59 protein-coding genes, 2 tRNA genes and 1 pseudogene (1 of these 62 only partly in view) are annotated in these 55,116 nt (G+C 55.6%); 31 read left to right on the forward strand and 31 right to left on the reverse strand.

What is annotated here, in order from left to right:
• The 7 genes from leuC to ACTIEN_RS04945 form a co-directional block, all read left to right on the forward strand.
• Positions 1-1,011, forward strand: a 1,011-nt coding sequence (gene leuC / locus ACTIEN_RS04915) for a 3-isopropylmalate dehydratase large subunit (protein ID WP_439522000.1), incomplete at its 5' end; no start/stop codon positions are given.
• Positions 1,011-1,616, forward strand: a complete 606-nt coding sequence (leuD, locus tag ACTIEN_RS04920) for a 3-isopropylmalate dehydratase small subunit (RefSeq protein WP_439522001.1) — start codon at positions 1,011-1,013, stop codon at positions 1,614-1,616. The genes leuC and leuD, both read left to right, overlap by 1 nt.
• 317 nt (positions 1,617-1,933) lie before the next feature.
• Complete coding sequence (locus ACTIEN_RS04925) at positions 1,934-2,770, forward strand: hypothetical protein (protein ID WP_439522002.1); 837 nt, start codon at positions 1,934-1,936, stop codon at positions 2,768-2,770.
• A gap of 53 nt (positions 2,771-2,823) precedes the next feature.
• Positions 2,824-3,753 carry an endonuclease/exonuclease/phosphatase family protein gene (locus ACTIEN_RS04930; RefSeq protein ID WP_439522003.1) on the forward strand — a complete coding sequence of 310 codons (930 nt, stop codon included), beginning with the start codon at positions 2,824-2,826 and terminating at the stop codon, positions 3,751-3,753.
• A 58-nt stretch (positions 3,754-3,811) separates the two neighbouring features.
• Positions 3,812-4,918, forward strand: coding sequence for a 3-isopropylmalate dehydrogenase (gene leuB, locus ACTIEN_RS04935; RefSeq protein ID WP_439522004.1), 1,107 nt, complete (start codon positions 3,812-3,814; stop codon positions 4,916-4,918).
• A gap of 19 nt (positions 4,919-4,937) precedes the next feature.
• Positions 4,938-5,912: a DMT family transporter gene (locus tag ACTIEN_RS04940; protein WP_439522005.1), complete on the forward strand. Its 975-nt coding sequence runs from the start codon at positions 4,938-4,940 to the stop codon at positions 5,910-5,912.
• Between the two features lie 101 nt (positions 5,913-6,013).
• Positions 6,014-6,090 (forward strand) — tRNA-Pro (locus tag ACTIEN_RS04945).
• A 20-nt stretch (positions 6,091-6,110) separates the two neighbouring features.
• Here ACTIEN_RS04945 and ACTIEN_RS04950 read toward each other — a convergent pair.
• The 9 genes from ACTIEN_RS04950 to mutM form a co-directional block, all read right to left on the reverse strand.
• Positions 6,111-7,094, reverse strand: coding sequence for a phosphotransferase family protein (locus ACTIEN_RS04950; protein WP_439522006.1), 984 nt, complete (start codon positions 7,092-7,094; stop codon positions 6,111-6,113).
• Positions 7,095-7,129: 35 nt separating this feature from the next.
• Positions 7,130-8,359 (reverse strand): acyl-CoA dehydrogenase family protein, encoded by a 1,230-nt coding sequence (locus ACTIEN_RS04955; protein ID WP_439522007.1) that lies wholly within the window; start codon positions 8,357-8,359, stop codon positions 7,130-7,132.
• A 146-nt stretch (positions 8,360-8,505) separates the two neighbouring features.
• On the reverse strand, positions 8,506-10,923 hold the full coding sequence (gene gyrB, locus ACTIEN_RS04960) for a DNA topoisomerase (ATP-hydrolyzing) subunit B (RefSeq protein WP_439522008.1): 2,418 nt from the start codon (positions 10,921-10,923) through the stop codon (positions 8,506-8,508).
• A gap of 107 nt (positions 10,924-11,030) precedes the next feature.
• The gene (recF, locus tag ACTIEN_RS04965) at positions 11,031-12,140 is read right to left on the reverse strand and encodes a DNA replication/repair protein RecF (RefSeq protein WP_439522009.1); all 1,110 of its coding nucleotides are present in this window, start codon (positions 12,138-12,140) and stop codon (positions 11,031-11,033) included.
• Positions 12,141-12,160: 20 nt separating this feature from the next.
• Positions 12,161-13,279, reverse strand: a complete 1,119-nt coding sequence (gene dnaN, locus ACTIEN_RS04970; RefSeq protein ID WP_439522010.1) for a DNA polymerase III subunit beta — start codon at positions 13,277-13,279, stop codon at positions 12,161-12,163.
• 154 nt (positions 13,280-13,433) lie between these two features.
• Complete coding sequence (dnaA, locus tag ACTIEN_RS04975) at positions 13,434-14,810, reverse strand: chromosomal replication initiator protein DnaA (RefSeq protein ID WP_439522011.1); 1,377 nt, start codon at positions 14,808-14,810, stop codon at positions 13,434-13,436.
• 476 nt (positions 14,811-15,286) lie between these two features.
• Positions 15,287-15,550, reverse strand: coding sequence for a 30S ribosomal protein S20 (rpsT, locus tag ACTIEN_RS04980; RefSeq protein WP_439522012.1), 264 nt, complete (start codon positions 15,548-15,550; stop codon positions 15,287-15,289).
• A 155-nt stretch (positions 15,551-15,705) separates the two neighbouring features.
• Positions 15,706-16,482, reverse strand: coding sequence for an enoyl-CoA hydratase (locus ACTIEN_RS04985; RefSeq protein ID WP_439522013.1), 777 nt, complete (start codon positions 16,480-16,482; stop codon positions 15,706-15,708).
• Between the two features lie 65 nt (positions 16,483-16,547).
• Positions 16,548-17,399, reverse strand: a complete 852-nt coding sequence (mutM, locus tag ACTIEN_RS04990; RefSeq protein ID WP_439522014.1) for a bifunctional DNA-formamidopyrimidine glycosylase/DNA-(apurinic or apyrimidinic site) lyase — start codon at positions 17,397-17,399, stop codon at positions 16,548-16,550.
• A gap of 85 nt (positions 17,400-17,484) precedes the next feature.
• Between mutM and ubiE the strand changes: the two genes are divergently transcribed.
• The 7 genes from ubiE (at position 17,485) to ACTIEN_RS05025 (ending at position 24,857) form a co-directional block, all read left to right on the forward strand.
• Positions 17,485-18,237: a bifunctional demethylmenaquinone methyltransferase/2-methoxy-6-polyprenyl-1,4-benzoquinol methylase UbiE gene (ubiE, locus tag ACTIEN_RS04995; RefSeq protein ID WP_439522015.1), complete on the forward strand. Its 753-nt coding sequence runs from the start codon at positions 17,485-17,487 to the stop codon at positions 18,235-18,237.
• A 1-nt stretch (position 18,238) separates the two neighbouring features.
• The gene (gene ubiB / locus ACTIEN_RS05000; protein WP_439522016.1) at positions 18,239-19,771 is read left to right on the forward strand and encodes a 2-polyprenylphenol 6-hydroxylase; all 1,533 of its coding nucleotides are present in this window, start codon (positions 18,239-18,241) and stop codon (positions 19,769-19,771) included.
• A gap of 89 nt (positions 19,772-19,860) precedes the next feature.
• Entirely contained in the window at positions 19,861-20,517 is a 657-nt protein-coding gene (locus ACTIEN_RS05005) for a lytic transglycosylase domain-containing protein (RefSeq protein WP_439522017.1), read from the forward strand.
• Between the two features lie 8 nt (positions 20,518-20,525).
• Positions 20,526-22,598, forward strand: a complete 2,073-nt coding sequence (flhA, locus tag ACTIEN_RS05010; RefSeq protein ID WP_439522151.1) for a flagellar biosynthesis protein FlhA — start codon at positions 20,526-20,528, stop codon at positions 22,596-22,598.
• A 2-nt stretch (positions 22,599-22,600) separates the two neighbouring features.
• Positions 22,601-23,368: a flagellar biosynthetic protein FliR gene (locus ACTIEN_RS05015; RefSeq protein ID WP_439522018.1), complete on the forward strand. Its 768-nt coding sequence runs from the start codon at positions 22,601-22,603 to the stop codon at positions 23,366-23,368.
• Complete coding sequence (locus tag ACTIEN_RS05020) at positions 23,365-24,438, forward strand: EscU/YscU/HrcU family type III secretion system export apparatus switch protein (RefSeq protein WP_439522019.1); 1,074 nt, start codon at positions 23,365-23,367, stop codon at positions 24,436-24,438. Before ACTIEN_RS05015 ends, ACTIEN_RS05020 begins: the two co-directional genes overlap by 4 nt.
• Positions 24,435-24,857 carry a hypothetical protein gene (locus ACTIEN_RS05025; RefSeq protein ID WP_439522020.1) on the forward strand — a complete coding sequence of 141 codons (423 nt, stop codon included), beginning with the start codon at positions 24,435-24,437 and terminating at the stop codon, positions 24,855-24,857. The genes ACTIEN_RS05020 and ACTIEN_RS05025 overlap by 4 nt, the downstream gene beginning before the upstream one ends.
• On the opposite strand, the gene ACTIEN_RS05030 is transcribed toward ACTIEN_RS05025, so the two are convergent.
• From ACTIEN_RS05030 to ACTIEN_RS05070, 9 genes are read right to left on the reverse strand one after another with little or no spacing between them, the layout of a single operon-like run.
• Positions 24,854-25,354, reverse strand: coding sequence for a flagellar basal body-associated FliL family protein (locus ACTIEN_RS05030; RefSeq protein WP_439522021.1), 501 nt, complete (start codon positions 25,352-25,354; stop codon positions 24,854-24,856). The genes ACTIEN_RS05025 and ACTIEN_RS05030 overlap by 4 nt on opposite strands.
• A gap of 18 nt (positions 25,355-25,372) precedes the next feature.
• Positions 25,373-26,104 (reverse strand): flagellar basal body L-ring protein FlgH, encoded by a 732-nt coding sequence (flgH, locus tag ACTIEN_RS05035; protein WP_439522022.1) that lies wholly within the window; start codon positions 26,102-26,104, stop codon positions 25,373-25,375.
• Position 26,105: 1 nt separating this feature from the next.
• A complete protein-coding gene (gene flgA, locus ACTIEN_RS05040) occupies positions 26,106-26,525 on the reverse strand; it encodes a flagellar basal body P-ring formation chaperone FlgA (protein ID WP_439522023.1) in 420 nt (139 codons plus the stop codon).
• Positions 26,525-27,310 carry a flagellar basal-body rod protein FlgG gene (gene flgG, locus ACTIEN_RS05045; protein WP_439522024.1) on the reverse strand — a complete coding sequence of 262 codons (786 nt, stop codon included), beginning with the start codon at positions 27,308-27,310 and terminating at the stop codon, positions 26,525-26,527. The genes flgA and flgG overlap by 1 nt, the downstream gene beginning before the upstream one ends.
• A gap of 10 nt (positions 27,311-27,320) precedes the next feature.
• On the reverse strand, positions 27,321-28,034 hold the full coding sequence (locus ACTIEN_RS05050) for a flagellar hook-basal body complex protein (RefSeq protein ID WP_439522025.1): 714 nt from the start codon (positions 28,032-28,034) through the stop codon (positions 27,321-27,323).
• A 1-nt stretch (position 28,035) separates the two neighbouring features.
• Positions 28,036-28,305 carry a flagellar biosynthetic protein FliQ gene (locus ACTIEN_RS05055; protein WP_439522026.1) on the reverse strand — a complete coding sequence of 90 codons (270 nt, stop codon included), beginning with the start codon at positions 28,303-28,305 and terminating at the stop codon, positions 28,036-28,038.
• Positions 28,306-28,310: 5 nt separating this feature from the next.
• Positions 28,311-28,598 (reverse strand): flagellar hook-basal body complex protein FliE, encoded by a 288-nt coding sequence (gene fliE, locus ACTIEN_RS05060; RefSeq protein ID WP_439522027.1) that lies wholly within the window; start codon positions 28,596-28,598, stop codon positions 28,311-28,313.
• A gap of 24 nt (positions 28,599-28,622) precedes the next feature.
• Positions 28,623-29,012 carry a flagellar basal body rod protein FlgC gene (gene flgC / locus ACTIEN_RS05065; RefSeq protein ID WP_439522028.1) on the reverse strand — a complete coding sequence of 130 codons (390 nt, stop codon included), beginning with the start codon at positions 29,010-29,012 and terminating at the stop codon, positions 28,623-28,625.
• Positions 29,013-29,022: 10 nt separating this feature from the next.
• A complete protein-coding gene (locus tag ACTIEN_RS05070) occupies positions 29,023-29,406 on the reverse strand; it encodes a FlgB family protein (RefSeq protein ID WP_439522029.1) in 384 nt (127 codons plus the stop codon).
• Positions 29,407-29,492: 86 nt separating this feature from the next.
• Between ACTIEN_RS05070 and ACTIEN_RS05075 the strand changes: the two genes are divergently transcribed.
• Entirely contained in the window at positions 29,493-30,827 is a 1,335-nt protein-coding gene (locus ACTIEN_RS05075) for a FliI/YscN family ATPase (RefSeq protein ID WP_439522030.1), read from the forward strand.
• 45 nt (positions 30,828-30,872) lie between these two features.
• Here the strand turns inward: ACTIEN_RS05075 and ACTIEN_RS05080 are convergent, their stop codons facing one another.
• The 4 genes from ACTIEN_RS05080 to ACTIEN_RS05095 all read right to left on the reverse strand — a co-directional run bounded on the left by ACTIEN_RS05080 (position 30,873) and on the right by ACTIEN_RS05095 (position 33,788).
• Positions 30,873-31,676 carry a DUF1217 domain-containing protein gene (locus ACTIEN_RS05080; RefSeq protein ID WP_439522031.1) on the reverse strand — a complete coding sequence of 268 codons (804 nt, stop codon included), beginning with the start codon at positions 31,674-31,676 and terminating at the stop codon, positions 30,873-30,875.
• Positions 31,673-32,077, reverse strand: a complete 405-nt coding sequence (flbT, locus tag ACTIEN_RS05085) for a flagellar biosynthesis repressor FlbT (protein WP_439522032.1) — start codon at positions 32,075-32,077, stop codon at positions 31,673-31,675. The genes ACTIEN_RS05080 and flbT overlap by 4 nt, the downstream gene beginning before the upstream one ends.
• Positions 32,074-32,448 (reverse strand): flagellar biosynthesis regulator FlaF, encoded by a 375-nt coding sequence (flaF, locus tag ACTIEN_RS05090; RefSeq protein ID WP_439522033.1) that lies wholly within the window; start codon positions 32,446-32,448, stop codon positions 32,074-32,076. The genes flbT and flaF overlap by 4 nt, the downstream gene beginning before the upstream one ends.
• A 68-nt stretch (positions 32,449-32,516) precedes the next feature.
• A complete protein-coding gene (locus ACTIEN_RS05095; RefSeq protein ID WP_439522152.1) occupies positions 32,517-33,788 on the reverse strand; it encodes a flagellin N-terminal helical domain-containing protein in 1,272 nt (423 codons plus the stop codon).
• 280 nt (positions 33,789-34,068) lie between these two features.
• On the opposite strand from ACTIEN_RS05095, the gene ACTIEN_RS05100 reads away from it, so the two are divergent.
• Positions 34,069-35,568, forward strand: coding sequence for a hypothetical protein (locus ACTIEN_RS05100; RefSeq protein ID WP_439522034.1), 1,500 nt, complete (start codon positions 34,069-34,071; stop codon positions 35,566-35,568).
• Positions 35,569-35,577: 9 nt separating this feature from the next.
• Positions 35,578-36,219 carry a flagellar hook capping FlgD N-terminal domain-containing protein gene (locus ACTIEN_RS05105; RefSeq protein WP_439522035.1) on the forward strand — a complete coding sequence of 214 codons (642 nt, stop codon included), beginning with the start codon at positions 35,578-35,580 and terminating at the stop codon, positions 36,217-36,219.
• A gap of 173 nt (positions 36,220-36,392) precedes the next feature.
• On the opposite strand, the gene carB is transcribed toward ACTIEN_RS05105, so the two are convergent.
• A complete protein-coding gene (gene carB / locus ACTIEN_RS05110) occupies positions 36,393-39,725 on the reverse strand; it encodes a carbamoyl-phosphate synthase large subunit (RefSeq protein ID WP_439522036.1) in 3,333 nt (1,110 codons plus the stop codon).
• A gap of 396 nt (positions 39,726-40,121) precedes the next feature.
• On the opposite strand from carB, the gene aspS reads away from it, so the two are divergent.
• Positions 40,122-41,900 carry an aspartate--tRNA ligase gene (aspS, locus tag ACTIEN_RS05115; RefSeq protein ID WP_439522037.1) on the forward strand — a complete coding sequence of 593 codons (1,779 nt, stop codon included), beginning with the start codon at positions 40,122-40,124 and terminating at the stop codon, positions 41,898-41,900.
• An 87-nt stretch (positions 41,901-41,987) separates the two neighbouring features.
• On the opposite strand, the gene ACTIEN_RS05120 is transcribed toward aspS, so the two are convergent.
• Positions 41,988-42,464: a hemerythrin domain-containing protein gene (locus tag ACTIEN_RS05120; protein WP_439522038.1), complete on the reverse strand. Its 477-nt coding sequence runs from the start codon at positions 42,462-42,464 to the stop codon at positions 41,988-41,990.
• A gap of 87 nt (positions 42,465-42,551) precedes the next feature.
• Positions 42,552-43,268, reverse strand: a complete 717-nt coding sequence (locus tag ACTIEN_RS05125) for a response regulator (protein WP_439522039.1) — start codon at positions 43,266-43,268, stop codon at positions 42,552-42,554.
• Between the two features lie 125 nt (positions 43,269-43,393).
• Between ACTIEN_RS05125 and mce the strand changes: the two genes are divergently transcribed.
• Entirely contained in the window at positions 43,394-43,798 is a 405-nt protein-coding gene (gene mce, locus ACTIEN_RS05130; protein WP_439522040.1) for a methylmalonyl-CoA epimerase, read from the forward strand.
• A 35-nt stretch (positions 43,799-43,833) separates the two neighbouring features.
• Complete coding sequence (locus tag ACTIEN_RS05135) at positions 43,834-44,130, forward strand: DUF1467 family protein (protein ID WP_439522041.1); 297 nt, start codon at positions 43,834-43,836, stop codon at positions 44,128-44,130.
• Here ACTIEN_RS05135 and ACTIEN_RS05140 read toward each other — a convergent pair.
• Both ACTIEN_RS05140 and ACTIEN_RS05145 read right to left on the reverse strand, forming a co-directional pair.
• Positions 44,060-44,785, reverse strand: a complete 726-nt coding sequence (locus tag ACTIEN_RS05140; protein ID WP_439522042.1) for an EI24 domain-containing protein — start codon at positions 44,783-44,785, stop codon at positions 44,060-44,062. The two genes, ACTIEN_RS05135 and ACTIEN_RS05140, sit on opposite strands and share 71 nt — an antisense overlap.
• A complete protein-coding gene (locus tag ACTIEN_RS05145) occupies positions 44,782-45,360 on the reverse strand; it encodes a nitroreductase family protein (protein ID WP_439522043.1) in 579 nt (192 codons plus the stop codon). Before ACTIEN_RS05145 ends, ACTIEN_RS05140 begins: the two co-directional genes overlap by 4 nt.
• Positions 45,361-45,441: 81 nt before the next feature.
• Here ACTIEN_RS05145 and ACTIEN_RS05150 point away from each other — a divergent pair, with 81 nt between their 5' ends.
• Complete coding sequence (locus ACTIEN_RS05150) at positions 45,442-45,696, forward strand: DUF167 domain-containing protein (RefSeq protein ID WP_439522044.1); 255 nt, start codon at positions 45,442-45,444, stop codon at positions 45,694-45,696.
• Here ACTIEN_RS05150 and ACTIEN_RS05155 read toward each other — a convergent pair.
• Positions 45,693-45,932 carry a hypothetical protein gene (locus ACTIEN_RS05155; protein ID WP_439522153.1) on the reverse strand — a complete coding sequence of 80 codons (240 nt, stop codon included), beginning with the start codon at positions 45,930-45,932 and terminating at the stop codon, positions 45,693-45,695. The two genes, ACTIEN_RS05150 and ACTIEN_RS05155, sit on opposite strands and share 4 nt — an antisense overlap.
• Positions 45,933-46,063: 131 nt before the next feature.
• On the opposite strand from ACTIEN_RS05155, the gene ACTIEN_RS05160 reads away from it, so the two are divergent.
• From ACTIEN_RS05160 to ACTIEN_RS05175, 4 genes are all read left to right on the forward strand, one after another.
• Complete coding sequence (locus tag ACTIEN_RS05160) at positions 46,064-46,780, forward strand: M48 family metallopeptidase (protein ID WP_439522045.1); 717 nt, start codon at positions 46,064-46,066, stop codon at positions 46,778-46,780.
• A 78-nt stretch (positions 46,781-46,858) separates the two neighbouring features.
• A complete protein-coding gene (locus ACTIEN_RS05165) occupies positions 46,859-47,113 on the forward strand; it encodes a DUF6455 family protein (protein WP_439522046.1) in 255 nt (84 codons plus the stop codon).
• Positions 47,110-47,406 carry a DUF6455 family protein gene (locus ACTIEN_RS05170; RefSeq protein ID WP_439522047.1) on the forward strand — a complete coding sequence of 99 codons (297 nt, stop codon included), beginning with the start codon at positions 47,110-47,112 and terminating at the stop codon, positions 47,404-47,406. Before ACTIEN_RS05165 ends, ACTIEN_RS05170 begins: the two co-directional genes overlap by 4 nt.
• The gene (locus ACTIEN_RS05175; RefSeq protein ID WP_439522048.1) at positions 47,403-47,675 is read left to right on the forward strand and encodes a DUF6455 family protein; all 273 of its coding nucleotides are present in this window, start codon (positions 47,403-47,405) and stop codon (positions 47,673-47,675) included. The genes ACTIEN_RS05170 and ACTIEN_RS05175 overlap by 4 nt, the downstream gene beginning before the upstream one ends.
• Positions 47,676-47,680: 5 nt before the next feature.
• Here the strand turns inward: ACTIEN_RS05175 and ACTIEN_RS05180 are convergent, their stop codons facing one another.
• Positions 47,681-48,661, reverse strand: coding sequence for a complex I NDUFA9 subunit family protein (locus ACTIEN_RS05180; RefSeq protein WP_439522049.1), 981 nt, complete (start codon positions 48,659-48,661; stop codon positions 47,681-47,683).
• A gap of 152 nt (positions 48,662-48,813) precedes the next feature.
• On the opposite strand from ACTIEN_RS05180, the gene ACTIEN_RS05185 reads away from it, so the two are divergent.
• The 4 genes and pseudogenes from ACTIEN_RS05185 to ACTIEN_RS05200 all read left to right on the forward strand — a co-directional run bounded on the left by ACTIEN_RS05185 (position 48,814) and on the right by ACTIEN_RS05200 (position 50,286).
• A tRNA-Leu gene (locus tag ACTIEN_RS05185) sits at positions 48,814-48,899 on the forward strand.
• A 63-nt stretch (positions 48,900-48,962) separates the two neighbouring features.
• A pseudogene (locus tag ACTIEN_RS05190) lies at positions 48,963-49,151 on the forward strand (DUF6538 domain-containing protein); the annotation flags it as partial.
• A gap of 42 nt (positions 49,152-49,193) precedes the next feature.
• The gene (locus ACTIEN_RS05195) at positions 49,194-49,457 is read left to right on the forward strand and encodes a hypothetical protein (protein WP_439522160.1); all 264 of its coding nucleotides are present in this window, start codon (positions 49,194-49,196) and stop codon (positions 49,455-49,457) included.
• Positions 49,458-49,803: 346 nt separating this feature from the next.
• Positions 49,804-50,286 (forward strand): hypothetical protein, encoded by a 483-nt coding sequence (locus tag ACTIEN_RS05200; protein WP_439522050.1) that lies wholly within the window; start codon positions 49,804-49,806, stop codon positions 50,284-50,286.
• A 57-nt stretch (positions 50,287-50,343) separates the two neighbouring features.
• Here ACTIEN_RS05200 and ACTIEN_RS05205 read toward each other — a convergent pair whose 3' ends face one another.
• Positions 50,344-50,745, reverse strand: coding sequence for a hypothetical protein (locus tag ACTIEN_RS05205; RefSeq protein ID WP_439522051.1), 402 nt, complete (start codon positions 50,743-50,745; stop codon positions 50,344-50,346).
• A 720-nt stretch (positions 50,746-51,465) separates the two neighbouring features.
• On the opposite strand from ACTIEN_RS05205, the gene ACTIEN_RS05210 reads away from it, so the two are divergent.
• Both ACTIEN_RS05210 and ACTIEN_RS05215 read left to right on the forward strand, forming a co-directional pair.
• Entirely contained in the window at positions 51,466-52,092 is a 627-nt protein-coding gene (locus tag ACTIEN_RS05210; RefSeq protein ID WP_439522154.1) for a sugar transferase, read from the forward strand.
• Positions 52,093-52,166: 74 nt separating this feature from the next.
• On the forward strand, positions 52,167-54,362 hold the full coding sequence (locus tag ACTIEN_RS05215; RefSeq protein WP_439522052.1) for a Wzz/FepE/Etk N-terminal domain-containing protein: 2,196 nt from the start codon (positions 52,167-52,169) through the stop codon (positions 54,360-54,362).
• 45 nt (positions 54,363-54,407) lie between these two features.
• Here the strand turns inward: ACTIEN_RS05215 and ACTIEN_RS05220 are convergent, their stop codons facing one another.
• A protein-coding gene (locus ACTIEN_RS05220; protein WP_439522053.1) for a polysaccharide biosynthesis/export family protein crosses the window boundary here: on the reverse strand, positions 54,408-55,116 show its 3' portion. The gene runs 665 nt beyond the window's last position; the window shows 709 of its 1,374 coding nt (coding positions 666-1,374); its start codon lies beyond the right edge, outside the window — the gene reads right to left on this strand; the stop codon is at positions 54,408-54,410.

The raw sequence follows: 55,116 nt of genomic DNA on the forward strand, positions 1-55,116 counted from the left end.
AGCCACACCGCGACGCATGGTGCCTTCGGCGCGCTCGCACATGGCATCGGGACATCCGAGGTGGAACACGTTCTGGCGACCCAAACGCTGATCCAGCGCAAGGGCAAGAACATGAAGGTCGAAATCACCGGCAAGCTGAGCCCCGGTGTCACGGCAAAGGACATCACCCTGTCAGTGATCGGGAAAACCGGAACTGCTGGCGGCACGGGATACGTCATCGAATATTGCGGCGAAGCGATCCGCGATCTGTCGATGGAAGGTCGGATGACCGTGTGCAACATGGCCATCGAAGGCGGTGCACGGGCTGGTCTGATTGCGCCGGATGAAAAAACCTTCGAGTACGTCAGGGGACGGCCTCACGCCCCGAAAGCCGCGCAGTGGGAAGCAGCGCTGGCTTGGTGGAAGACGTTGTACTCTGATGACGACGCGCATTGGGACAAGGTCGTGACCATCAAGGGCGAAGACATCGCGCCTGTCGTGACATGGGGTACGTCGCCAGAAGACGTCTTGCCGATCACGGCTGATGTGCCCGCTGCCGAGAGCTTTGAAGGCGGCAAGGTTGGCGCCGTGCAGCGGTCTTTGGACTATATGGGGCTCAAGGCTGGGCAAAAGCTGTCGGATATCGAGATCGACACCGTTTTCATCGGCTCCTGCACCAATGGCCGGATCGAAGACCTGCGGGCGGCAGCTGAAATCCTGAAGGGCAAGAAAATTGCAGTGAAACGGGCGATGGTTGTGCCCGGTTCGGGACTTGTGCGTGCGCAGGCCGAAGAAGAGGGTCTCGCGGATATCTTCAAAGAGGCGGGTTTCGAATGGCGTCTTGCGGGATGTTCCATGTGCCTTGCCATGAACCCCGATCAGCTTTCCCCGGGCGAACGCTGTGCGGCCACTTCGAACCGCAACTTCGAAGGTCGTCAAGGCCGGGGTGGTCGGACGCATTTGATGTCGCCCGCGATGGCAGCGGCTGCTGCGGTGACCGGGAAACTGACCGACGTTCGGGAGATGATGTAATGGAAAAATTCGAAAAACTCACCGGGATCGCGGCACCCATGCCGTTGGTGAATATCGACACAGATATGATCATCCCCAAGCAGTTCCTGAAAACGATCAAGCGGTCGGGTCTGGGTGTGAACCTGTTCGATGAGATGCGCTATGATGACAACGGAAACGAGATCCCTGATTTCGTGCTGAACAAGCCGCAATACCGCGAGGCAGAGGTTCTGGTGGCAGGCGACAATTTCGGCTGTGGATCATCGCGCGAACATGCACCTTGGGCGCTCAAGGATTTCGGAATCAAGTCGGTCATTTCCACGTCGTTCGCCGACATATTCTACAACAACTGTTTCAAGAACGGCATTCTGCCCATCGTGCTGCCGAAAGAGGCAGTCGATGTGCTGATGAAGGACGCCGAGAAAGGGTCCAACGCGCGGATGACCGTTGATCTCGAAAACCAGGTTGTGACAAGTTCGGATGGAGAGAGCTTTGCCTTCGAAGTGGACAGCTTTCGCAAGCACTGCCTTATGAATGGTCTGGACGATATTGGCCTGACCATGGAAAAGGCGGCCGCGATCGACAGCTTTGAAACTCAGGCTTCACAGGCCCGTCCCTGGGTTTGAAACTCCGGTAAGCGTGATAGGAAAGGCCGTCCTTCTGGGCGGCTTTTTCAATTCGGAGGTCTGGATCGACGTCCTACCAGATGTTGTGGTCGTCTGATGCGCTGCCATATTTTGCCGAGCGGCCTGATGTAATCGCGCACCAGTTTCGGTGTAACTCCAATGATTTCACAGGGATAAAGCATCACCAGAGTTGAGCGGACATCCGAACTTGGGCAAAACTGGGGCGATAATGAGGCAGTCCGTCGATCCCGGCGGCACAAATTCGGAACAAGGTTGCGGCATCGTATCGCTTCCGTCCGATTTGAAGGGAAACCAGAGTGGTCAAGCGGATCATCGGATCAGCTGTGCGTGCGCTGTTGATGGCATTTCTCATGGCGGTTCCATCCCTGGTATTGCCGGGGACGTCCAGTGATGCTGCCCAATTGGCGGCACTGGTCGCTCTGGTTGCAGCTGTCGTGACATTTGCTGAATACAACAGTGAGTACCCGACCTTTCTGGAATTCCGGAACGCGCCACCGTTCAACCGGCTGCGATTTCTTGCGCTGTTCTTTTGTGTGTGGTTTGCGTCCCTGCTGATCGCCTCTGAGGCGCGTGATCCGGCATTGCCGCCGACCCTGCTCGAGAATTTGGCAGTCAGTGCGAAGTCAATGCTGGACTTCCCGTTCTCACCGGTCCGCCTTATATCAATTACATTCGCAGATTTGCCTGCGCCTTTTGATGTGGACGGGGCGACGCGAATTGCCAGTCTGCTATTGCTGGTGACGATGATTGCGTTGCTCTTGTTCTGGGTTCACGCGCGGTTCATTTTCTGGCCGATCCGCAAGCGTGCCTTCAATTTCTGGATCAATCTGCCCTTGTTCGACCCGACATCCGGGCGTGATGTCTTGTTTCGGCTCAAAAGGGACGCACATTTTAACCTCGCGTTAGGGTTTTTGCTGCCATTCCTGATCCCGGCATTGCTGCGCTTGTGGATCGGGGCCTTTGACGCCTCGATGCTTGCGGTGCCGGAAGCCTTGATCTGGGTGCTGTGCGCGTGGGCCTTTTTGCCACTGACATTGATGATGCGCGGGATCGCGCTGTTCCGGGTGGCCGCGCTGATCGAGGAAAAACGCCGACGCGCCTATGCACAAGAGGACGAGTTGCAGATTGCCTGATCAGCGCGCTTGTCGGTCTGCTATTGTCGGCATCGGGTCTTTGGGCGAAAGATGTGCGACTGGCACTGTGGCATGCGCCTGTGACCCGGGAAGGGCCGGGGCTCTTGTTGCGGGATCTGCAAAAACGGGATGTTGATTTGGCGGCATTTGCCGAGGCGCTAGGCACTGCGAACGCTGACATTATTGTCCTGACGCGGTTCGACTACGATTCCAATGGGTCCGCCTTGGCCGAATTTTCGAAGATGATCGACGGCGGCTATTCCTATCATGTGCCGTTGTGGTCGAATGCGGGGATACCAACCGGAGAGGATATCGACGGTGATGGCCGTTTGGGGGAACCCGAAGACTCCCAGGCCTTTGGTCGATTTCCCGGGCAAGAGGCGCTTGCCGTTCTGTCGCGCTTTCCAATCGCGCTGGATCGGTTGCGATCATTCAACGACCTGCTTTGGCGGGACATGCCGGGCACACATATTCAACCCGAGGACACGGGGGTCTCTGTTCAGCGTGTGTCGAGCGGTGGGCACTGGAGTGTGCCTGTTCAGATCACCGGTACTGGTGACGACGGTCTGCAACTGACACTTCTGATAGGGCATGCAGGAGCACCTGTGTTTGACGGACCCGAAGATCGGAACGGGCGGCGCAATCTTGATGAGATTCGGCTGTGGGAACAGATTCTGGACGGGCAGCATGGACCGCCTCCTCAACGTCCCCTGGCGTTCATGGCCAACACCAATCTTGATCCGAAACGTGGCGACGGTTACCGCGATGCGATGTCTCAGTTCTTGGCGCGGCCCGGATTTCAGGACCCGCTGCCCGATCTTGTGACGGCAAAGTGGGACAATCCCGGCCCGATGCGGGTGTCGTACCTTTTGCCCTCGTCTGACCTTCGCGTTCATTCTGCCAAGGTCTGGCCTGTGCTTTCGGATCAGCAGCATGCGCTGATTACGGTGGACATATCGCTGCCCGATACGCCCCTGCCTTGACCATAGAGGCTTGCAAGGCTAGGCGAAGCTTAACTCAGTTGATCAAAGGACTCTGATGATGAGCAACGCTTCGCTATTGATTTTGCCCGGTGACGGGATTGGCCCCGAAGTTATGGCTGAGGTACGCAAGATCATTGACTGGTATGGTGCCAAGCGCGACATGCAGTTTGACGTGAGCGAAGACCTTGTCGGCGGTGCCGCATATGACAAGCATGGCACGCCATTGCATGACGACACGATGGCAAAAGCACTGGAAGTGGACGCTGTTCTGCTTGGTGCGGTGGGCGGCCCGAAATACGACGTTCTGGACTTCAGCGTGAAACCAGAACGTGGCCTGCTGCGTCTGCGCAAAGAGATGGATCTTTTTGCAAACCTGCGCCCGGCGCAGTGTTTCGATGCATTGGCCGATTTTTCATCTCTGAAAAAGGACGTGGTTGCGGGTCTCGACATCATGATCGTGCGAGAACTGACCAGCGGCATCTACTTTGGCGAACCGCGGGGCATTTTCGAAGAGGGCAATGAGCGTGTTGGCATCAACACCCAGCGCTATACCGAAAGCGAGATCGACCGCGTCGCGCGATCCGCGTTCGAACTTGCCCGCCGTCGCGGCAACAAGGTCTGTTCGATGGAAAAGGCCAACGTGATGGAATCGGGCATCCTGTGGCGCGAAGTCGTCCAGAAAGTGCATGACGAGGATTACCCGGATGTCGAGCTGTCGCACATGTATGCAGATGCGGGCGCGATGCAGTTGTGCCGCTGGCCCAAGCAGTTCGATGTGATCGTCACGGACAACCTGTTTGGCGATCTTCTGTCGGATGCGGCAGCGATGCTGACAGGCAGCCTTGGAATGCTGCCGTCGGCCAGCCTTGGCGCACCGATGGCGAATGGTCGTCCGAAAGCGCTGTACGAACCCGTACATGGGTCGGCCCCGGACATTGCCGGGCAGGGCAAGGCGAACCCGATTGCCTGTATCCTCAGCTTTGCAATGGCGCTGCGCTATTCCTTCGATCAGGGCGATGAGGCTGCACGCCTTGAAGCGGCGATCGAGACCGTTCTTGCCAATGGTGCGCGGACCGCTGACCTGATGGGACCGGAAGACGGCACTCCGATGTCCACGTCTGAAATGGGCGACGCCATCGTCGCAGCGCTCGACGCGAGCCTGTAAACCAATCAAGGGGCCAGCCATGTCTTCGAACGTCAAAGGAGCTTTGCTGGCCCTGATCGCCTTCGGCCTGTTTTCGACTCACGATGTCTTCATCAAGACTCTTGGGGCGCATTATTCGCCGATTCAGATCGTGTTTTTCAGTGTGCTGCTGAGCTTTCCGCTTGCCACAATCATGCTGATGCGGGATGGAAAACCCGGAACATTGGTTCCGGTGCATCCATGGTGGATGGCGGTGCGCACTGTTGGCGCCGTGGTCACCGGGGTTTCGGCATTTTATGCGTTTTCAGCACTCCCGTTGACGCAGACCTACGCCATTCTCTTTGCTACGCCGCTTGTCATCACCGTCTTGTCGATACCGATACTCGGGGAGGTCGTGCGCCTGCGCCGCTGGATTGCGGTGATTGTCGGCCTGCTTGGTGTGATGGTGGTATTGCGGCCCGGGTCAACCGACCTGACGCTTGGCCATGCCGCGGCGATATTGGCAGCGTTTGGTGGAGCGTTTGCATCCATCGTCGTCCGCAAGATCGGGGCAGAAGAACGCACAGTCGTGATGCTGCTGTATCCGATGGTGGCGAATTTCGTGTTGATGGGGGCTGCCCTGGCTTTTGTCTACAAACCGATGCCGATCGAACATCTGGGCATGCTTGCCATCATTTCGATCATGGCATGGATCGCCGGACGGGTCATCATCGCAGCCTATCAGACCGGAGAGGCCGCAATCGTTGCGCCGATGCAGTATTCTCAGATCCTTTGGGCGACCGTTTATGGGCTGCTCTTTTTCGGGGAAACCACGGATCTCTATACCGCTGCCGGCGCGACCATTATCATCGCTTCGGGCATCTATATTGTCTTCCGCGAAAGCAAGGCCGGCACGTCGAAAAACACCCCGGTCCTTCGCACAAGAAGCCGGATTGGCACACCGTCCACGTTACGCCTGAGCGGTCTGATGTCATCTGGCCGGTCTCGGGATCGAAACACCCCGGTGGACAAGTGATTCTGGGCTGGAAGGTCATGTCGGTTCATCGGCTTGATGTGACTTTCGTCAAATCAAGGCTTGTCAAACCTGCACGCTGGCAGTAGGTCCGCGGACACGGTCGGGCTGTAGCGCAGCCTGGTAGCGCACCTGCTTCGGGAGCAGGGGGTCGGAGGTTCGAATCCTCTCAGCCCGACCAATCACAAGATACCGTCGCGTTTACGCTGTTTTGGATGCGGACAGTCCGCCTGCGGCAAACGCCGGGACAAACGCACCCAATTCCAGTGCCTTTTCCGGGTTCGATGCGTTGCCATCCAACGCGCGGCGTTTGACCCCTTGCAGGATCGACGCCATGCGGAAAAAGCAGAACGCAAGGTAAAAGCCAAAGCGGTCGATGCCCGGCAGACCCATGCGCGCGCAATAAGCGTCGACAAAGGCCTGGTCTTCGGGAAGTCCCAGGGATTTGCGATCCACACCTGCCAACCCGCGCCCCGCGTCTCCGGGGGGCAGGGACCATTGCATGATCACCGCCGCGAGGTCTGCATAGGGGTGTCCCAGCGTGGAAAGTTCCCAGTCAAGCACCGCAACGCATTTCGGGCTGTCGGGGGCAAAGAGAAGGTTGTCGATGCGGTAGTCGCCATGCACCAGCGTCACCCGTCCATCATCCTCTGGCAGGTTCGCCTGCAACCAGTTGATCAATGCATCCATATCCGGGATCGCCTCGGTTTCGCTGGCCCGGTATTGCTTTGACCAGCGGTCGATCTGGCGTTGGTAGTAGTTCCCTTTCGGACCATAGTCGGCAAGACCGGTTGCTGCCAGATCGACAGAGTGGATCGCTGCCAGCACGCGGTTCATGTCATCAAAAATTGCCGCGCGGTCATTCGGACCGAGGTCTGGCAAACGCGGATCGACAAAGGTTCGCCCGGCGAAATAATCCATGACGTAGAACATCGACCCGATCACGCTGCCGTCTTCGCAAAGCGCGTGCATCCGGGTCACCGGCACATCTGTCCCTGCAAGCGCGCGCTGAACACGGAATTCGCGGTCTACCGCATGGGCCGATTTCAACAGCTGACCGAGTGGTTTCCGACGCAGGACATATGCACCGGACGGCGCGCTCAGTTTGAAGGTCGGGTTGGATTGCCCTGTTGCGAATTTCTCGGCCTGTATCGGCCCGCGAAAGCCGGGAACCTGTGCTGTCATCCATGCCTCGACAGCTGCGGTATCCAACGCCGTATTCATCCGTTGGTATATTTGCGCAATTCGGCGCGGGCCACCTGGCGTCGGTGTACGGCGTCGGGGCCATCCGCAAAGCGCAGTGTTCGCAAATGCGTCCACATCCGCCAAAGCGGCGTATCCTGGCTGATCCCGGTAGCGCCGTAAAGCTGCATCGCTTCGTCCACCACCTTGAGAGACATGAGCGGTGCCACGACCTTGATCTGGCTGATCCAGGGCTGTGCGGCACGGGTGCCTTGAGTGTCCATCATCCACGCCGCCTTGAGGCACAAGAGACGCGCCTGTTCGATCTCCATCCGGGCATTGGCGATAATGTCGTAATTGGCACCCAGCTCAACCAAGGGTTTGCCGAACGCCGCGCGGTGCAGACCCCGCCGACACAAGAATTCCAGCGCTTTCTCGGCAAGACCAATGGAGCGCATGCAGTGGTGAATACGCCCCGGCCCCAAACGCCCCTGCGCGACTTCAAAACCGCTCCCTTCGCCAAGGACGATGTTCTTGGCCGGGATGCGGACATCCATGAACTTGATATGCATATGCCCATGTGGCGCGTCGTCCTGTCCAAACACATGCATCGGGCGCAGCACCTCGATACCGGGTGTGTCTGGGTCCATCACGAACATCGTATGACGGCTGTGCTTGGCCGCATCCGGCGCGGTGCAGGCCATCAGGATATAAAGGCCGCAGCGCGGATCACCCGCGCCCGAAATCCAGTATTTCTCGCCGTTCAGAACCCAATCATCACCGTCCTTATTGGCTTCGAAAGCCAGCTGCGCGGCGTCGGACGAGGCGACATCGGGTTCCGTCATCACATAAGCCGACCGGATTTCCCCATCGAGCAATCGGGTGAGCCAGCGGTCTTTCATCCACTGGTCACCATAGCGTTCCAGCACTTCCATATTTCCGGTGTCCGGGGCGGAACAGTTGAACACCTCCGCAGCAAGGTGAACCTTGCCCATCTCTTCAGCCAGGTAAGCGTATTCGACGGTGCTCAGGCCGGTGCCCTTGTCACTGTCCGTCAGCCAGAAGTTCCACAATCCACGTTCCTTGGCCTTGGCCTTCAGTCCATCCAGGATTTCGATCTGGCGGTCCGTATGCTGAAACCGATCCCCGCTCGGATGCGCACCAACCTCCGCGTGGAATTCTGCGTCCAGCGGTGCGATCTCGGTCTCGACCATGTCCCGCACTTTCGCAACGAGCGCCTCGACAGGTTTTGACACTCCAAGGTCCATGCCAACCTCCCTCCAATTTCTTTCACCCTAGGCTGGGGACGACGGAACGACCAGAGCACTCCTGGCCTTCTTTGGGCTCAAAATACCTCGGGGGTCTGGGGGCAGAGCCCCCAGCCTGTCGGATTGGCGCAGCCAATTCGAACCAATCAAAAGTCCAGGTTTTCGACACTCAGCGCGTTCTGCTGGATGAATTCGCGGCGCGGTTCCACCACGTCGCCCATCAGCTTGGTGAACAGATCATCCGCCTCGGTCATGTCATCGACCTTCACCTGCAACAGCGTGCGCGCATCCGGGTCCAGCGTGGTTTCCCAAAGCTGATCCGGGTTCATTTCGCCCAGACCCTTGTAGCGTTGATAGGTCAGCCCCTTTTCGCCTTCTTCGAGAATGGCATCCAAAAGGTCAAGCGGACCATAGATCATCTGCTTGCGATCCTTGCGCACCAGTTGCGCGGGCAAATCGTACACCGCCTGCAAACTTTCGGTAAAGCTGCCGGTCTTGCGGGCTTCGCCGGACCGGAGCATCGGACCATCCAGCGTGCGCACCTCTTCCACGCCGCGCAGGATACGGGCAAGGCGGATGCCGCGGTCCTGGGTGATCCGGCCCTGCCAGCCGCGTTCGTATTCCAGAGCGATCAGGTCAAGACGTTTGGCCACCTTGTCGGCCACACCCTGAAGATCAGCGTCCACAGCCCCTGGAACAAAGCCCCCGGCAATCGCGGTCTGTTCAAGGATATGGCGCGGATAATGCGTCGGGAAGGCGTCGAGCACGCGTTTGAGTTGGCGGGCTTCTTCGACAACACGAACAAGGTCCTGCCCAAGGATGGTCTCGCCATTGCCCTGCAAAAGCTGTGCGCCATCGGTGCCCTGCTGGATCAGGTAATCCTCCATTGCGGCCTGATCCTTGAGGTAGACCTCGGATTTGCCCCGCATGACTTTGTAAAGCGGGGGCTGCGCGATGTAGAGATAGCCGCCTTCGATCAACGCGGGCATTTGCCGGTAGAAGAACGTGAGCAAGAGCGTCCGAATGTGCGCGCCGTCCACGTCGGCATCCGTCATGATGACGATCTTGTGGTAGCGCAGTTTCGAGATGTTGAATTCATCGCGCCCGATCCCGGTTCCCAGCGCCATCACGAGGTTGCCGATTTCCTGGCTGCCCAGCATCCGGTCAAAGCGCGCGCGCTCGACGTTCAGGATCTTGCCCTTGAGCGGCAGAATGGCCTGTGTGCGGCGATCACGACCTGTCTGGGCCGACCCGCCAGCGCTGTCACCCTCGACGAGGAACAGTTCGGTCTGCGCCGGGTCTTTTTCCGAACAATCCTTGAGCTTGCCCGCGAGGAAGTTCACATCCATCGCAGTCTTGCGCCGGGTCAGTTCTCGGGCCTTGCGGGCGGCTTCGCGGGCCAGTGCCGCTTCGACGATCTTGCCGACGATGCGCTTGGCCTCGTTCGGGTTTTCCTCGAACCATTCGGACAGTTTTTCGTTCACAAGGCTTTCCACGGCTGGGCGCACTTCCGACGAGACCAGTTTGTCTTTTGTCTGGCTTGAGAATTTGGGGTCCGGCACCTTGACCGACAACACGCAGGTCAGACCTTCTCGGGCATCGTCGCCAGTGAAGTTGACCTTCTCTTTTTTCGCGATGCCCGAGGACTGCGCGTAGTTGTTGATTGTCCGGGTCAGCGCGCCGCGAAAGCCCGCCATGTGGGTGCCACCATCGCGCTGGGGGATGTTGTTGGTGAAGGGTAGCACGGTTTCGTGGTAGCTGTCGTTCCACCACATCGCCACTTCAACGCCAATCCCGTCGCGATCGCCAACCATGAAGATCGGTTCCGGCATGACCGGCGCCTTGGAGCGGTCGAGATATTTCACGAATTCCCGCACACCGCCTTCGTAGAAGAGCTCGGATTTGACGGGTTCGGCCGGGCGTTCGTCTTCGAGGATGATGCGCACCCCGGAATTCAAAAACGCCAATTCGCGGAGTCGCTTTTCCAAGGTATGGAAATCATAGTCGAGGTTCGAGAAAGTCGTGAGCGAGGCAAGGAAACGGACCTCGGTGCCTTTGTTGCCCTCCGCGTCACCCACCATTTCGAGGTGCTTGACTGTATCGCCGCGTTCGAAACGGGCAATGTGTTCCTTGCCATTGCGCCAGACGCGCAGTTCGAGCCAATCAGACAGCGCGTTCACCACCGAAACACCGACGCCGTGCAGACCGCCCGACACCTTGTAGGAGTTCTGGTCGAATTTGCCGCCTGCGTGCAGTTGGGTCATGATGACCTCGGCCGCTGACACGCCTTCTTCCTCGTGGATGTCGACGGGAATTCCGCGCCCGTTGTCCCGCACGGACACGCTGTTGTCGGCATGGATTTTGACCCGCACGAAGTCGGCATGACCAGCCAGGGCTTCGTCAATTCCGTTGTCGACGACTTCGTACACCATGTGGTGAAGGCCAGAGCCGTCGTCGGTGTCACCGATATACATTCCCGGACGCTTGCGAACAGCTTCCAAGCCTTTGAGAACCTTGATGGAATCCGCGCCGTATTCTTCGGGAACCTGTACGGGGTCTGCCATGTATTTACCCTTTGTTTTTCTGTCTATTTTATACGCGAAAGCCAAAGGGTTGTCACGCGACAGACACAAGATTTAGCGGTGTGCTGTTTCATGCAGCGGACGACCTGTCAGGTGGTGTCGCGTGCTGTGACGACAGTGCCGTCTTCAGACTCCGTGACCTCGAAATACTGGGCACGCGGACCCAGTTCCGAGAATAGCTCTGCGCCTGTCCCCGTCATCCACGCCTGAGCACCAAGAGCGCAGATTTCATCGTAGAGCGCAGCGCGGCGGGTCGCATCAAGATGCGCTGCAACCTCGTCCAGAAGAACAATTGGCGGCGCGCCAAAATCGTTGACAAGCGCACGGGCATTGGCGAGCACCAGGGAAATCAGAAGCGCCTTTTGTTCGCCGGTGGAACTGTCGGCGGCGGGCACACCCTTGGCGGCGAAGACACCGTAGAGGTCAGCGCGGTGTGGGCCAACAAGAGTACGCCCGGCGGCCAGATCGCGAAACCGGCTTTCCGCGAAGGCCACACGCAGCTCGGCCTCGGTATCAGGCATTTCACCTTCGGTCTGGATCAGATCAAGTTGGGCTGCCGGAAACTGTGTGCTTGCCTGATCCTGTGCCTGTCCAATCCGCTCCAGAGCGCGTTGGCGATTTGAGTGGATCTGCGCTCCGGACTGCGCCATCTGAGTCTCAAGAGCCTTGTACCACATCGGGTCGCGGACTTGATCCTTGAGCAGACGATTCCGTTCGCGCATGGCTTTTTCGTAGGTCAGGGACGTTTCGCCATGGCTCGGGAAAAAGCTGAGCGTCATGCGATCCAGAAACCGCCTGCGCCCTTCGGCACCTTCGATCCAAAGGCGGTCCATAGAGGGGAGCAGCCAGAGAAGACGCACCAGTTCACCAAGACGGGTCTGGGGCGCGGGTTTGTCGTTTATTCTGAGCTGACGGGGGGCGCCCTGTTCGGACTGAAACGCAATGTCCTGAAGACCCTCGGGTGTTTCGACAAGGCCGCTGACTTTCCAACCCAGAGCCTCGGGGCGGCGGGTCATGTCCTGAGCAGAGGCGCGCCGCATTCCGCGACCGGGGGAAAACAGCGAAACCGCTTCGATCAGATTGGTCTTGCCCGCACCGTTGAGCCCATAAAGCACAACAGGCCGTGCGTCCGGATCAAGCGACACATGCAGGTGAGAGCGGAAATGCGATAGTGTGAGGCGGTTGAGATGAAGCGGCAACAGCGCCCCCGTTCGCGAGGTTACACCCGCATCGGCATGACGACGTACACGGCGCTGGTGTCATTGCCTTCGCGCATCAGGGTTGGATCGCCTGCCGAGTTGAACATGAAAACGGCGTTTTCGCGGTCCACCTGGCTTGCAATCTCAAGCAGATACTTGGCGTTGAAACCGATTTCCAGCCGGTCGTCACCATAGGCCACGGCGAGTTCTTCTTCCGCCGCACCGCTGTCAGGCGCGTTGACGGACAGGATCAGGCGGTCTTCGTCCAATGACAACTTCACAGCGCGCGACCGTTCCGAGGATACGGTCGCGACCCGATCCACAGCCTTTGCAAATTCGGCGGCGTCCACTTCGAGCCGTCTCGTGTTTCCCTGCGGGATCACGCGGGTGTAGTCGGGGAAGGTTCCGTCGATGACCTTGGAGGTCAGGGTGATGTCGGGGGTCGCAAAGCGGACCTTGGTTTCCGATACGGACACGGCGATCTGCATGTCATCGTCATCAAGCAGCTTTCGCATCTCACCCACGGTTTTGCGCGGCACGATCACGCCAGGCATATCCGCGGCACCGTCCGGCAGCGGCGCGTCGATCCGGGCAAGGCGATGGCCATCGGTGGCCACGCAGCGCAGAACCTTGCCGTCTTCGCCATCCGCGACGTGCATGTAGACACCGTTCAGGTAATAGCGGGTTTCTTCGGTCGAGATCGCGAATTTCGATTTGTCGAACAGCCGGCGCAGCACCGGTGCAGGGGCCGAAAAGTTCGCGCTGTATTCCGACGATGCCATCACCGGGAAATCTTCTTTTGGAAGTGTTGCGAGCGAGAAGTTGGAGCGGCCTGCTTCGACGGTGAGGCGACCGGACGCGCTGTCCTCGGACAAGGAGACAAGCGCACCATCCGGCAGTTTCCGGACAATTTCGTGCAAAGTCACGGCGGACACGGTTGTCGCACCCGCGCGTTCGACCTGGGCCACAGCGCGGTCGACCACTTCGATATCAAGGTCCGTCGCCCGGAATTGAACCGTGTCACCCTCGGCTTCGATCAGGACATTGGCCAGGATCGGGATCGTGTTGCGCCGTTCGACGACGGATTGCGCCTGCGACACCGCCTTGAGCAGTGTTCCGCGTTCCATGCTGAATTTCATGCGTTTATCCCCCGACTGGCCGGACGCCGACAGTAACCCGCATCAGGGTTGCTCTCCAAGCCCTTGTTTTGCAATTTCTTGGCCGGATTGCGCGCAGGGTCAAGGGCGGGCATGCAGTAAGACACGCCACAACCCCATTTGTTGTGTCTGTGTCTCAGGCTTCGAGCGATCTGCGGAGCAATTCCACATCTTCCGCGATCTGGGCATCCAGTTTTTTCAGCTCTTCGATGCGCTTGACACCGTGCATGACGGTTGTGTGGTCGCGCCCCCCGAAGTGGCGTCCGATTTCAGGGAGCGACCGGGTGGTCAATTGCTTGCACAGATACATCGCGATTTGGCGCGGACGGGCAAAGGTACGCACCCGCTTGGGGCCGACAAGATCGGAGTGGCGGATGAGGTAATGATCCGCGACCTTGCGCTGAATCTCTTCGATCGAGACCTTGCGTTCCGACACGCGCAGAATGTCGGTCAGGCATTCCTGTGTCAGGTCCATCGAAATCGGTTTTCCAACCAGCGATGCAAAGGCAAACAGTCGGGTCAGAGCGCCTTCAAGGATGCGGACGTTGCTGACGATCCGGGCCGCAAGAAATTCAAGGATACCGCGTTCGACCTCAAGGCCGGGATACATCCGCGAATACATTTCGGACTTGGACTGAAGAATACCAAGCCGCAATTCGTAATCCGTTGGATGCAGATCGACAACCAATCCGCTTTGAAGGCGAGACCTGATGCGGTTCTCAAGATCCTTGATCTCGTCCGGGGCACGGTCTGCGGAAATGATGATCTGCTTGTGCTGATCCACCAGCGCGTTGAAGGTATGGAAGAATTCTTCCTGCGTGCTGTCCTTGCCCGCGATGAATTGGACATCGTCCACCATCAGCACATCGACCGAGCGGAACAATTCCTTGAAATCCATCATCTTGCGGTCACGCAGGGCTTGCACGAAGCGATACATGAACTGTTCGGCGGAAAGGTTAAGCACGTTCAGGTGCGGCTGCCTTGTGCGCAACTCCCATGCGATCGCGTGCATGAGGTGCGTCTTGCCGAGCCCGACGCCACCGTAAAGAAAGAGCGGATTGAACGTGACCGGACCACCTTCGGCGACACGGCGGGCTGCGGCATGTGCCAATTCGTTCGGTTTGCCAACGACAAAGGTGTCAAAGGTGAACCGCTTGTCGAGCGGCGATCCGTTCAGCGTATCGGCCAGCGCGTTGGACTTTGTCTGAACCGCAGGGGCGGCCACGGGTTCGGGCGCGTGTTGCGGTTTGCTGGTCACAGCATCCTGGCCCACAGCGACGGTATCAAACACGACGCGCCGGATGGACGGATTGCATCGTGTGATCTTGGACAGCAGCAGGTCGCCGTAGTTTTGCGATACATAGTTGCCGAAAAAGTTGGTGGGGACCTGGAAGCGGGCAATGCCGTCTCCCGAGCCGATGTAGATCAGTGGTTCAATCCAGCTTTGGAAGCTATTTGCGCCCATCGTTTGATGAAGTTCATCTCGAATTGTACCCCACTGGTCTTTTGTCATCTGTCCCTGTTCCACTGTCGGCGTGTGTCGCCACACGCTATTCCTCTGATCGGACGACATTCTTGTGTCCCCCATGCGGCACATCTGGGAAAAGACGACTGATGGCCGGATCAGAACAAACTGGTCGACCAAACAAATGGGTCTGGGAACACATGGCAACTGGTGTTCGCTACAGCCCTGACATCCTACGGACGAGGCGGTTGATATTCTATCAATTATGTCGCCAGACCAAAATCGAAGCAGATTGTCATATCGATTTTGAACCGGCGGCGCCTGTCCCCCCAACAGCGATGTGACTCGCTGTGTCGATTTATAAAGGTGGAAGAGAGTGCTTCAACTGAACTTCGTTATTGACTCATGCAAAGCCCGAAAAGAATCTCTGACCGGTGCAAAGCTGCGCAAGCGCCAAGAAAAAACGCCGCTCTGCATAGAGCGGCGTCTTGATTTCTTAACGTAGTTGCGTCAGCCGACGATTCTTAACCGAGTGCTTTGACGCGGGACGACAGGCGCGAAACCTTGCGGGATGCGGTGTTCTTGTGGAACACACCTTTGGTCACGCCCCGCATGATTTCGGGTTGCGCCGCGCGCAGAGCTGCAGTTGCCGCTTCCTTGTCGCCGGATGCGATTGCTTCTTCTACTTTGCGGAGAAATGTACGGATGCGCGAACGACGCGCCTTGTTGATGGCAAAGCGCTTTTCGTTCTGCTTTGCACGCTTCTTTGCCTGGGGCGAATTGGCCATGTGATCTATCCTGGTTCGTTATGTTCAAATCGGGTTGCATATGAAAGCACGCCCGGAACCATCGACCGGATCGAATCTTGCCTAAGCGGGCATCACACGCATGTAGCGGGGCGTATAGCCCCAGATTTCCCTTATGAAAAGGCCCCTTTTTGCGATCAACGGTCGCGGAACTGGGGAGTCCGTTTTTCAAGGAAGGCGGCCATACCTTCTTTCTGGTCTTCAGTGGCGAACAGCGAATGGAACAATCGCCGTTCGGCAAGCAGACCCTCGCTTAGCGTTGTCTCGTATGCACGATTGACCGCTTCCTTGACGGCAAAGGTTGCCAGCATGGATTTCTCTGCAATCTTTGATGCGGCAGATTGCGCCTCTTCCATCAGGGATTTTGCAGGAACCACACGACTCACCAGACCTGAGCGCTCGGCTTCGTCGGCATCCATGAAACGACCTGTCATGTGCATATCCATGGACTTGGATTTGCCGACAAAGCGCGTCAGGCGCTGCGTGCCGCCAATACCTGCGACAACACCAAGGTTGATTTCAGGCTGGCCAAACTTGGCGGTATCGGCGGCGATGATGAAATCGCACATCATGGCCAACTCGCACCCTCCGCCCAGCGCATAGCCAGCGACCGCCGCGATCACGGGCTTGCGTGTTTTGCAAACGGCAAGCGATTCTGCACCGAAGAAGTCGGACATGAACATCTCGACAAACGTCTTTTCGGACATCTCCTTGATGTCAGCGCCGGCGGCAAACGCCTTGGCAGACCCTGTGAGAATGATGCAACGCACTTTCTCGTTGGCATCCGCGTCTTCCAGTGCGGTTGCCAACTCAGACAGCAACTGGCTGTTGAGCGCATTAAGCGCATCGGGCCGGTTCAGTTTGATGGTAGCAACGTGATCTTCGATTTCGACGATGATCGTCTCATAAGCCATGTGTGAGGGCTCCGTGCGGTGATCTCAGGAATGCAGCCTTACGCATCTGATCGGCACCGTTCAAGCTATCTTTGACAGGTCGGGCAATAGAAGGTGGACCGCCCTGATTGCACGATCCTGCGTATGGTCGAGGCGCATCCGGGTGTGCGACAGGGTTCGCCTTCACGACCGTAGACATCAAAGCTGTGCTGAAAATATCCAAGCTCTCCATCAGCTTGCCGGAAATCACGCAAGGATGATCCGCCTGCTTCTATCGCCTCGTTCAGAACGTCGCGAATGACGGGAACCAGACGGGAAATCCGATCTTTTGACACGCGACGCGCTGGGCGGGTCGGATGAATTTTTGATCGAAACAGCGCCTCGCAGACGTAGATATTGCCCAACCCGGCAACGGTTTTTTGATCTAGCAGCGCGGATTTCATCGGTGTGTTCCTGTGGGCAAGAGCGCCACGAAGATAGCTTTCGTCAAAGCCGTTACCGAGTGGCTCTGGTCCTATGGACGCCAAAAGTGGATGCGTTTCGGCACCATCGGTTGCAAATAGGTCCATGGCACCGAAACGGCGAGGATCGTTAAAGGTGATGCGCGCACCAGTCTCCATGTGCAGCACGACATGGTCATGTTTCTCGGGCAAGGGATGATCATGGACAAACTGACCCAGCGGGTCGCCCGAGACCAGCATTCGTCCGGACATTCCAAGGTGGATCAGCGCGGTCTCCTGGCTGTCGAGATCGACAAGGATGTATTTCGACCGACGCCGAAGCCGCAAAACGCGACTGCCGGTCAAACGCTCTGCCATGTTTTCTGGAAAAGGCCAGCGCAGATCGGGGCGGTTGACCTGCGCCTTCGCGATGACATTTCCCTCCATCACAGGCGCCAGCCCGCGTCGTACCGTCTCAACCTCTGGCAATTCGGGCATTCGGGCTGTCCTGTCTCGTGTCGTCGCATTGTAACGCCGTGTGGGCGCTCTATAAGAAAGTCTGGCACGGGAAACGACAAGGCTTATGGCAGACGAAAATCAATCCACCACGCATTTCGGCTTTCAGGATGTGCCTGAAAACGAAAAGGCAGGCCGCGTACAGGGTGTATTCAGCTCTGTCGCGTCAAAATACGATGTCATGAATGACGCCATGTCGTTCGGGATCCACCGCGTGTGGAAAGACGCGATGATGGATTGGCTCGCGCCGCGTGCGGGTCAGAAGCTGTTGGATGTTGCAGGAGGGACCGGGGATATTTCCTTCCGGTTTCTCAAACGCGCGGGGCGTGGGCATGCGACAGTGCTTGATCTGACAGAACCCATGCTTGTCGAAGGCCGCAAGCGTGCCGAGGCGAGTGCGATGGGCGACAGTCTTGATTGGGTGGTCGGTGACGCGATGCATCTGCCATTCGAGAACAATACGTTTGATGTCTACACCATCTCTTTCGGCATCCGGAACGTCACGCGTCCGCAAGAGGCGCTGAACGAAGCGTTTCGTGTGCTGCGCCCCGGTGGACGATTGATGGTGCTGGAGTTCAGCCAGATCCCGAATGAATTGATGCAAAAGGTCTATGACCTCTACTCGTTCAACATCATTCCGCGCCTGGGGCAGGCCATCGCGAATGACCGTGACAGCTATCAGTACCTTGTCGAATCGATCCGCAAGTTTCCCGATCAGGACACGTTCCTTGGCATGGTTCGGCAGGCCGGGTTCGAGAATGCCAAGTTCCGCAATTTAAGCATGGGCATCGCCTGTCTGCATTCGGGCTGGAAAATCTGACGTGAGAGGACCGCACAATATCCTGCGCCTGATCCGTACGGGCGCGACGCTGGAACGTACGGGTGCGATGGGCGTGGTTCTTGATGCGTTCGATGCGCCCAAACCGCTGCGCCTTGCCGCGCGGCTGCTTGGCTGGCCGTTCAAATGGCTTGGTTACTACGGTGACCCATCCATGCCCCCAGCCCCGCGTGCGCTGACGGCGCTGGGCCCGGCCTATATCAAGTTCGGTCAGGTGCTCAGCACACGCCCCGATGTTGTGGGTGACGAGATGGCAAAGCAACTGCGCGTTCTGCAAGACAAGCTGCCGCCGTTCTCGGTTTCCGAAGCCAAGAGAATGGTCGAATCCGAACTGGGCGTCCCCATCGATACGCTGTTTTCTGAATTCAGCGAACCGGTCGCTGCCGCGTCTATTGCGCAGGTTCACAAGGCCAAGCTGGCGCAGACAGGGGAAACCGTTGCAGTCAAAGTGCTGCGCCCACACATCGAGAAAGACTTCCGCAAGGATATCGACGCCTTCTACTTTGCGGCGAACATGATTGAGCTTTTGTCGCCATCGTCGCGTCGGTTGCGGCCCATGGACGTGATCACGCATTTTGAAGGTGTGGTCATGGGAGAATTGGACCTGCGGCTCGAATCGTCGGCTGCTTCGGAATTTGCAGCAAACACCGCGCAAGACCCAGGGTTTCAACTGCCCGCGATCAAGTGGGACATGTCCAGCCGTCGGGTGATGACACTGGAATGGGCCGAGGGTCTTCCGCTGGGCGACAACGACGCCTTGGACGCGGCTGGCCATGATCGCGCGGCGTTGAGCGAACGTGTCCTTCAGCTTTTCCTTCAGCACGCGCTGCGTGATGGTTTTTTCCACGCGGACATGCACCAGGGTAATCTCAAGGTTGCGGCAAACGGTGATATCATTGCGCTTGATTTCGGGATCATGGGGCATATCGACGAATACACCCGTCGGGTCTATGCCGAGATTCTCTATGGTTTCATCAGGCGCGACTACAAACGCGTGGCCGAGGTGCATTTTGAAGCCGGCTATGTACCCAATGATCGCGATGTCGATGAATTTGCGCGAGCGTTGCGCGCGGTCGGTGAGCCGATTTTCGGGATGGATGCCACGCGTATTTCCATGGCTCGTCTGCTCAGCTACCTGTTCGAAGTGACGGAGCGCTTCGGCATGGAGACGCGGACGGAATTGATTCTGTTGCAACGGACGATGGTGGTGGTTGAAGGTGTGGCACGGTCGCTTGATCCCAGGATGAACATCTGGGACGTCGCAAAGCCCATTGTCGAGGACTACATCAAGACAAGCATCGGACCGCGTGCCTTTGCCAAGGATCTTGGCAAGACAGCTTTGGTACTGGCCCGTTTCGGACCGCGTCTGCCAGGGCTGATGGAACAGCTTTTGATCGCTCAGGCGCAAGACACACCTGAACCGAAATCCAATACAATCAGGACAGCCGTGTTCTGGTCGGTGATCGGTGCGGTGGTTGGCGGCGGTCTGGTCGCCTTGTTTGAGGCGCTTTTCTGATCGGTCTCTCCAAACCGTAACCAAATCCTAACGCTCTGGCCCTTAGGTTCTGCCAAACCGCAGAATGCGAGGGCCGTTCGGTGTACGGGATGTTGGTGAAATCCATTGCGTTTGGCATGCTGATCGCATGGGCAGGTGCGTCATCGTCAGATGCCAGCATTTGTGACGCCGCCGCCCAACGTGCATCGGCCAAGACGGGTGTTCCGGTGGATGTGATGCTGACCATCACGCGGCTGGAAACCGGGCGTGGCAGCAAGGCGGATCCATGGCCGTGGACGGTCAACCATGCCGGCAATGGCTCTTGGTTCAACACCGAAGACGACGCGCGGTCCTATGTGTTCTCCAAGGTGAAACGCGGAGTGTCGAACATTGATATTGGTTGTTTCCAAATAAACTATCGCTGGCATGCCGAGGGGTTTCGCTCTTTGGATGATATGTTCGATCCGGATCTGAATGCGCTTTATGCGGCAGAGTTTCTGACCCGGCTTTATGGCGAATTCGGTAACTGGACAGACGCCGCCGGAGCCTATCACAGCCGCACACCGGAATTTGCAAACCGCTATTTGTCCAGATTTCGCGAACTGCAAACACTGGTCGCAAACTTGGACACATCAAAACCGACAGCGGCTGATCACGGATCAACCCGCCCCTTGTTTGCCCAGGTCGGAACGGCCCGGCCCGGGTCCGTCTTTCTGTCAGAAGCTACAGGCGCGCAGCCCTTTATCACATTGGGAAAGACAAACTGATGGACAGCATGCGAACCCTGTTTGCGAAACCCACGGTGGTCTTGGCCGTCGCGTTGATGGCTGTGATCGTGATGATGATCCTGCCTGTCCCCGCGTTTGTCCTGGATATTGGGCTGGCCACATCGTTTGCGTTGGCGATCCTGATCTTCACTGTCACGCTTTTTGTTGAACGCCCGCTGGACTTTTCGGCCTTCCCAACGATCCTGCTGGCCTCTTTGATGTTGCGGCTGTCTCTGAACATCAGTTCGACCAAGCTGATCATTGGCCAGGGCCACACCGGGACAGACGCCGCCGGGAACGTGATTCAGGGCTTTGCCGATTTCGTCATGGGTGGGAGCGTGTTTCTGGGGCTTGTCGTCTTTTGTGTCCTGCTGATTGTCAATTTCATGGTGATCACCAAGGGTGCGGCTCGGATGGCCGAAGTGGGTGCGCGCTTTGCTCTTGATGGGATGCCAGGCAAACAATTGGCCATCGACAGCGATATGGCGGCGGGTGCCATCACTCATGCCGAAGCCCGCGCGCGGCGCGAACGGGAATTGCAGGAAACCACATTTTTCGGGTCTCTCGACGGCGCATCGAAATTCGTCAAGGGCGACGCGGTTGCCGGTCTTTTGATCACGATTCTGAATATTGTGGTCGGTCTGGTCATGGGAACGGTGGTCCACGGAATGCCGATTGGAGCTGCGTTCGAAACCTACGCGATCCTGACGGTAGGTGACGGACTGGTGACACAGATCCCCGCAGTCATCATTTCGATTGCGGCGGCCCTTCTTCTCGCTCGGGGTGGGGCTATTGGTGCAACGGACCTGGCAATCACATCACAACTGGGCCGCCATCCGGCAGCGCTTGCGACGGTGGCAGTGCTCATGGTGCTGTTCGCGCTTGTTCCCGGTCTGCCATTTGTGCCGTTCCTGACAGGTGGACTGTTCCTTGGCGGACTGGCTTACTGGGTCAATCGCAGCGCCAAGGACCAACACGCCGACGAGGTTCCGGAAGAAAAACCGCTTTTGGCCAAGGATCGTCCAATCGGGGACGTTCTGGACCTTGACGACATTCACCTGGAATTCGCCCCTGATCTTGTGGACATGGTGCTTGATCCGGCAAGCGGTCTGGATTCGCGCATCACGAACATGCGCACGCATATCGCCAAGAGCTTTGGCACGATCATGCCAGAGGTACGGCTGACCGACGATGCAACGCTCAAGGACGGTACATATGTCGTGCGGGTTCATGGCGTGGAAACAGCACGTGGGGTACTGCATCCCGACCTGATGCTGGCGTTGATTCCCGAAGGCACAACCGCTTTGCCAAATGGAAAAGACGTTGAAGAACCAGTCTACGGTGCGCCAGCACGATGGATTCAGAACGGCGAACGCGAAGAAGCGCAAATGAGTGGCCTCACCGTTGTGTCCCCGAGCGAAGTTTTGGCAACCCACCTTCTTGAGGTGATCAAGCGCAACCTCGGGCGTCTGCTTACGATGAAATCGCTCAAACGACTGCTGGATGAATTGGGCGCGCTGTCAAATCCGGGCCGGGCCGAGGCGAACCGCGCGCTGATTGAACAGACTGTACCTGATAAAGTGCCGTTAGATACGCTGTTGCAAGTGCTGAAGCTTTTACTGGATGAGCAGGTCTCGATCCGCAACTTTCAGCTTATTCTCGAGGCGATTTCCGAAACCCGGGGGCAGGGGCATACGGCTGAATCAATCTGTGAGCACGTTCGTCAGCGGCTTGGGTTTCAGCTGGTCGCGGCCATGCGACGCGAAGATGGGACGATTCCACTCGTGCATCTTGCTTCGGATTGGGAGCGACGGTTCGAGGAATGCGAAGTCAAGAGTGAACGCGGGGCGCCCGATGTCGCGTTGCCGCCAAAAGACTTTGAAACCCTGTCAAAACGCATCGCCGAAGAACTTGCGCGTGCGGGTCAGAAAGGCATTTTCCCCGCCTTGGTCACGCCTGGCCGCCGCCGCCGATTCCTGCGTAGCCTCTTGACCGCAAAAGGCATCAGCAACCCGGTCATGGCCTTTGAAGAAATCGGTCTGGATGCCAAGCCCGCGCTTGTCGGCACAATCACGGCTTAGGCGTGGTTGAAGGTTTCCTTACCGAAATCAACGACCAGCTCTGGCTTGTCTTTGCAGTCTTCCTAAGGATTGGACCGGCGATTTCTCTCGCGCCAGGCTATGGTGAGAAATTTGTGTCCGCGCGTGTCCGTCTTGCGGTGGCGGGTTTCTATTCCTTTGCCGCGGCACCGATATTGCAACCCTACCTTCCCGTGGCAGCCCCAGTTGGCGACGAACTGATGTTTTTCGCCCTGCGTGAAACCTCTATCGGGTTTTTCATCGGAGTGATGTCGAGAGGAATCATTTTCCTTCTTGAGAAGGCCGGTGCGGTGATCAGCCAGTCTGTTTCGCTTGCCCAGATGCTGGGCAATGCGACAGAACCGATGCCTGTTATCAGTCATGTTCTGACGACAACTGGCCTTGCGATCATTTTTTCAACCTCGCTGGCCGATCAAATGCTCTATGCCTATGCGGCAAGTTACTTTGTGCAGATCCCGTCGATTGCCGATCTCTGGGGATACTTTGCGTCCAAGATCACCGAGTTGATGAACTTTATCTTCAACAACGGTGTCGTGCTTGCCGCCGGTTTTGTCAGCCTGATGTTTGTCTATTACCTGTTCATCGGTTTCATCAACAAAGCCATGCCACAGTTCATGGTCTCGTTTATCGGGATCCCGTTTGTGGCGTTGTTTTCGATCTACTTCCTGCATCAGCATTTCGAACTATTGTTGACCATCTGGCAGGACAAGGCGCTGACCATTCTGTTGATGCCTTTTGAGGGATCGCAATGAGCGAGGCCGGGGAAGACCAGAACGACAAGCCGTATGATGCCACGCGCCGAAAGCTGGAAGACGCGCGCAAGAAAGGTGAGATTGTCCGGTCGCAGGATGTCGTCAACCTTGTGGTTCTGGGAATATTCATTATCGCCATCCATGTGGTTTTTGGTGGGGTCATGTCTGGGATCATGCTGGATATCCAAGGCTTCGTTGCGCGGTCCGTGATGCGGCGCGAAGCACTCGACAGCCCGGATATTTACGCGGCTGTGCTTGGGTGGGCCTTACCCCTTCTTGGAATTCTCTTCTTTGCACCGTTCGCAATCATCATGGCGGGCCTTGTCAGCACTCAGCAGGTCTTGTTCACGGCTGACATACTGCAGCCAAAGCTGAACCGAATCTCGTTGGTTGCGAACGCCAAGAAGAAATACGGTTTGTCCGGGCTTTTTGAATTTGCGAAGAACTTTGCCAAGTTCCTGGTGTTCGCGGCCCTGATGACGGTTTTTGCCTTGGACAGCTACGACCTGTTTCAGGTCGCCATTGTGCGTGGTGAGCATATGGCTTTGGCTAATATCTACGAGGTGGCGCTTCGATGGCTTTGGTTCACGTTTTTGGCTTATGTGGTTTTTGCGGCCATTGATGCTTTCTGGCAGGTGCAGGAACATGCCCGCAAGAACCGCATGTCGCACAAGGAAATGAAAGACGAGCACAAGAACGAAGAAGGTGATGAGACCATCCGACAACAGCGTCGTGCGAAGGCGGAAGAGATCGCAACGAACCGCATGCTCTTGGACGTGCCGAAGGCGACCGTGGTGATTACGAACCCCACGCATTATGCAGTTGCTTTGCAGTGGACGGGTGAGCAGAACACGGTGCCGAAATGCGTGGCCCGTGGAACGGATGAAACCGCGCGAAAAATCCGTGAAATTGCGATTCAATCCGGAGTGCCGCTGTATCGTGATCCGCCGACCGCGCGCGAGCTTTATGCAAATGTGAAGATCGGGATGATGATAAACTCCGACCACTACAAGGCGGTCGCTGCCGCCATTGGCTATGCGCGGCGCATTCAGGCGATGCTTCGGAAATGAGCGGACACAAGAGTCTTGGAAAAGCGCTCGTTATTCTGGATGCGAGGGCGCAGGCGCTTGAGTTGATGCTTGCCGATGAGATGAAGATGAAGGTCGCGCTCCGCGCCAAACAAGTTGCGATCACGGATCAGGAAAACGACCTGCTTGCGTCACTGCAAGAGCATGCCGCGACGGATCCGGCGTCTTTCCGGTTTCGGGAATTGCGACTGCGTAAACTGGCGGATGACCAGAGGCGATTGCAGCCGGTCTTGGCCAAGGCCGCGATTCAACGGCAGAAAGTGCAGATCGCTCTAAAGTCGATCCTGCGCCAACGTCTTGGCTTGACGCTTCAGTTGGAAAAGCTTGACGCCCATGCACCGGTTTTTCAATCCGAAGAAGAGCGCGCGCATGTCTTGTTCGAGATGAGCAAACGACGCTAGAACGCGTCTTGCCGTGCCATATCTGTGATCAGGACAGTCACATGTTCAAGGCCAAGAACCTCTTTGGATCTTTCGGTCAATGCGCGTTTGACCAAATCAAGGGTCTTGCGAGAGATAAGTTCGTCCTTGAACCCATCAAGTGCCGCCAAATTGAACAATTCGGCCAGAAAAGTGTCACGCAGTTTGGGCTCGAGCGTTCGAACCTGATCACCCAAACCGGCTTCGACCTCAAGGGCAACGGCCAGGATCACCATCGCCCTCACCCGATTGTTCAGAATGACCGGGACCACAAATTGATTGGGGAGTTTCACGATTTCGGTGTTGCCGGCCGCTGTTTCGTGGCCATCGTCCGAAGGTTCTTCCGTATGCGCCTCTGCAGTTTCGGTGCTTTCGGACACAAGCGGATCCGCTGCCTGTGGGGCCAAAAAAATTGCAGCGGCGCCGCCACCGGCCAAGCCAAGCACAAGCGATATTAATGGTAATAGTTTTTTGAGCATGAAAACACCTGTAGCCGATTAAAATGGGAGAACGGCGTCCAGCACTTGTTGGCCGATCCGTGGCTGTTGCACATCGCTGATCTGTCCGCGTCCGCCGTAGGAAATCCGCGCAGACGCCATCTTGTCATAGGTGATTTCATTCTGTCGGGTGATGTCGGCGCGACGCACAAATCCCGAAACAAAAAGCTCTCTCAGTTCGAAATTCACCCGAACTTCCTGGGTTCCTTCGATGCTCAGAACGCCGTTGGGCAGAACGTCCACCACGGTCGCCGCCACCCTCAAAGTCAGTTTCTCATTGCGACGGACAGAGCCGTTGCCCTGACTCTTGCTTGAGGAATCCAGTTCGACCGCCGCGTCGAGGCTCGCTCCTTCGGGAAGGTCTTTGTTGCGCCGCTGGGGGAAGCCAAGCAGTTGGGGCATGGCAAGACTTTCCTGAGAAGAACGCCCTCGGGATGTCGTGTTCGAGATTTCCGCCTGATCGTCGATTTCGATCATCACGGTCAGGATGTCCCCGGTTGTAAACGCGCGCCGATCTCCGAAAAGCGACGCCTGATCCCCACTCCAAAGAGACGCCTGCCGGTAGGCGGATGTGTCCGGGGTTGTTGCGGGCAACCCGGAATAGATCATTGCGTGACGTTCCACACTTTGGTTCTGAGGTGACAGCGTTGGCGGCTGACCGATGTGATCGAGGCGACTGCAGTTGGTCAGGAAGGACGCGGCTGTCAGAGTGATGAGAAGGGTGGTTTTCATTTCAGGGAAGCACCTTCAGTCGGCCGTCTTCGAGAACTTCGGCGCGGATCGTGCTGCGCGATGTGAGGTTCATGGCACGAATGATGTCACCCACCGATCCGCGTTCGAGCGCGCGGGCTTCGGTGTCGATTGTCAGACCGTTGAGGGAAAATGTGGCAGCGACAATCTGGTTGCGTTCGATCAGAGCAGCCCGCGTGATGTTGGAGGTCAGGACTGGACGACCGGCGTAGATCGCGCGCTTGGCCTCGGCTCCGATCACATTTTCAAGTGACTGCGCTGCCCCTGGCGCTTGACCCTTCTGAAGCTGCACGGATTGCGCCGTGATGACCTCTCTTGGACGAATGGTCTTGAGTGCGAACACGGAATCTGCGGATGCCGCCGCCGCGGTCGTGACAAGGGCAAGGATCAACAGACACCGCATCAGCGAACCTGCGTCGTTGCGCCAAGCATCTGATCTACCGCAGAGATAACCTTGGCGTTAAGCTCATACCCGCGTTGGGCCTCTATCAGTTCGGTCAGTTCTCGCACCGGGTCAACAGAGCTGTCTTCCAGATAGCCTTGACGCAAAGTCCCCAAACCGTCCTCGCCGGGAGTAGCGACCAATGGTCCCCCCGAGGCTTCTGTCTCGCCAAAGAGGTTGCCGCCCAATGCCTCCAGCCCTTTGGCGTTGGCAAAGCCGACCAGGTTCATCTGACCAAGCAGTTGCGGTTCTGCGGTTTCCGCAAAATAGGCGTAGACCTCACCTTCGGGGTTGATGGAAATGCTGCGGGCGTCTTGCGGGATGACGATTTCCGGTGCGACCGGGAACCCTTCCGAGGTGACGATCAAACCTTCCGCATTGCGTTTGAGCGATCCGTCACGGGTATAGGCCGCCTGACCGGACGGCATGGCAACTTCGAGATAGCCATTGCCATCAATCGCAACATCCAAATCAGAGTTGGTCTGGCTCAGGGATCCTTGAGCCAGATGAACCGACACCGCGGCAGGCCGGACGCCAAGCCCGACCTGAACGCCGGTTGGCAAGACCGTTCCGTCGGCGGCGTTCACCGTTCCGGCGCGTGCGATCTGCTGATAATGCAGGTCCGAAAATTCGGCGCGGCGTGCATTGTAGCCGGTAGTGTTCATGTTCGACAGGTTGTTCGAGATGATCTCGACCCGCATCTGCTGGGCCGCCATTCCGGTTGCCGCAATCTTAAGAGCGCGCATTTCGCTTCCTTTATTTTATCAATGTTTCAAGGGCCGATTTCGAGCGTTCGTGGTCCATATCGAGTAGCTTTTGCCCCATCTCGTAGGCGCGCTGAACCTCGATCATCCGGGTAAGCTGGGAAATTGCATCGACGTTTGAGCCCTCAAGATGACCTTGAAGTACCAACCCATCGGCAGAGGGGGCCAAGGCCGCATCGGTTTTGAACAGCACGCCGGATTCGCGTTCAAGATCTGCTCCGGTTTCCGGCTCAACGACGCCAATCTGCCCCAAGAGTCGTTCACCAAGGCTGACTGTTCCATCCGAAGCGACCTGTACTTCCGCTTCACCTTGCGGGACATTGATCGGCGCTCCACCGATATCAAGCAGCCGATGTCCGTCGGACGAGACGATGTCGCCAAGGGAATCCACATTGAACGCCCCTGCGCGCGTGAGCCGTATGCCGTTCGGCGTGTCCACTTGGAAATACCCGGCGCCTTCGATGGCAAGGTCGAGCGCGTTGCCGGTTTGTGTGAGGATGCCCTGTGCGGCCGACGTTTTCTTCACGCGCGCGGCTGCCATGGACAGACTGTCTCCGCCATCGACAGCCTGAACATATTCCGAGAACACCAACCCCTGTTGACGAAAACCCGTTGTCGCCGCGTTGGCAATGTTATGCGCGATGATCTCCATCTCGCGCATCAGCCCGGATTGGCGTGTCAGCGTGACGTATCCAGTGCTTTCCATTTCAACCTCCTGCGATGGATGGAACGATGATCGTTTGAAAAAAATCTACCAGGCTTTGCGTCATGAAGTTCATCGAGGCCCAGAAGACAGCAAGCATCGCGACCAGTTTGGGAACGAATGTCAGCGTCATTTCCTGGATCGATGTCAGCGCTTGAAACAGACCGATCGAGACCCCGGTTACAAGCGCCACGAGAAGCACAGGTGCCGAGATCACGACGGCAATCCGCAACGCTTCGCGCAAGACATCAAAGATGTAGCCTTCGGTCAGCACGGGTGTCAGACTGGCATGCGCAGGATTTCCTGATAAGCCTCGACCACGCGATTGCGCACTGTCACAGCTGTCTCGACGGCCAGTTGCGACTGTGACAGGGCTTCGACCAATGCATGTGGATCGGCATCCCCGTACATCGACCCCATTGCGGTGGATTCGGTTGTAGCGAGCGTCTGAGCGAAATCTTCTGTAATTTTCGCAAAACTCTGTGCGATGGCCGCTCTTGGATCAGGGTCTGTTGCCGGTTTCAGGGCAGCATATTGTTGAGAAGCGAAAAGTGTTTTGACGTCCATTGGGTATCTCCATTCTGGAAAGGGTTATTTGCGCAGCAGGTCCATGAGGCCTGATGACATTTGACGCGCTTGATCGAACATCTTGAGGTTCGCCTCATAGCTACGCTGCGCTTCGCGCGCGTCGGCGATTTCGAGGATCAGATCGACATTCGACCCGATGTAATGACCGGTGCCGTCTGCCATGGGATGGCCGGGGTCGTAGATCCGTTCACCCACTCTCTGGTCGAGAGAGACTTTGTCGAGAGCAACTTTCGAGATGCCCGAGCTCTCGACTTCCGAAGAAAACGCTACGGTCTTGCGGCGGTAGCCTGGAGTGTCCGTGTTCGCCACATTTTCGGCGACGATCCGAAGTCGGTGTGCCTGCGCTTTGAGGCCGCTGGCGGATACGCCCAGTGCGTTGGAGAAAGCTGACATTCTGCCGCTCCTATTGTTTGCTGAGTGCGCTGCGCAGCATGCCAAGTGACGCGCGATAAACGGCCAAAGCGCGATCATGCTGTCGTTTGGCATCGACCGAACTCAAAATCTCGTTTTCGAGTACGACGCTGTTTCCATTGGGTTCGCTGTTTGCGGCAGAGATCACTTTGGCGCTGTCAACATCGCTGAACGGGGCGAGATGCGCCGGACGAGTGGCGCGCAGTGCGAATCCGTCTGATTCTGGCGGGACCAATTCGGCAAAGGGTTTGACGGATTGCGTACGATATCCCGGCGTGTCAGCGTTGGCGACATTCTGGGATGTCAGCGCTTGTTTGAGCCCAGCATGGCGGGCCATCGACATCGCGGTTTTGAACAAGTCCAAATTCTGGAACATGGCAGGGCTTCTCCCTCGTTTGGTTCAACGAAGGCTTAACCCTGATTCCTTTAGAAAGGGTTTTCAGAGCTTGAATGGAGCGAACGATGCAGAATGCTGCGCTGATAGATTTGAGAACCAGGGTCGCGGCTATCGCGCCGACGCGACCTGTGGGACGCGTGATCTCGGCCGATGGTCACACACTCAGGATTTCGGGGCTAGAGGATAATGTGAAACTTGGTGATCGGCTTCGCCTTGTTCGGCGCGACGGGTCGTTCCTGATGGGGGACGTCCTGCGTCTGGGTCATGACGGCGTCACCATGTTGCCCGACGATCCTCCAGTTCAGGTTTCACTTGCGGATCGCGTTTTGTCGCACGGGCCAGCGCGAATTTCGCCCTCTGCGGACTGGATTGGCCGGGTGATCGACCCCTACGGCGTGGCATTGGATGGTCAGCCGATGCGCACTGGAAAGCAGTCTTTTGACATCGAGAATGATCCCCCGGCGGCCGTCTCGCGCAAGCCAATGGGTCCTCGGCTTGAGACCGGGTTTCATCTTTTCAACACCATGCTTCCGATAGTTCGGGGACAGCGCGTCGGTATTTTCGCCGGATCTGGTGTCGGGAAATCCCGGCTATTGGCCGATCTGGTCAAGGCGATGGAGGCTGACGTGATCGTCGTTGCTTTGGTTGGGGAGCGTGGGCGCGAAATCAACGATTTTACACATAAAGTTCTGGGTGAAGCTGGCATGAAGCGTACCGTGGTTGTGGCCGCAAGCGCAGAGGCGGCACCAACTGCGCGGATGCGCTGCCCCATGACAGCGATGCGCGTTGCAGAATTCTTTCGCGACCGGGGGCAGCATGTGCTTTTGTTCGTAGATTCGATTACCCGTTTTGCCGAAGCCCAAAGAGAAGTGGCTGTTTCGGCCGGTGAATTTCCAAGTCTGCGTGGGTTTCCCCCATCGACTCCTTCAAAGATAACAAGGCTTGCAGAACGCGCTGGGCCCGGACCGGACGGACGTGGCGATATTACCGCAGTATTCAGTGTGCTGGTTGCCGCATCCGATATGAACGAACCCGTAGCAGACATGTTGCGAGGCGTTCTTGACGGTCACATCGTTCTGGATCGAAAACTTGCAGATCAGGGGTTTTTTCCCGCTGTTGATGTGCTGCAATCAGTCTCGCGGTCATTGCCGGATGCCGCAAGTGCCGTAGAGAATGATCTGATTTCAAAAGCGCGAAGCCTAGTCTCGGCTTACGAAGACTCCGCAGCGCTTGTTCAGGCGGGTTTGTATTCAGAAGGAACTGATGCCGATCTCGATCAGGCAATCGCGTTCAGAAAGGTCTTTGCAGACTTTCGTGTCAGTCGCACAGTGGATGGTGTTGGCGCAAGTTTCGAAAAGTTACGGTTGTGTCTGCGACGCAGCGGCGCGTTGAAGGACTGACCAGTTGTAGGAGCGGGGTTTGTCCAAGAAACAATGATGCGCCGCTTAACGACGCACTGGTATTGCGCTTAATAAGACAAGTGCTGTCTGGAGCGAGCTGCTCTGACCAATTGACTCTGCCTGACGCATGACAAGAAAGCGACGCGTGATTTGATCTGCATTCTCTTTGCCACTGAGCTCAGAGATGATGCTTGTGCCAAATACCTGGGATGCTTTGTCCATCATACGTTGATGTTGTTCGTCAATATCAAGCTGCGCAAACTCGCTTGGAAGACCAAGGGCGGTCTGCATCACTTCGCGCAATGGGGGCGTGGCAAGAACCTGATACCAAGCCGTGTTATTAGACCCAGACGCCTGTGCGACCTCTTCCAGAGATCGCTTGAACCCCAGTGCAAGGCGCATATCGGCGTTGGATTTCCCGATTTCAATCTCAAATGATTGCGCCAGGTAAGCTTCAACAGTTTTTTCTACGAGACCAATTGCGTCTTTGTGTGCTGGAGGAGACCTTGAAAAGTCAAAATCCCTTGCCAGTGATCGATATCGACGATCGGAAAGCCTGTTGGCAAGTGCAGACTGATCCGCCACCCCTTCGGCCATTACGGTCTTGATGAAGTGTCTGTTCTCAATGTCGTCCGACAAGCCGTACGCGCCAAGGACCACACGCAGTATTCGCCTGTCTGAGACAATGTCGGTTGGCGTGTTCAGTGCTGCAAACACGTCTTTAAAATACCGTGTGTCAGACTGCGTGACACTTTTGGAATTGAATGCAGCCTTCTGCGAACTGAGCGTTGAATTGAGCAGCGACCATGCAGCCAGGCCGGTGCCCAGAACGAAAGGTTGGAACGTCATTGCCGATGCGCCGAAAGAAGATGCGCTTCCAACGGAAGCAATTGTCGTAAGAGCTTAAGGCAAGTATAGGCATTGTAATCCTCTACGGCTTCGGTTGCGCGTGCCAATATCCCTGAACTTTTTTCATCTCGAAGAATGTCTGCGAGTGCGTGAAGTTGTCCTTCCAGCCGCTTGCGTATCGTTGGGGAATCGACTTCTCCACTCAGCAATAATTGGGCCAGATAGCAGGCACGGCGGACAGGGGTATTTGCGTCATTCGGATGAATTGCGTCTTTCAGGCGCAAGATATTTGCACGCGATGTCAAGACTGTAATCCGGGACCGGCGATCCCCGTTTTCGATAACGGCCCCATTTATCAAAACACGCTCTTTTGGACCAAGCTTCAGAACCAGACCACTCATGTTTCATGCCTCTTGTTTCCAAGGCCTCTGAGAATTGTAAGATTGATATCAAGAAGTGGAGAAATGCCTAAGTCGTTCTGCAAGACTTTGCTCGAGTACTCTTGAACAAATTCACCAAGGAAGAATATTCTCGCTCTTAGGTCCGGCGGCAAAGCGTTTTCCGAACTGGCAACATCTGAAGCCAATGTGATCCAGAGTTTTCGATTGGTGTGTACTGCGGTTGCAAAGCTGGCGTAGTCCTCTTTTCTGTTTTGATTTGCCACCTTCAAGCGGCGTGTTGTTTCGAAAATGATCTCGATCTCTGTATCTTTAGTGGATTTGACCGAAGATGATGATGCGTAGTCTTGGTACGCGTGAGTGTGTGCATTCACAGTTGGGACCTATGCTTAATCAATGTCACGAAGGTGAACCGGGCCGCCGAAGCGGCCCGAAATCATGATTATCGGAACAATGAGAGCAGCGATTGCGGGGCCTGATTTGCAATCGAAAGAGCCTGAACGCCAAGCTGTTGTTGAACCTGGAGGGCCTGCAGGCGCGCAGACGCCTCTTCCATGTCTGCATCAACAAGAGTTCCGATTCCGGATTTCAGGGAGTCGGTCAAGCTCGAGATAAAGTTGGCCTGAGTTTCAATGCGCCCCTGCGCGGAACCAAAGGACGACGCCGAATCGATCGCATTCTGGATCATGAATTCCACGGCAACGAGGGCGGCGTCTGCACCGCTATCGCTTGTCACATCAATGTCGTTGAGTTTTTCCAAACCTCCGCCAATTGTCACCTCGGTGGGCGACGTCAGCGTATCGATCCGCGCTGCAATGGTGTCGGTCGCATCCGTCACCGTCGAACTGATATTCAAAGTGCCACCTGATGCCGTAACATTGATGACATCCGTATCAAGGCCCTCTTCTGCTGCGTAAATTGCAAAGGCTTGAGCAAGACCTTTGGCAATATCGCCGGCGGTGTCTCCATCACGAGCGATATACATTATTTTCTGCGCGTCGGCAGCTGTGGTGCCAGTCGTATAGTCTGCGGCGGTGAATGCGCTGTTGTCCGCATCTGTTCCGGCAATTCCCAGGCTAAAAATCTGACCCGCACCCGTGGGTGTTGTCACGGTCAACGTTCCGGTTTGGGTCGCGTTCAGTGTTGTTGCGGCAGTCAAGTTGGCAACTGTCCCCCCAGTTACAGAACTGGCGGCCGTCCCGAGATCCTTTTTGCCAACCGATATGTCGCTTGCGGAAACACCACTGGATGATCGGTCAAGCGATGCAAGGACGTTTACCGTCCCGGTTCCAGCATCCGTCTCGCGGTTGGAAAGCAAGTTTAGACCATTGAATTGAGCGGCGCCGACGACAGCATTGATCTGATCCCGAAGAGCAACAATATCGGTTTGAATCTTGGCCCGATCAACGTTTTGTTCCTGCGAGGCGACGATCTTGCCTTTCATTTCTGTCAAGAGATCAGTCACCGTTTCGGCTCCATTGCGAGCGACCGCCACGGTTGATTCACCCAGGTTCAAACTGTCAGAGATGCCTTGGAAACCCTTTACATCCGACTCCATCACTTTGGAGATTGCCCAGACAGCAGCGTTGTCGCGTGCATTGCCGACGGATTTACCTGTCGAGATTGCGTTTTGAGTGTCTGTCAGACGGGAATTGATCGATTTCAGCGTTTGAAGGGCAACCATCGCCCCATTGTTTGTCAGAATACTAGACATTTCTTTCCTTTCAATTGTGCTTTGCACATTTTGTTCCAAGTCCTCAACTACGTTGGGAGTGGAAATGAAGGTCATTCTGACACGTACTGAGAAAACTCTCGCGCCACAGGGAGGTGTGCCAGCGTAGGATCACGGAACAGAATGAAAGAAATCTAAACTTCGTATGCCAAATTGAGAGAAATTCAATAAATTTTTTTAGAGAACGAAATCTACTGGGAAGATAAAATTTTAACTCCTTCACCACATACTGCAAACAAGACGATCAGGAGGATTGAGAGTGATGTTGATTTCCAATCAAAACGCTATCCCGGCAACTATCACAGCGTCGCTTAACCAAAGTTTGCATACACTACCCTCCGGGCATAAATTTGATGTTCTTCTTCAACAATATTCGGAAGCTCCCAAAGACGCAGTGACACAAGTTGGGAGCGAAATGGTTGATGGCGAATATCGAAGAATCGATTTTCTTTTACTACAGAATGGCGTTCCGCCTGAATTTCACGCGATATCTTCAGCTTCTCCGATCTTCTTGGTCGGCAATTCAAATGGTAAAGAAATAGAAACGAGTCGAGTGGCGCGGGCGGATCCTAAGTACTTCCTCGCTAACGATGACAAGGGGGCCAAAGAACATAAAGCTGAGATCCCAACATTAAAAGGCAAAGTTGAGTTATTCCCGGATAATTCAGTTTTTTACAATGGAAGCATTGAAGATTTTACTTTTCACTGGACGCCGGTTTCTGCGAAAGGTGGATTAATTGACACGATTCTGAAGGAAAATGTCAATCAAGATGCGAAAATTCATATTTCCAATCATACTCAATCATCAAGGCCCAGCGTGAACTCTGCCTCTGAGGAACTCTTGGAGCAGACGGCGACAAATATAACGTTTAACGCTCGTCCGGAATCTATTTCCCTACCCTCGCACGCCAAGACATCAAGTGTGGCACCTTATGGCCATCGAAAACAGATAGAAAACGTACTAACAAGCATAACTTCGGGTCAATTAAAGCAAGAGCGAGAGTTTCAGAATAATGATTTTAATATGGGCGGCAAAAATTTTGGTGAAATATTGTTAACTAAACCAAGAGACGTTGCCATTTCAAATTCATCTTTCCCTCACAAAGACAACAACGTCACCAATGAAGAAGCGAGGCCATCTGCACCCTATTCAAAGGAGAGAAATGAAGCTGCAAGCAATGAGCAAACGTCAGCTGCAAAAAAGAAAACTCCCGTCTTTCAGGTGACTACGGAGAAAACGACTCAAGCCGAGTTGTATGAAAGTCGAGACTCTTTAAAAGACAGAAACTTAGTAAATGAGATGAGGGTGAAATCAGCCTTGCTTGACGACTTTCCTAATCGCAATCATGTAAGTGTCAACGATGTAACGATCCAGAATAAACACACAACGCTGACAACAAACCTTCATTCAAGATTCTCTATGTTTAATTCGCTTCCGCCATCGGAGATTTTAAGCCTTGAAAGAGTGATGGATATTTCGATAAGGACCAGTCTTGATACGACCGGTATCAGTTTTAGCTCTGGAAGTAACGATGCACTGGAATTATTGTCGCGGTATCAAGCTGATTTAAGAGATGCCCTTAGAAAAAGTGGTTTAGAAAGTTTCGACCTATCCTTCATCTCAAGCGAGGACACCGGTAATGAAAGTACCCAGCGTGGGAGAGGAGAAGACGAAATTAGAGTGATTTTGCAAGAGGTTAACCACCCACCTGAAGATTTCCCAGCTGCGGTTGAGGAAGTTGGATTAGATCGCAGAGTATAGGAGTGAGACATGGAAGTTTCTTCGTTCGACGCAGGTGCGAAAATTTTTGCGAGGGAAGCGGGAAATCCAGATTCAGATGATTTTGAGACCTTTCTTAGGATGTTGACCGCGCAGATTCAGAATCAAGATCCGCTGAGTCCAATGGAAGCGGATCAGTTTGCCAGCCAGTTGGCATCGTTCTCGATGGTGGAGCAGCAAACCTTAACCAACCAAAACCTCGACAGGATGATCCGTGCACTGTCAAATGGGGGACTGGCTGCTTACTCTGGGCTTGTTGGCCGGGTGGCTGCTCATGAAGGAGCTTTTGTGTATTCAGGGGCTCCAGTTGAGATGGAAATCGGTATCCCCGGCGGAATTGTCGAGTATGCAAAGTTGGCGATCCTCGACGGACGCGGGGTAATGGTTGCAGAGTTGAATGTAGATGTCGGGCAAGAAAAGCTAACCTGGGAGGGAAGAGGTTTAGACGGACGGGTGTTGTCACCAGGGTCTTTTACTGCTGAAATGCGACAAGTCGAAGATGGGTCACCTCTCGAAATTCCGGTCTTCACGGCAGCTGTCGTTGAAGAAGTGCGGTTTGGCGACGGTGAAGCGGAATTGCTTCTGGCGGATGGAACTGTGCTTCCGGAGAGCCGCGTTTCAAAGATACGTTAAACTCATTGTTTAAAACAACCGACCTATTCTTGTTGCAATTGGAAATAGGGAATTGCGTCATTGAATTTCTCGTAGGCGAACAACCGAAAAGTTGGCGAAAACGCCAAAGACGGATTGTTCGCGACGCTTGCAGGGAACCGATGAATTAGTGACATCGCCACTTCGAGAAAGACTCAGGCTTGCAGCGGCTTTACAACCAATTCACCTTCTTCGCGCGCTTTCATTGCCAGGGCGGCGGCGTGTGCGCCGGCTGCTGTGGTGAAATACGGGATCTTGTCATAAAGTGCCACAGAGCGAATTTCACGGCTGTCTTCCACAGCGGCGGCGCTTTCAGTGGTGTTCATGACAAGGTCAATGCCGCCGTCCTTCATCAAATCGACAATGTTTGGACGGCCCTCGTACACCTTTTTTGTCGTGGCACAGGCGATTCCGTGATCGGACAGGAACGAAGCTGTACCGGAGGTTGCAACAATGGCGAAGCCAAGCTCGGTCAAGATTTGTGCGGTTTCGATCAGTTGATCGGTCTTGTCATCATTCTTGATTGAGAAGAAGACTGTGCCAGAGGTCGGCAGATGGTTGCCAGCGCCCAGCTGTGCTTTGAGAAATGCGCGAGGGAAGGAACGATCCCATCCCATGACTTCACCGGTTGATCGCATTTCCGGACCAAGGATCGTATCGACCCCGGGGAAACGGGCAAACGGCAGAACAGCTTCTTTGACCGAGAACCACGGCATCATCGGATCAGCGAGCGTCATCGGATCGGCCAACGGCAGAACGGTGTCGTAATCGGCGTTTTCGGGATACGGGTCGCGCATCGGGAAGTTGGTCAACGGTTCGCCTGCCATGACGCGGGCGGCAATGCTGGCGATGGCCGAGTCGGTTGCTTTTGCGACAAATGGTACGGTGCGAGACGCGCGAGGATTTACCTCGATCAGGTAAATCTCGTTGTCCTTGATCGCGAATTGCACGTTCATCAGGCCGCGCACATTAAGTGCTAGAGCAAGTGCTTCGGTCTGCTGCTTGATCTGATCAAGCAAGTCGTTCGAGATGGAATAGGGTGGCAGAGAACAGGCGCTGTCACCTGAGTGAACACCCGCTTCTTCGATATGCTGCATGATCCCGGCGACATGTACGCGCGTACCATCGCAGAGCGCATCAACGTCCAGCTCAACTGCGCCAGAGAGATAGCTGTCGAGCAGGACCGGGCTTTTACCCGACACGACCACGGCTTCTTTGATATAGCGTTCCAGGTGGGCCATATCGCGCACGATCTCCATCGCGCGACCGCCCAAGACATATGATGGGCGGATCACCAGTGGGAAGCCGATATCATCGGCGATGGCAAGCGCTTGGGCGTCGGTTGACGCGATGCCGTTATGTGGCTGCTTGAGGCCAAGTTTGTTGACGAGAGCCTGAAAACGTTCGCGGTCTTCGGCAAGGTCGATGGCGTCGGGCGTTGTGCCAAGGATCGGAATACCTTCGGATTCAAGAGCATTGGCAAGTTTGAGGGGTGTCTGGCCGCCAAATTGAACAATGACACCGTGCAGTGTGCCGTTATCCTGTTCGACCCGCAGGATTTCCATCACATGTTCAAAAGTAAGAGGCTCGAAGTACAGGCGGTCGGACGTGTCATAGTCAGTCGATACAGTTTCGGGGTTACAGTTGACCATGATGGTCTCGTACCCGGCATCGGTGAGCGCAAAACAGGCGTGACAGCAGCAATAATCGAACTCGATCCCCTGACCGATCCGGTTTGGGCCACCCCCCAGAATGACGACTTTCTTGCGGTCAGACGGCCGCGCTTCGCATTCTACCTCGCCCATCATCGGGGATTCGTAGGTTGAATACATGTAAGGTGTTTGCGCCTCGAACTCGGCGGCGCAGGTATCGATCCTCTTGAAGCAGGCTTTGACATTCAGGCTGAGGCGCCGATCGCGCACCTCTTTTTCAGTAATTCCGATCAAATCGCCAAGACGGGCATCGGTGAAGCCCATCATTTTCAGCGCGCGCATTACCGACTCGGAATCCGGGAGACCGTTGGTACGGACCTCCTCCTCGGCCTCGACGATTTCGCGGATACGGGCAAGGAACCATGGGTCGAACATGGTTGTTGCGTGTATTTCGTCATCAGACAGACCGTGGCGCATTGCCTGAGCGATGGTGCGCATGCGGTCTGGAGTCTGTTGAGAAATCGCTTTGATGACTGCGGATTTCTCTGGCGCGCCTTCGATATAGACTTCGTCAAAGCCGTTGAGACCCGATTCCATGGACGCCAATGCCTTTTGCAAGGATTCGTGGATCGTGCGGCCAATGGCCATCGCTTCGCCCACGGATTTCATGGCGGTTGTCAGATAGGGCTCGGAGCCGGGAAATTTTTCGAACGCGAATTTAGGGATCTTGGTGACCACATAGTCAATTGTCGGTTCAAAAGAGGCGGGCGTGACCTTGGTGATGTCATTGTCCAGCTCGTCCAGAGTGTAGCCGACGGCCAGTTTCGCGGCGATCTTGGCGATGGGAAAACCGGTGGCTTTGGACGCCAGCGCGGAAGAGCGGCTTACCCGCGGATTCATTTCGATGACAACCATGCGCCCGTCTTCGGGGTTGATCGCCCATTGAACATTCGACCCGCCGGTTTCCACACCAATTTCGCGCAGAACGGCGATCGAGCCGTTTCGCATGATCTGGTACTCTTTGTCGGTGAGCGTGAGCGCCGGGGCAACCGTAATGGAATCGCCGGTATGCACGCCCATCGGATCAACGTTTTCGATGGCGCAGACGATGATTGCGTTGTCAGCGCGGTCGCGCACAACTTCCATCTCGAACTCTTTCCAGCCGAGAAGCGATTCATCGACAAGAATCTGGTTCACTGGTGACGCATCCATGCCTGACCGGCAGAAATGCACAAAATCTTCCCGGTTATAGGCAACACCGCCCCCGGTACCGCCAAGGGTGTAGGCGGGGCGGATAATCGCGGGCAGGCCGATCTCTTCGAGTTCGGCCAGTGCAAGCGCGACGCCAGCATCCAGATCAGCGTTGCCATTCGGTTTCTTGGGCGCGGTGATGATGGTTGCCTTGGGATTCTCAAGACCTATGCGGTCCATCGCTTCGCGGAACAGCTTGCGATCTTCAGCCATTTCAATGGCTTCGCGTTTCGCACCGATCATTTCAACCCCGTACTTGGCAAGCACGCCAAGCTCTTCAAGCGCCAGAGAGGTGTTCAGGCCGGTTTGCCCACCCATCGTTGGCAAGAGCGCATCGGGGCGTTCTTTCTCGATGATCTTGGCGACGATGTCCGGAGTGATCGGTTCGATGTAAGTCGCATCGGCCAGTTCCGGATCGGTCATGATTGTGGCCGGATTGGAGTTCACCAGGATGACGCGGTAGCCTTCTTCGCGCAGCGCCTTACAGGCCTGTGCGCCGGAATAGTCGAATTCGCAGGCCTGCCCGATCACGATAGGTCCGGCTCCGATGATCATAATCGACTTGATATCATCGCGCTTTGGCATTGATCGGCCCTCATCATGCAAACTGGCTGCGTTATAGGCATGGCGCGCGCGGGTGCAAGCGGCGCGATTGGTTTTTTCGGAAACAGCAGGAGGTGTGGCGGAACGAAACGGCAGTGCTGCCCTGTGCGTAACACGGCGCAGCTGAATCGCGAGAGGATTCTGGATGTACGACGGTGTGTTCTCGGGGTTCATCGGAACAATTTAAGGGACAGCGAACATGCAATGGTTGTTCATCTGGCGTTAGTGGCGATCAGCCCGTTTTAAAAGGTGTGTCAAAGGTTGAAAACAGAGGCCCGAATTGTTGCACCGCGCAACTCCCGCTGGGTGAGCATGGCTTGACTTCCCAAGGCTGAAAGGGTGTATCGGGCCAAATTTCTCTGCCCGAGGACAACTAGCATGCACGCCTTTCGCACCCATTCCTGCGCCGACCTGACAGCGAGCAACGTCGGTGAGACTGTCCGCCTGTCCGGCTGGGTGCATCGCATCCGGGATCATGGCGGTGTCTTGTTCGTCGATCTGCGGGACCATTATGGCATCACACAGCTATTGTGCGACCCGGACAGCCCGGTTTTTTCCGAGGTCGAAAAGGTGCGTTCAGAGTGGTGTATCCGTATCGACGGAGAGGTGAAGGCACGCGACCCAAGCCTTGTGAACCCAAAGCTGCCGACGGGCGAAATCGAAGTGTTCATCCGGGACATGGAAGTTTTGGGCGCAGCGGATGAGTTGCCGTTGATCGTCTTTGGCGATCAGGAATATCCGGAAGAAACTCGCCTTCGCTATCGCTATCTTGATCTGCGACGCGAAGCGATGCAGCGGAATATGACGCTGCGCTCGGACGTGGTGTCGTCGATCCGCAAGCGCATGTGGGATCAGAAGTTCCGCGAATATCAGACTCCGATCATCACCGCGTCGTCACCGGAAGGTGCGCGCGATTTCCTTGTGCCAAGCCGCCTGCATCCGGGCAAGTTTTACGCGCTGCCGCAGGCTCCGCAGCAGTTCAAGCAGCTGATCATGGTGTCTGGGTTTGATAAGTACTTCCAGATTGCGCCCTGTTTTCGGGATGAAGATCCACGGGCAGACCGAAGCCCGACGGATTTCTATCAACTCGACCTCGAGATGTCGTTTGTCAGCCAACAGGACGTGTTCGACACGATCCAGCCGGTTATGCAAGGCGTGTTCGAAGAATTCGGCGGCGGTCGCAAGGTGGATACCGATTGGCCGCAGATTTCCTATCGCGATGCCGCGCTATGGTACGGCACCGACAAACCCGACTTGCGCAACCCGATCAAGATGCAGGTTGTGAGCGATCATTTCCGGGGTTCCGGCTTTGCCATCTTCGCCAAGCTGCTTGAGCAAGAAGGCACAGAGATCCGCGCAATTCCCGCGCCGAGCGGCGGATCGCGCAAATTCTGTGACCGGATGAACGCCTTTGCACAAAAAGAGGGTTTGCCCGGAATGGGGTACATTTTCTGGCGCGACCAGGGCGAAGGCATGGAAGCGGCAGGACCGCTGGCCAAGAATATCGGACCAGAGCGCACCGAGGCGATCCGCCAGCAACTGGGCCTTGAGGTTGGTGATGCCGCTTTCTTCCTTGGCGGAAAGCCGTCGAGCTTTGAATCCGTTGCCGGGCGTGCGCGCACGGTGATTGGTGAAGAACTGGGCCTGACGGACAAGGATCGGTTTGCTTTTGCCTGGATCGTCGATTTCCCGATGTACGAAGCGGATGAAGAGACCGGCAAGGTGGATTTCAGCCACAATCCGTTCTCTATGCCACAGGGCGGAATGGACGCGCTGAATGGCGATCCTCTGGACGTACTCGGCTATCAGTATGACCTGGCGTGTAACGGCTACGAACTGGTGTCCGGAGCGATCCGGAACCACAAGCCCGAGATCATGTTCAAGGCGTTCGAACTGGCGGGCTATGGCGAAGATGAAGTCCGCAAGCGGTTTGGCGGCATGGTCAACGCGTTCCGGTTTGGTGCACCACCCCACGGAGGATGCGCGGCGGGGATCGACCGTATGGTGATGTTGCTGGCCGATACGGCAAACATTCGCGAAGTCATCATGTTCCCAATGAACCAGCGGGCGGAGGATCTGATGATGAATGCACCTTCGGATCCGACAAGCGATCAGCTGATGGAGCTTCGTCTTCGGGTTATCCCGCAAGAAGATTGACTCAAAAGCACCGCTGAATTGAAAACGGCGCCAAGTGGCGCCGTTTTTCGTTTCCACCGTTCAGACTAATATCACCGGTCAACGCGATCAGTCTTCAAGCGAATCCTGAACCTTTTTGTCGACCAGCTTGCGCTCTTTGGTTTTGCGCTCAAGAAATTTGCTGCCGATCTCGGTCTCTTTGCTGGCATCCACCACTTCGCGGGCACGGGCGAAAACCTCGTCCTCTTCTTCTTCGATGTGGTGTTCATAATCATGCTTGAGCGTCTTGAACTTTGTCAGCCATGCCGGCGATGACATGTCCATGTCGTTCAATTCTTCCATCAGATCGTCCATTTCCTGATGTTCGTGAACCGAGTGGCGCGCGGCGTCCTGTCCCCAGGTTTCCGAGATCAAAGCGGAATAAAAGGTCTCTTCCTCTGCGGCGGCATGACTTTTCACATCGTAGTAGAACTCCTCCCACGCCTCGCGCCGTCTGGCACTGTCGCCCGAAGTGTTGGCAATTGTATCCAAAAGTGCACGGTGGTCTTTGTGGTCGTCCTTGATGGCGTCGTAGATATTGGGCATGACGGTCTCCGCGTTGACGTATGGTTGACGGATCAACGTCACATCAGTCAGCGGGTTCCCTTGACGGGTGGATTGACGGGTGCAGCGTCACATGGCGACGGCATCCTGCATTCGGTCTTGAACCAAATCCGCAAGCCGGGACACAGGATCGACAATCGGCGCGCCTTTGGAATGTGCATCGGCCAGTTCGGACGCGGCGGATTCCAGAACACCATCGTCCGCGGTCCGCGCAACACCTTGCAGGAAAAGCGTCACATAGTTGATCATGGTGGCGTTCACCGGTCCGCCAAGGATTTCGGCCATATGCGCCATGTCTTCGCGAAACGCGACGGGATCAGGTTGGATGGGTTCGCTCTTGATCGCGCGCAGGCCATTTGGTTGCCGGTCTTTCGGGAGATGTTGCAGGATCGCGTTCTGAAACACACAGAGAGTGGCAATCGGTTTGGCAAGAAACCCGTCTGCGCCGGCTGCAAATGCCACGTCTTCGGCAAAGCTATCCCCGCTTGTCCCCAGAACAACCGGAACGCGTGGCAGCGTGTTGGACAACTCAAAGATCAGGTCAGCGCCATTGCCATCGGGCAAGCCCATGTCGATGATCACTGCCGAGGGACGATACACCTGAAGATGTCGCCGAGCGGATTTCAGACAATCGGCGCGCCGCAAGCGTGCGCCGCTATGCAGGCACATAAGCCTGAGTGCGTCGCAGGCATATAGGCTGTCTTCGACTGCCAGGATTGTAAGCCCCAGCAGCGGTCGCGTTATCGTTGGTCTGCGCATGTGGTCCAAAGCCTGGTCGTCAATCATATCGCCCTCCATGAGTCGCTTCATTTTGGCGCGGGCGTGGCTAACAGGTGGTTAATGCGGCCACCCCTCTTGTCTGCTTTTGTGTGTCGGAGGATAAGCAGCGCAAATTGTGATGGAGAAACCTGATGATCGGACGTTTGAACCATGTGGCAATCGCCGTGCCTGACCTTGAGGCGGCAGCGAACCAGTATCGAACTGCGCTGGGTGCCACAGTAGGGGCACCGCAGGACGAGCCTGATCATGGTGTGACCGTGGTGTTCATCGAATTGCCGAACACCAAGATCGAACTGTTGTATCCGCTGGGCGAAAATAGCCCGATCAACGGTTTTCTTGAAAAAAATCCGTCGGGGGGCATTCACCACGTCTGCTATGAGGTCGAAGATATCATTGCGGCGCGCGACCACCTGAAGGAAACCGGCGCACGGGTTCTGGGCGACGGCACGCCCAAGATCGGCGCGCACGGCAAACCCGTTCTGTTCTTGCATCCCAAGGATTTCAACGGATGTCTTGTGGAACTGGAACAAGTCTGACGCAGCCCCAGTTTGCTGATTAAAGGAGCGCGACCATGTCCATCACCTCTGCCATTGTTCTATTTGCCGTGATCTGGTTCCTGGTGTTCCTGATCGTCATTCCGATCCGGTTGCAGACGCAGGGCGATGTCGGTCAGATCGTTCCGGGTACTCATGCCGGGTCACCCGAGGTTCATAACCTCAAGAAGAAGGCGTGGATCACTACCTTCATCACCATTGCATTGTGGATCGTGATTGCCGGGATCATCCTGTCAGGATGGATCACCGTTCGGGACTTGGATTTCTTTGGTCGGATGCGTCCCGCTTCTGAATTTGGTGGTACAGGTGGGTAAAGGTCGCTGCGCCCAGAATTGGGATGACCAGGTTCACCAACGGCAAAGACAAAGGCATTGCCATTAAGATGCCCGCGATCCAGATTTTTCCCATATGCCGCCTGCGCAAGGCCTTTGCGCCAGCACGGCCTTCGCGGCGCATGGCGGCAAGAGTGAAGTATTCGCGACCTAGCAAGAAGCCGTTCAACCCCCAAAAGATGAATAACGCAAAAGGTGTGAACAGAACGTAGAGGATCAGCGCAAAAATGTTTGCGGCGATCAGGACGCCAAGAAAATTGACCGTATCGCGAAGTGCGTCCCCCCATGGAACCCGATCGGCCTTGGGCAATTGCGGATAGTGGCGATCCTCGACCGCGTCTGCCACATCATCAAGGAAGAGAGACGTGATCGCCGATGCGACCGGGATCATGAGAAACACCGACAGTACGAACATTGAGATGAACGCTGTCCAGCTCAGAAGATCGTCCAGCCATGTCACCTCTCCGATGAAGGGCAATGTCGCCTCGGGACCAAGTGCGGCGTTCAAGAGCCACATCAGCGCGGCAAAGAACGCCACCAGCAGGGCAAAGCCCAGACCGATCCCAAGAAACAATACCTTGCGGAAACGAGGATCGCCAAGCTGCCCAAGGGTTAGAAGAAAACTGCGCAGGATCATGTGTCGACCCATGTGGTGATCGCATTGATGTCTGGGCGAGGGCGCTCTGGAGGAACAGTGCTTGCAGTTCCGATATGGATGAAACCGGCGACGCGTTCATTGTCGGCAAGGCCAAGCGCCGATCGACAGAAATCAACGTCGTGCGAAGGCCAGCCGCTAAGCCAGTTCGCGCCCCAACCCGAGGCAAGTGCGGCGTTCAGCAAGGCAAGGCAGACCGCACCCGCAGAATAGGTCTGTTCCACGGCGGGGATCTTGTCCGACGGCTTTTTCACTTCGATCACCGCAACACAAAGTGGGCTGTCATCAAATTGCGTGCGGGACTTGGAAATGTCTTCGTCAGACCTTTCAGCGACCCTGCTGCAGTGTTCGGCGGCATCCGCGAGGCGGGCAAGTGCGGCCTTTTCCAGCACGATAAACCGCCAAGGTTCCAGTTTTCCATGATCCGGTGTGCGTGCAGCGGCGGTGAGAATCGGTAAGAGCGCCTCACGATCAGGGGCCGGAGCCTGCAAGAGTTTGGCCGGGCGTGATCGTCTTGTGTGCAGGAAATCCAGAACGGCCGTGTTCGCGTCGGGCATGTCGCCTCCTTCGTGGTCTTTCGGGGTCGCGCCTGTCGGTCTGGGCTTTGGGCACGGTTTCTGGCGTGATAGGGCGAAAGCATGTCGAAGAACAGCCTTGCAGACCTTGCCGTTCAAGGAACGACCCTCACCGTGCGTGTGTCGCCGAACGCGCGCGCAAATAAGGTGGAGATGGAGGGGGAGACTATCAAGGTCAGCGTCACTGCCCCGCCCGCAGACGGCGCCGCAAATGCGGCAGTGATCAATCTGTTATCCAAGGCGCTCGGCATCGCCAAGACTCGTCTGACGCTGGTTCAGGGCCACAAGAGTCGGGACAAAGTGTTCCGGCTGGATTAATCTGCCTTTTCTTCGCGAGAATAAACGCCTTCGGGAAGAGAGATCGCGGCGGCCAGGTCGCGCATCTGGGACATCGAAAATGTGATTCTGTTCACCTTGTCCGTGCGCGGATCGTATTGTTCAACGGTGATGCATTCCTCAAAGCCGTTAACGATCACGTCTTCTTGCAACGGACCTTTGCCTTCGTCCACCAGCGTAACGACGGTCGAGTCGAATTCGTGTTCTATGCTAAACATGGGCGAAGGGTAGCGCGGAGATTCGGAAAAAGCCAAGACGCATCTGCGGAAAATCTCTTTCACGAATTCGGGACTGGCAGGTCTGTTCCGTTCACCCTATTTCTTATATTTCGAATACGAGGAAAACCTTTATGCGCTGGCTTCTTGTTTTGGCTCTTGCCGTCTTGGCGGCTTGTGATGTCACAACCACAACAACGCCTGCACCACGCCCGCAATCCACGACATCGCAACTCTCCGAGCAAGAGGCGCGCAGTCGTGCCGGGATTGCCGCGCGTCAGTTCGTATCAGTGGTTGAAACGGTCGAGCCTGTGGCCGAACAGGAATGTCGCCGCCGGGCACCAGGGGCCAACTGCGACTTCCAGATCGTTGTTGATGATCGGATGGGTCAGCCCCCGAATGCTTTCCAAACGGTTGATCGTTCGGGGCGGCCGATCCTTGCCTTCAATCTTGCATTGATCGCATCTGTGGAAAATGCTGACGAACTGGCTTTTGTGATGGGTCACGAAGCGGCGCACCATGTTCTTGGCCATCTCGGGCGCACGCAGCAGAACGCAGCGGTCGGCGCAGTGATCCTGTCGGGTCTGGCGGCACTGGGCGGTGCAGACGCAGCGGCGGTCCAGTCGGCGGAACAGATCGGAGCATCGCTTGGAGCGCGCACCTATTCCAAGGATTTTGAACTTGAAGCTGATCGGCTTGGCACAATAATCACAGCACGTTCAGGCTTCAATCCGGTGCGAGGCGCACAGTTCTTCAACAAGATCCCTGACCCCGGAAACCGATTCCTGGGCTCTCATCCGCCAAATGCCTCGCGCATGGACATTGTGCGACGCACAGCTGCCGGGCTCTGATCTGGCGGATTGACCTGCATCAAAGCTCGCATGGTTGGCGCATCCTAGACTTGGGGTATGACAATGAGGAGCATTGTGATGCCTTACGATTCAAAACGCGCCGAACACACGCAGATGGTGCTTGGCATGGCAGACCGGCAAGGTGTGGACCTTCAGGAGATGATCCTGCGTGCCGAAGTCAGCGAAGACCAATTCGAGCATGCCGTAGATCGCTGCATGGGCTGTACACAATCCACAGCTTGCAAGTGCCTTTTGGACAGCGCCGGACCGCAGCTGAATTTACCGGAGTATTGCCGCAACGGCGACCTGTTTGACGCCCTGAGATCAAAATGACCTGCCTGCAAAATCCGGTTTCCTGGCGTCCACTGGGCAAGACCGGTGTTCATTACTGGCTTGTTCAGCGAATGGCAAAAACCTGTGGAGTGGATACGGCACAGGCGATGTCAGACGGAGACCTTCAGGAAGCAACCTGGGTAGACATGGTCCAGCACTGCCGGACCTGCCAGTGGGTTGATGGCTGTCAGCGCTGGCTTGATCAACAGGATACGGAAAGCGCCGCATCGCCTCCCGGCGCTTGTGTGAATGGCGACATCTTCCAACGTCTTGCGGAAAGGCAAAAACAATGAGGAAACAAGCCTTGGGGAATGCCGAACTGCATTTCTGGCTGACGCGTAGCGTTGCCAGGGTTATGGGGATAAGCTTGTCCGAAGCGATGGCCAGCGGCCAGTTGGCTGCGCAGGATTACGCGTCACTTGTGACGGCGTGCCGGGAATGCGCTCTGGTAGAACAGTGTCAGCGCTGGCTTGGAGAGCAGCGAACATTGGCGCGCAACGCCCCTCCGGGCTGCGCGAATTCAGACGCGCTCGCTACGCTGGCACATGAGCCGGTTGTCTGAATTTCTTAGGTGCGCAGGTTCTTTGCGCTTTCCTTGATTCCGGCATACTGACCTGACGGACGGAAACGCCACAGATAATCCGGCAGCACCGCCTCAAGCGCGACAGGTGTCATTCCCAGATCGGCAAACGTCTTCACCCCATCCGACACAACATTGTCGTTGCGAAGATTCTTTACCTGATCGCGGGTGATCATGCTCGGAATCAATCCAAGGCTGATCGTGTTCGCAAAATCGAACAGACTGCCCATGATAGACGCGGCAAAAAACGGAATATTGAGGATCACACGGCGACGGCGAATCACACCTAGCATGTGCTGCATGAGTTCGCGGAAACTGTTCACATCCGGACCACCAAGTTCGTAAATCCCGGGTGACGCCTTGCCGATCACCGCCAGATGCGCCGCTTTGGCGACGTCGTTCACATAGACTGGTTGGAATTTCGTATCTGCACCGACTATTGGTAGTATCGGTCCAAGGCGTGCCATGCTGGCAAAGCGGTTGAAGTACCCGTCTTCCGGACCGAACACAATCGAGGGACGCAGAATGACCGCGTTTGGCATGTGTTCAAGAACGGACGTTTCGCCTTGTGCCTTGGTGCGCTGGTATTCGCTTTCGCCCGCTGCATCTGCGCCAATGGCCGATATATGCACCATGGTGCTGATGCCTGCTTCGGCAGCAAGACGTGCGACACGACCCGCGCCCTCGGCCTGAATGGATTCGAAGGTATTCTTGCCAGCCTCCGCGAGGATACCAACACAATTGACCACAGCATCAGCGCCCTGCATCGCGGCACGCACGCTCGCATCGTCGCGGATGTTGCACAGGATTGGTTCGACCTGTCCGACAACACCATAGGGTTTCACAAAGATCGCCTCATTGGGGCGACGCACCGCAACACGCACGCGCCATCCATCTTTTGCCATCCGACGCGCAATATAGCGCCCGACAAAACCCGAGCCGCCGTAGATTGTGACGAGTTTGGACATGTGAAAGCTCCCGCTAATCGCTTCGTTGACCTCTATCCCTGTCGCCCTTTGCGAGCAAGGTGTTCGATTGCCGCAAAGCAACCGCAGTCCCCTGTCAAAAAGTGCGTTGACACCCTTTCGGGACAGGATTACACGCCAGCCTCACGACACCTGCCCAGGTGGCGGAATGGTAGACGCGCTGGCTTCAGGTGCCAGTGGCCGCAAGGCCGTGGAGGTTCGAGTCCTCTCCTGGGCACCACAAACTCCGTACAAACTATTGATTTGCATTGGCTTTTTCTTGAAGCAAGCCAAGGTGTAGTACATGTCGGAGAACAAAACAGCCCCCTTCACCTTCCAGAAGGACGGAATTTTCTACTTCATCAGAAGAGTTCCGGGTGACTTAAGACGACATTATTCGTCTGGACGAATCTCATACTCTCTCAGGACAAGATCGCGGTCCGTGGCCACTGCAAGAGCCACTCAGGCAGCCTGCAAACTAGATGAGTTCTGGTTCCACCTAAGATCGAAGGATGCCGACCTACCCGGAAAGCATATGCTCAAGCAGGGACTGGCTCAGTCTTCGTCGGTTCTGATTGCCGATCCTGTCAACTCGAACATTCCTAAGTTCTCAGAGGGTGTGCTGACCTACCTGACGCTCAAAGGAACAAGCAAATCCGAAGCTGATCGGCAAGGTTACGGAGGAGGGAGAACTGAGAGACCAACACAGCGGCATCTGGCCCATTCAGGTGGTTGCCAATGGATTGAATTGGACAAAAAGAAAACGGAAAACAGCGGTTTCTTTGTCGCCACTGCCTGACCGCACAAGCGACTGGATTCAAGGTATTGGACAAGAACTCCGAAACCCCTGCCTTGCCAGGTTCTCTTCCGCTCGCTTCAATCCGTTGGGCCGAAGCTGAGCCACGAACCAGCCATCTGTTCTGAGGTCTGTCACGACATGTCCTATGAATCGAGATGTCTCAATGACGTATCGCAAAAGATGAGCTTGACCCGCAAGCCATGCTTTAGCGATTTGATATTCTTGGACTTTAGACAAATCTGAATCTCAACCAGCCCTTAATCAGTCCCTGCTTTTCTGGATCTGTGGTGGGCGAACTCTGATGGGTGCGCCTTGGTGATCAACTTCAGAACATAGGGTGAAACCCATGAAACCTTCTTTTGCTGCGCAACTGCGGTTGCGCAAACCCTTGCATTTTGCGTCGGTCCTGGCGGCGATTTTCTTGACCAGTACATCCCTGGGCAACGCACAAGTCGTTGCGCCCAATGTCTTCGTCGTTGGCAATGATCGCGGGGGAATCATCGGGACACGGGCAACCGAGGTCCGACGTCTTAAGGCTGCAAACCGCCGCGTGGAAATTCGTGGCCAAATCTGCTTGTCATCCTGTACGATGTATCTCGGAGCAGGGAACGTTTGTGTCAATCCCAATACCCGTTTTGGTTTTCACGGGCCAAGCTATTACGGTCAGCCATTGCAACCCGTACATTTCGAATACTGGTCAGAAGTCTTGGCATCGCACTACCCACCAGCGATTAAGCAGTGGTTCATGTCCAACGCCAGACATACCAAGAACGGTTATCATACGCTTCTTGGTACAGAGCTTATTCGGCACGGCGTGCCGTCATGCTAACAAAACGTGCCAGCCCGACAGGCTGGCACGCATCATTCCACATCCAGAAGTTTGAGTTTACTGCGTATCTGAAGTGCTTGAGGAGTTGCCGATGGCAGCTGCACCCAAGACAACCGCAAACAACCCTCCGGCAATCGGCACGAAGTTTGTCGCGACAGCCCCGCCTGCGGCACCGCCCCCGCCCCCAAGAATTCCTGCGGGACGCGCGCAGCGAACTCCGACTCTGCCATCTTCCAGGAAGCGCGCGGAAACAATTGTTCCGTTCTCTCCGCAGGCATCCTGAGCGCGGGCGATTTCCATTGCAGTTGCAGAATCGTTCTGCGCGAAAGAAGCCGATGCAGACATTGCAATCGTCACAGCAGTGGTGAGGAAAATACTCTTCATTTTGGCACTCCAATTGAAAACGAACAGACCATTTGTTGCTTCATAACACAAACAGCAGGTGTTGCGAAAGACCAAGCGGAGACTCTTACACATTCACCGCTGCTGCAGCACTTTTTGTGCGGTTGGAACGAAATTTGCGCATTTTGACAGCCGCTGTGCCATAGGTCTCCAGGATGTCGCAACTATTCGCCGATTGAGCGACCACATGGTTGGCGACCTGCCTGCATTGTGCGCGTGTTGGTTTGGTATAGCCACCAATCTACAACGAAAAATCCCTTTGGTTCTCTACGTTTGGTGCAAGCGATGGTCCGATTGCGACTGGAGAGTTCAATAAAAGGAGCAGTCTTCATCATTCTATTCCTGCACCGACCTGAAGCCACCGGAAGGGAATTCAGCGGACTACAAATATATTTTAACGTCTGTTGTCGTCAAAAGCAGATCGGTCTCAGATGAGAAAAAGTCACGATAAAACCTTATTCAACTGGAAATGACGAATACACATATGGCCTGTGTATCTTGGACATTCGGCAGTCCAGCGGACCTGGGGCCTCTGAATTCAAATGCTTTGATCTGATTCGGCTTTCATTGCTGCATCTTGCGAAATTCTTTGGTATTGGGCCGTGTAAACTCTGCCTTAGCGCCCACGATATGATCTTTCGGCGCATTTTCGCCGCAAAAATTGTGGGTTGTCGCTGGCGAGAGGTTGCTGGAACCCACAATCTATAATAGAAAGTTAACCTATTATAAAGTCGAACGCTCGTGCTGGAACTCTGTGGGGGAGTCATCTTGTTTGATGTGGTCAGAGACGAAGTAGAAGGTGGCAAGACCCGGGGGTCGCCGACTTTTCAGTTCTTCAAAGCCTTTTTCGACATTTTTGTCAGCATGAGTTTGCTCCCTGTCTGCCTGATTGTGGCAAGCTTGCTGCTCGTTTTGAACCGTCGCTTCAATCCTGGCCCCCTTGTTTTCGAGCAAGAGCGCATGGGGCGACGCTGCAAGCCCTTCACGGCTTACAAGTTCCGGTCCATGCTGCCAGCGCAGTTGATCGAGCGTCAGGCAGGTGATCCGGTGGAACAGGACCGGATTACCAAACTTGGCCGTTTCTTGCGCAGGTCACGCTTGGATGAGTTGCCACAAATCTTCAACGTGCTCCGAGGCGAAATGAGTCTGATTGGTCCACGTCCGGATTACTTTCCACACGCTCAAGAATTTCTGACAAGCGTTCCTGGATACCGTGCGCGTCACGACGTCCGGCCGGGTATCAGTGGCCTTGCTCAGACCGAGGTTGGCTACGCACAAGGCCCGATTGAAACGCGTCGCAAAGTCCTTGCAGACCTTTACTACATAAAGAACGCCGGTTTTCTTCTTGAGGCCTGGATCGTCTGGCGTACATTCTGCACGATCTTCGGTCGTAAAGGGCTTTGAGTCGGCATTGCTTGCTTGAATAGCTGTTTTGTGAAAAACACTCTGAGTAAACAGCGGCAGGAAGTAATCAGTTGATGCAGGATTATGCGCGCTCCGAGCGCGGACAGCAGTCGTCTAAGATCGAAGACGATGAAATTGATCTCTTGCAACTGTTTGGCACGCTATGGCGTGGCAAGTGGATCATTATTCTTTGTGCGATGATCGCTGTGCTTGTGGGTGGCTATTATGCCTATGGCGTGGCGGTTCCAAAGTACTCCGCAACCACGACGCTTGCGCTACAGATTCGCGGCTCGCAGATCGTTGACATCGAGAGTGTCATGTCGGGCGTATCGTCGGATGACGCTTCATTGAACACTGAAATTGAAGTCATAAAGTCGCGAAAGCTAGGCGAACAGTTGGTCACTCGATTGTCACTGACTGAAGATCCTGAATTTAATCCGACGATTGACGACGGCTCCGTGAACTTCCTTGAACTGGCGTTGAGCCAGTGGTTTGATGTCGATCTAGCCGCGGGTGAAAAGGTCACAAGAGAACTCCTTGACCGATGGCTCGGTATATCTTTGCCTGCTGATGAGGCACTTTCAGAGCGTCAGGTGTTCGACAAGACCGTCGACAATGTGATGGAAGTGATCACCGCGACTTTGCAACGCAATACATTCGTCTTTTCGGTGTCAGCCAAGAGCACAGACCCTCAAAAATCTGTTCGCATGGCTAACACGCTGGCCGAGATCTATATCGCCGACCAGATCGCAGTGAAATTCGAGGCAACCGAGAATGCAGTTACATGGCTCTCCGAGAGGGTCACTGACTTGGAAGTTGAGCTCAAGACACGCGAAGATGAAATCAAGGAACTGAGAGCGGGATCAAGTCTCGTCACTCCCGAGTCGTTGGCTGCCCTGAATCAACAGGCAAATGACATGTCGGATCGACTCGTGGATTTGCGAGCGTTGGCGCAGGGCGCAGAAGCGCGGTTGGGAGCGCTCCAACAATTGCAAGCTTCCGGCGACGTGGACGCGATGCAGGCCACCTTTTCCGATCCGGTTCTGCGACGCCTCTACAATGATCTCGCGAGTGGCGGACAGCAAACTCGGGATCTCTTTGACGACAGGTTTTCGCTTCTTATCCAAAGAGAAGCCAATGACACGCAACGCGCTGTTGCTCAGGCGGTATCTCTCGAAACCTCATATGAAAACCTGCAGGAAGAGATTGCCTTAAAAACCCAGGATTTGGTTGAGGTCCAACAGGCTGAACGTGAGGTTCAAGCAACCCGCGTCCTCTACGAGACTTTTCTTGCACGTTTGAAAGAGACAACCGTTCAGCGCGGACTTCAGGAAGCGGATGCCCGAGTTCTGTCTCCTTCGATCAATGGGCAATATGTGGAACCCAGAAAATCGAGAATCCTTGCCTTGTCTCTTATTCTGGGTGGCATGATTGGTGTCGCAATCGTCCTGTTGCAACAGTTCTTGCACAACGGATTCCGGACAGCAGAGGACCTTGAACGTCATACCGGTATTAGTGTGATGGGTCAGATTCCACGCATTCCGATTTCAAAGCGCGAAAGCTTGGTTCCATATCTCAAGAGTAAACCGACCTCGGCTGCATCCGAAGCGATACGGAACCTTAGAACGTCTGTCTTGCTGTCCAACATTGATTCTCCGCCAAAGGTGATCATGTCGACGTCTTCGATTCCGGGTGAAGGCAAGACAACCCAGGCGATTTCCTTGGCAACGAACTTTGCGGGGCTTGGGAAAAGTGTGCTTCTGATCGAATGTGATATCCGCCGGCGCACATTTACTCGTTACTTTAAAAATGTGCCAGATGGGGGGATTGTGACCGCTTTGGCGCGGGAGCGCCCGTTGAATGAGATTGTTTTTCACGATCCTGAATTAGACGTCGATGTGCTTATGGGCGAAAAGAGCGCTGTTAACGCAGCTGACCTGTTCAGTTCGGATCGGTTCCACGAGTTTATCCGCAATGCTCGGAATTCCTATGACATCGTGCTCATCGACACACCGCCCGTCCTTGTTGTCCCGGATGCGCGGGTCATCGGTCAATCAGTAGATGCGATTTTGTATTCAGTGGCTTGGGACAGAACGGCAAAGGGCCAGATTGACGAGGGTATTCGCCAATTGGCGACAGCCAAACTCAAAATCACGGGCTTTGTTCTCTCGCAGATCGACCCTAAGGGAATGGCGCGATATGGATACGGCGGTCGATACAGCGCGTATGGAGCCTATGCCAAGTATGGTAAACACTATTACGACACATAAAAAACCGGACCATGGATAGCCCGGTTCTTTAGTATGGGTCGTGAGTTAGTTTCCAGCAGCGCGAGCAGTATTAACTGCTGCACCAACCAACCCAAAGGTCTGTTGCAGTGACCTGCCCCATTTGGTTACCGGCTGTTCCTCAATGAAGATGATGTCGTCAGGACGCATTTCCATACGCGCCGCAAGCGTGAGGTTAACCGCGTTGGTCGCGTCCAGATGCCAAGCAGTCACGGCACCGAACTCAGCCGGATTGTTGGAGGCACGCAGAACATAGATATGTCGCGAACTCCCCGTGGCATTGTTGTAGCCGCCGCTGTCGTAAAGCGCATCTGCCAGAGTTGCGGTTTGACCAAAAGGCAATGCAAATCGGCTCTGTTGCGCCACTTCGCCGGTCAGGTACACGTAATCCCGCTCAACAGCGCCATATTGATCGAGCGCTTCAAAGTTTGTCCGCTGTTCACCTAGTGCGGCCCGCCGCAAAGAGACTTCCGTTTCGAGTTCTGCCAGGGCTTGAGCGCGCGCTTGGGTGCGTTGTGCAATCACGTCCAACCGTTGCTGATAGAAAGCCAGTGCTTGCTGGAGATCATAAGTGGTATCCACATAGACCGCGTCTCCGTCCAGCAAAACGCGACGCTGTAGGGCGGGATCTTCAAAGTAATCCTTTACCGGAATCTGATAGAGCGTTCCGCTTCGATAAATCCGAATGGACCCGAATTCATCGTTCGCAAGTTGAATACCACCTGCCGATGTCAGT

It is taken from the genome of Marivita sp., from assembly GCF_051859345.1.
Taxonomy (GTDB): Bacteria; Pseudomonadota; Alphaproteobacteria; order Rhodobacterales; family Rhodobacteraceae; genus Marivita.

What these genes read in the sequence shown, in the direction of transcription:
- leuD (WP_439522001.1), top strand. Translation starts at nt 1,011, where the DNA reads ATGGAAAAATTCGAAAAACTCACCGGGATCGCGGCACCCATGCCGTTG.
- leuB (WP_439522004.1), top strand. Translation starts at nt 3,812, where the DNA reads ATGAGCAACGCTTCGCTATTGATTTTGCCCGGTGACGGGATTGGCCCC.
- ACTIEN_RS04940 (WP_439522005.1), top strand. Translation starts at nt 4,938, where the DNA reads ATGTCTTCGAACGTCAAAGGAGCTTTGCTGGCCCTGATCGCCTTCGGC.
- ACTIEN_RS04950 (WP_439522006.1), bottom strand. Translation starts at nt 7,094, where the DNA reads ATGACAGCACAGGTTCCCGGCTTTCGCGGGCCGATACAGGCCGAGAAA.
- ACTIEN_RS04955 (WP_439522007.1), bottom strand. Translation starts at nt 8,359, where the DNA reads ATGGACCTTGGAGTGTCAAAACCTGTCGAGGCGCTCGTTGCGAAAGTG.
- gyrB (WP_439522008.1), bottom strand. Translation starts at nt 10,923, where the DNA reads ATGGCAGACCCCGTACAGGTTCCCGAAGAATACGGCGCGGATTCCATC.
- dnaN (WP_439522010.1), bottom strand. Translation starts at nt 13,279, where the DNA reads ATGAAATTCAGCATGGAACGCGGAACACTGCTCAAGGCGGTGTCGCAG.
- dnaA (WP_439522011.1), bottom strand. Translation starts at nt 14,810, where the DNA reads ATGACAAAAGACCAGTGGGGTACAATTCGAGATGAACTTCATCAAACG.
- rpsT (WP_439522012.1), bottom strand. Translation starts at nt 15,550, where the DNA reads ATGGCCAATTCGCCCCAGGCAAAGAAGCGTGCAAAGCAGAACGAAAAG.
- ACTIEN_RS04985 (WP_439522013.1), bottom strand. Translation starts at nt 16,482, where the DNA reads ATGGCTTATGAGACGATCATCGTCGAAATCGAAGATCACGTTGCTACC.
- mutM (WP_439522014.1), bottom strand. Translation starts at nt 17,399, where the DNA reads ATGCCCGAATTGCCAGAGGTTGAGACGGTACGACGCGGGCTGGCGCCT.
- ubiE (WP_439522015.1), top strand. Translation starts at nt 17,485, where the DNA reads ATGGCAGACGAAAATCAATCCACCACGCATTTCGGCTTTCAGGATGTG.
- ACTIEN_RS05005 (WP_439522017.1), top strand. Translation starts at nt 19,861, where the DNA reads ATGTTGGTGAAATCCATTGCGTTTGGCATGCTGATCGCATGGGCAGGT.
- flhA (WP_439522151.1), top strand. Translation starts at nt 20,526, where the DNA reads ATGCGAACCCTGTTTGCGAAACCCACGGTGGTCTTGGCCGTCGCGTTG.
- ACTIEN_RS05020 (WP_439522019.1), top strand. Translation starts at nt 23,365, where the DNA reads ATGAGCGAGGCCGGGGAAGACCAGAACGACAAGCCGTATGATGCCACG.
- ACTIEN_RS05025 (WP_439522020.1), top strand. Translation starts at nt 24,435, where the DNA reads ATGAGCGGACACAAGAGTCTTGGAAAAGCGCTCGTTATTCTGGATGCG.
- ACTIEN_RS05030 (WP_439522021.1), bottom strand. Translation starts at nt 25,354, where the DNA reads ATGCTCAAAAAACTATTACCATTAATATCGCTTGTGCTTGGCTTGGCC.
- flgH (WP_439522022.1), bottom strand. Translation starts at nt 26,104, where the DNA reads ATGAAAACCACCCTTCTCATCACTCTGACAGCCGCGTCCTTCCTGACC.
- flgA (WP_439522023.1), bottom strand. Translation starts at nt 26,525, where the DNA reads ATGCGGTGTCTGTTGATCCTTGCCCTTGTCACGACCGCGGCGGCGGCA.
- flgG (WP_439522024.1), bottom strand. Translation starts at nt 27,310, where the DNA reads ATGCGCGCTCTTAAGATTGCGGCAACCGGAATGGCGGCCCAGCAGATG.
- ACTIEN_RS05050 (WP_439522025.1), bottom strand. Translation starts at nt 28,034, where the DNA reads ATGGAAAGCACTGGATACGTCACGCTGACACGCCAATCCGGGCTGATG.
- fliE (WP_439522027.1), bottom strand. Translation starts at nt 28,598, where the DNA reads ATGGACGTCAAAACACTTTTCGCTTCTCAACAATATGCTGCCCTGAAA.
- flgC (WP_439522028.1), bottom strand. Translation starts at nt 29,012, where the DNA reads ATGTCAGCTTTCTCCAACGCACTGGGCGTATCCGCCAGCGGCCTCAAA.
- ACTIEN_RS05070 (WP_439522029.1), bottom strand. Translation starts at nt 29,406, where the DNA reads ATGTTCCAGAATTTGGACTTGTTCAAAACCGCGATGTCGATGGCCCGC.
- ACTIEN_RS05075 (WP_439522030.1), top strand. Translation starts at nt 29,493, where the DNA reads ATGCAGAATGCTGCGCTGATAGATTTGAGAACCAGGGTCGCGGCTATC.
- ACTIEN_RS05080 (WP_439522031.1), bottom strand. Translation starts at nt 31,676, where the DNA reads ATGACGTTCCAACCTTTCGTTCTGGGCACCGGCCTGGCTGCATGGTCG.
- flbT (WP_439522032.1), bottom strand. Translation starts at nt 32,077, where the DNA reads ATGAGTGGTCTGGTTCTGAAGCTTGGTCCAAAAGAGCGTGTTTTGATA.
- ACTIEN_RS05095 (WP_439522152.1), bottom strand. Translation starts at nt 33,788, where the DNA reads ATGTCTAGTATTCTGACAAACAATGGGGCGATGGTTGCCCTTCAAACG.
- ACTIEN_RS05100 (WP_439522034.1), top strand. Translation starts at nt 34,069, where the DNA reads ATGTTGATTTCCAATCAAAACGCTATCCCGGCAACTATCACAGCGTCG.
- ACTIEN_RS05105 (WP_439522035.1), top strand. Translation starts at nt 35,578, where the DNA reads ATGGAAGTTTCTTCGTTCGACGCAGGTGCGAAAATTTTTGCGAGGGAA.
- carB (WP_439522036.1), bottom strand. Translation starts at nt 39,725, where the DNA reads ATGCCAAAGCGCGATGATATCAAGTCGATTATGATCATCGGAGCCGGA.
- aspS (WP_439522037.1), top strand. Translation starts at nt 40,122, where the DNA reads ATGCACGCCTTTCGCACCCATTCCTGCGCCGACCTGACAGCGAGCAAC.
- ACTIEN_RS05120 (WP_439522038.1), bottom strand. Translation starts at nt 42,464, where the DNA reads ATGCCCAATATCTACGACGCCATCAAGGACGACCACAAAGACCACCGT.
- ACTIEN_RS05125 (WP_439522039.1), bottom strand. Translation starts at nt 43,268, where the DNA reads ATGATTGACGACCAGGCTTTGGACCACATGCGCAGACCAACGATAACG.
- mce (WP_439522040.1), top strand. Translation starts at nt 43,394, where the DNA reads ATGATCGGACGTTTGAACCATGTGGCAATCGCCGTGCCTGACCTTGAG.
- ACTIEN_RS05135 (WP_439522041.1), top strand. Translation starts at nt 43,834, where the DNA reads ATGTCCATCACCTCTGCCATTGTTCTATTTGCCGTGATCTGGTTCCTG.
- ACTIEN_RS05140 (WP_439522042.1), bottom strand. Translation starts at nt 44,785, where the DNA reads ATGATCCTGCGCAGTTTTCTTCTAACCCTTGGGCAGCTTGGCGATCCT.
- ACTIEN_RS05145 (WP_439522043.1), bottom strand. Translation starts at nt 45,360, where the DNA reads ATGCCCGACGCGAACACGGCCGTTCTGGATTTCCTGCACACAAGACGA.
- ACTIEN_RS05150 (WP_439522044.1), top strand. Translation starts at nt 45,442, where the DNA reads ATGTCGAAGAACAGCCTTGCAGACCTTGCCGTTCAAGGAACGACCCTC.
- ACTIEN_RS05155 (WP_439522153.1), bottom strand. Translation starts at nt 45,932, where the DNA reads ATGTTTAGCATAGAACACGAATTCGACTCGACCGTCGTTACGCTGGTG.
- ACTIEN_RS05160 (WP_439522045.1), top strand. Translation starts at nt 46,064, where the DNA reads ATGCGCTGGCTTCTTGTTTTGGCTCTTGCCGTCTTGGCGGCTTGTGAT.
- ACTIEN_RS05165 (WP_439522046.1), top strand. Translation starts at nt 46,859, where the DNA reads ATGCCTTACGATTCAAAACGCGCCGAACACACGCAGATGGTGCTTGGC.
- ACTIEN_RS05170 (WP_439522047.1), top strand. Translation starts at nt 47,110, where the DNA reads ATGACCTGCCTGCAAAATCCGGTTTCCTGGCGTCCACTGGGCAAGACC.
- ACTIEN_RS05175 (WP_439522048.1), top strand. Translation starts at nt 47,403, where the DNA reads ATGAGGAAACAAGCCTTGGGGAATGCCGAACTGCATTTCTGGCTGACG.
- ACTIEN_RS05180 (WP_439522049.1), bottom strand. Translation starts at nt 48,661, where the DNA reads ATGTCCAAACTCGTCACAATCTACGGCGGCTCGGGTTTTGTCGGGCGC.
- ACTIEN_RS05195 (WP_439522160.1), top strand. Translation starts at nt 49,194, where the DNA reads ATGCTCAAGCAGGGACTGGCTCAGTCTTCGTCGGTTCTGATTGCCGAT.
- ACTIEN_RS05200 (WP_439522050.1), top strand. Translation starts at nt 49,804, where the DNA reads ATGAAACCTTCTTTTGCTGCGCAACTGCGGTTGCGCAAACCCTTGCAT.
- ACTIEN_RS05215 (WP_439522052.1), top strand. Translation starts at nt 52,167, where the DNA reads ATGCAGGATTATGCGCGCTCCGAGCGCGGACAGCAGTCGTCTAAGATC.